This window comes from Streptomyces sp. S6 (assembly GCF_054880855.1).
Window position 1 is genome coordinate 1 of record NZ_JBTYMC010000025.1, and the last position, 41,036, is coordinate 41,036.

General features: G+C 69.1%; 40 protein-coding genes, 1 tRNA gene, 2 pseudogenes and 1 riboswitch. Of the genes and pseudogenes, 26 read left to right on the top strand and 17 right to left on the bottom strand.

Going from position 1 to position 41,036, the window contains the following annotated elements:
* A pseudogene (locus tag ACVNF4_RS05880) lies at positions 1–354 on the bottom strand (hypothetical protein); the annotation flags it as partial.
* Between ACVNF4_RS05880 and ACVNF4_RS05885 the strand changes: the two are divergent.
* The gene (locus tag ACVNF4_RS05885; RefSeq protein WP_461801589.1) at positions 344–907 is read left to right on the top strand and encodes a hypothetical protein; all 564 of its coding nucleotides are present in this window, start codon (positions 344–346) and stop codon (positions 905–907) included. The pseudogene ACVNF4_RS05880 and the gene ACVNF4_RS05885 sit on opposite strands and share 11 nt — an antisense overlap.
* Positions 908–948: 41 nt before the next feature.
* On the opposite strand, the gene ACVNF4_RS05890 is transcribed toward ACVNF4_RS05885, so the two are convergent.
* Positions 949–1,524, bottom strand: a complete 576-nt coding sequence (locus ACVNF4_RS05890; RefSeq protein WP_461801590.1) for a TetR/AcrR family transcriptional regulator — start codon at positions 1,522–1,524, stop codon at positions 949–951.
* Positions 1,525–1,692: 168 nt separating this feature from the next.
* Here ACVNF4_RS05890 and ACVNF4_RS05895 point away from each other — a divergent pair, with 168 nt between their 5' ends.
* Entirely contained in the window at positions 1,693–2,580 is an 888-nt protein-coding gene (locus ACVNF4_RS05895; RefSeq protein ID WP_461801591.1) for an alpha/beta hydrolase family protein, read from the top strand.
* A gap of 98 nt (positions 2,581–2,678) precedes the next feature.
* Here ACVNF4_RS05895 and ACVNF4_RS05900 read toward each other — a convergent pair whose 3' ends face one another.
* Positions 2,679–2,864: an antitoxin gene (locus tag ACVNF4_RS05900; RefSeq protein WP_461801592.1), complete on the bottom strand. Its 186-nt coding sequence runs from the start codon at positions 2,862–2,864 to the stop codon at positions 2,679–2,681.
* 219 nt (positions 2,865–3,083) lie between these two features.
* Here ACVNF4_RS05900 and ACVNF4_RS05905 point away from each other — a divergent pair, with 219 nt between their 5' ends.
* Positions 3,084–3,800 (top strand): HNH endonuclease family protein, encoded by a 717-nt coding sequence (locus tag ACVNF4_RS05905; RefSeq protein WP_461801593.1) that lies wholly within the window; start codon positions 3,084–3,086, stop codon positions 3,798–3,800.
* Between the two features lie 91 nt (positions 3,801–3,891).
* On the opposite strand, the gene ACVNF4_RS05910 is transcribed toward ACVNF4_RS05905, so the two are convergent.
* The 3 genes from ACVNF4_RS05910 to ACVNF4_RS05920 all read right to left on the bottom strand — a co-directional run bounded on the left by ACVNF4_RS05910 (position 3,892) and on the right by ACVNF4_RS05920 (position 5,693).
* Positions 3,892–4,311: a DUF6174 domain-containing protein gene (locus tag ACVNF4_RS05910; RefSeq protein ID WP_461801594.1), complete on the bottom strand. Its 420-nt coding sequence runs from the start codon at positions 4,309–4,311 to the stop codon at positions 3,892–3,894.
* 55 nt (positions 4,312–4,366) lie between these two features.
* Entirely contained in the window at positions 4,367–5,089 is a 723-nt protein-coding gene (locus ACVNF4_RS05915) for a hypothetical protein (protein WP_461801595.1), read from the bottom strand.
* Between the two features lie 178 nt (positions 5,090–5,267).
* Positions 5,268–5,693 (bottom strand): hypothetical protein, encoded by a 426-nt coding sequence (locus ACVNF4_RS05920; protein ID WP_461801596.1) that lies wholly within the window; start codon positions 5,691–5,693, stop codon positions 5,268–5,270.
* A gap of 200 nt (positions 5,694–5,893) precedes the next feature.
* On the opposite strand from ACVNF4_RS05920, the gene ACVNF4_RS05925 reads away from it, so the two are divergent.
* The 14 genes from ACVNF4_RS05925 (at position 5,894) to ACVNF4_RS05990 (ending at position 21,916) form a co-directional block, all read left to right on the top strand.
* Complete coding sequence (locus tag ACVNF4_RS05925; RefSeq protein WP_461801597.1) at positions 5,894–6,724, top strand: glycoside hydrolase domain-containing protein; 831 nt, start codon at positions 5,894–5,896, stop codon at positions 6,722–6,724.
* Positions 6,725–6,906: 182 nt separating this feature from the next.
* Positions 6,907–7,542 (top strand): SurA N-terminal domain-containing protein, encoded by a 636-nt coding sequence (locus ACVNF4_RS05930; protein ID WP_461801598.1) that lies wholly within the window; start codon positions 6,907–6,909, stop codon positions 7,540–7,542.
* A 116-nt stretch (positions 7,543–7,658) separates the two neighbouring features.
* Positions 7,659–8,648 (top strand): nucleoside triphosphate pyrophosphohydrolase, encoded by a 990-nt coding sequence (locus ACVNF4_RS05935; protein ID WP_461801599.1) that lies wholly within the window; start codon positions 7,659–7,661, stop codon positions 8,646–8,648.
* 241 nt (positions 8,649–8,889) lie between these two features.
* Positions 8,890–9,294 (top strand): hypothetical protein, encoded by a 405-nt coding sequence (locus ACVNF4_RS05940; RefSeq protein ID WP_461801600.1) that lies wholly within the window; start codon positions 8,890–8,892, stop codon positions 9,292–9,294.
* A gap of 163 nt (positions 9,295–9,457) precedes the next feature.
* Entirely contained in the window at positions 9,458–11,728 is a 2,271-nt protein-coding gene (locus ACVNF4_RS05945) for a tetratricopeptide repeat protein (RefSeq protein WP_461801601.1), read from the top strand.
* On the top strand, positions 11,725–12,996 hold the full coding sequence (locus ACVNF4_RS05950) for a cytochrome P450 family protein (RefSeq protein ID WP_461801602.1): 1,272 nt from the start codon (positions 11,725–11,727) through the stop codon (positions 12,994–12,996). The genes ACVNF4_RS05945 and ACVNF4_RS05950 overlap by 4 nt, the downstream gene beginning before the upstream one ends.
* A 161-nt stretch (positions 12,997–13,157) precedes the next feature.
* A complete protein-coding gene (locus ACVNF4_RS05955) occupies positions 13,158–14,228 on the top strand; it encodes a LysM peptidoglycan-binding domain-containing protein (protein ID WP_461801603.1) in 1,071 nt (356 codons plus the stop codon).
* A gap of 230 nt (positions 14,229–14,458) precedes the next feature.
* Positions 14,459–14,620, top strand: a riboswitch (cyclic di-AMP (ydaO/yuaA leader).
* Between the two features lie 4 nt (positions 14,621–14,624).
* Complete coding sequence (locus ACVNF4_RS05960) at positions 14,625–15,344, top strand: transglycosylase family protein (protein ID WP_461801604.1); 720 nt, start codon at positions 14,625–14,627, stop codon at positions 15,342–15,344.
* Between the two features lie 242 nt (positions 15,345–15,586).
* Entirely contained in the window at positions 15,587–16,873 is a 1,287-nt protein-coding gene (gene eno / locus ACVNF4_RS05965) for a phosphopyruvate hydratase (protein WP_461801605.1), read from the top strand.
* A 111-nt stretch (positions 16,874–16,984) separates the two neighbouring features.
* Positions 16,985–17,461: an FtsB family cell division protein gene (locus ACVNF4_RS05970; protein ID WP_461801606.1), complete on the top strand. Its 477-nt coding sequence runs from the start codon at positions 16,985–16,987 to the stop codon at positions 17,459–17,461.
* A 229-nt stretch (positions 17,462–17,690) separates the two neighbouring features.
* Complete coding sequence (locus tag ACVNF4_RS05975; RefSeq protein WP_461801607.1) at positions 17,691–18,209, top strand: DUF501 domain-containing protein; 519 nt, start codon at positions 17,691–17,693, stop codon at positions 18,207–18,209.
* Between the two features lie 168 nt (positions 18,210–18,377).
* The gene (locus ACVNF4_RS05980; RefSeq protein ID WP_461801608.1) at positions 18,378–19,325 is read left to right on the top strand and encodes a Ppx/GppA phosphatase family protein; all 948 of its coding nucleotides are present in this window, start codon (positions 18,378–18,380) and stop codon (positions 19,323–19,325) included.
* A gap of 451 nt (positions 19,326–19,776) precedes the next feature.
* Positions 19,777–21,153 (top strand): NAD(P)/FAD-dependent oxidoreductase, encoded by a 1,377-nt coding sequence (locus tag ACVNF4_RS05985; protein ID WP_461801609.1) that lies wholly within the window; start codon positions 19,777–19,779, stop codon positions 21,151–21,153.
* Between the two features lie 277 nt (positions 21,154–21,430).
* The gene (locus ACVNF4_RS05990; protein ID WP_461801610.1) at positions 21,431–21,916 is read left to right on the top strand and encodes a hypothetical protein; all 486 of its coding nucleotides are present in this window, start codon (positions 21,431–21,433) and stop codon (positions 21,914–21,916) included.
* Positions 21,917–21,962: 46 nt separating this feature from the next.
* Here ACVNF4_RS05990 and ACVNF4_RS05995 read toward each other — a convergent pair whose 3' ends face one another.
* Both ACVNF4_RS05995 and ACVNF4_RS06000 read right to left on the bottom strand, forming a co-directional pair.
* Entirely contained in the window at positions 21,963–22,220 is a 258-nt protein-coding gene (locus ACVNF4_RS05995) for a hypothetical protein (RefSeq protein WP_461801611.1), read from the bottom strand.
* A gap of 72 nt (positions 22,221–22,292) precedes the next feature.
* Positions 22,293–22,526: a hypothetical protein gene (locus ACVNF4_RS06000; RefSeq protein WP_461801612.1), complete on the bottom strand. Its 234-nt coding sequence runs from the start codon at positions 22,524–22,526 to the stop codon at positions 22,293–22,295.
* Between the two features lie 979 nt (positions 22,527–23,505).
* On the opposite strand from ACVNF4_RS06000, the gene mycP reads away from it, so the two are divergent.
* The 4 genes from mycP (at position 23,506) to ACVNF4_RS06020 (ending at position 28,077) form a co-directional block, all read left to right on the top strand.
* Entirely contained in the window at positions 23,506–24,807 is a 1,302-nt protein-coding gene (mycP, locus tag ACVNF4_RS06005; RefSeq protein ID WP_461801613.1) for a type VII secretion-associated serine protease mycosin, read from the top strand.
* A gap of 160 nt (positions 24,808–24,967) precedes the next feature.
* Positions 24,968–25,201, top strand: coding sequence for a hypothetical protein (locus tag ACVNF4_RS06010; RefSeq protein WP_461801614.1), 234 nt, complete (start codon positions 24,968–24,970; stop codon positions 25,199–25,201).
* On the top strand, positions 25,198–27,495 hold the full coding sequence (locus tag ACVNF4_RS06015; protein WP_461801615.1) for a hypothetical protein: 2,298 nt from the start codon (positions 25,198–25,200) through the stop codon (positions 27,493–27,495). The genes ACVNF4_RS06010 and ACVNF4_RS06015 overlap by 4 nt, the downstream gene beginning before the upstream one ends.
* A 72-nt stretch (positions 27,496–27,567) precedes the next feature.
* The gene (locus ACVNF4_RS06020) at positions 27,568–28,077 is read left to right on the top strand and encodes a hypothetical protein (protein ID WP_461801616.1); all 510 of its coding nucleotides are present in this window, start codon (positions 27,568–27,570) and stop codon (positions 28,075–28,077) included.
* Between the two features lie 9 nt (positions 28,078–28,086).
* On the opposite strand, the gene ACVNF4_RS06025 is transcribed toward ACVNF4_RS06020, so the two are convergent.
* The gene (locus ACVNF4_RS06025) at positions 28,087–28,320 is read right to left on the bottom strand and encodes a hypothetical protein (protein ID WP_461801617.1); all 234 of its coding nucleotides are present in this window, start codon (positions 28,318–28,320) and stop codon (positions 28,087–28,089) included.
* Between the two features lie 175 nt (positions 28,321–28,495).
* Between ACVNF4_RS06025 and ACVNF4_RS06030 the strand changes: the two genes are divergently transcribed.
* Complete coding sequence (locus tag ACVNF4_RS06030) at positions 28,496–29,785, top strand: class I SAM-dependent methyltransferase (protein ID WP_461801618.1); 1,290 nt, start codon at positions 28,496–28,498, stop codon at positions 29,783–29,785.
* Between the two features lie 77 nt (positions 29,786–29,862).
* Here ACVNF4_RS06030 and ACVNF4_RS06035 read toward each other — a convergent pair whose 3' ends face one another.
* Together ACVNF4_RS06035 and ACVNF4_RS06040 are read right to left on the bottom strand one after the other, a co-directional pair.
* On the bottom strand, positions 29,863–32,391 hold the full coding sequence (locus ACVNF4_RS06035) for an ABC transporter permease (protein ID WP_461801619.1): 2,529 nt from the start codon (positions 32,389–32,391) through the stop codon (positions 29,863–29,865).
* On the bottom strand, positions 32,391–33,164 hold the full coding sequence (locus ACVNF4_RS06040; protein WP_461801620.1) for an ABC transporter ATP-binding protein: 774 nt from the start codon (positions 33,162–33,164) through the stop codon (positions 32,391–32,393). The genes ACVNF4_RS06035 and ACVNF4_RS06040 overlap by 1 nt, the downstream gene beginning before the upstream one ends.
* 432 nt (positions 33,165–33,596) lie before the next feature.
* On the opposite strand from ACVNF4_RS06040, the gene ACVNF4_RS06045 reads away from it, so the two are divergent.
* The 3 genes from ACVNF4_RS06045 to ACVNF4_RS06055 all read left to right on the top strand — a co-directional run bounded on the left by ACVNF4_RS06045 (position 33,597) and on the right by ACVNF4_RS06055 (position 36,126).
* A tRNA-Leu gene (locus ACVNF4_RS06045) sits at positions 33,597–33,680 on the top strand.
* Between the two features lie 175 nt (positions 33,681–33,855).
* Positions 33,856–35,028 (top strand): 4-hydroxybenzoate 3-monooxygenase, encoded by a 1,173-nt coding sequence (locus ACVNF4_RS06050; protein ID WP_461801621.1) that lies wholly within the window; start codon positions 33,856–33,858, stop codon positions 35,026–35,028.
* A 210-nt stretch (positions 35,029–35,238) separates the two neighbouring features.
* Entirely contained in the window at positions 35,239–36,126 is an 888-nt protein-coding gene (locus tag ACVNF4_RS06055; RefSeq protein WP_461801622.1) for a Bax inhibitor-1/YccA family protein, read from the top strand.
* 72 nt (positions 36,127–36,198) lie between these two features.
* Here the strand turns inward: ACVNF4_RS06055 and ACVNF4_RS06060 are convergent, their stop codons facing one another.
* Positions 36,199–36,426, bottom strand: a complete 228-nt coding sequence (locus ACVNF4_RS06060; RefSeq protein WP_461801623.1) for a DUF4287 domain-containing protein — start codon at positions 36,424–36,426, stop codon at positions 36,199–36,201.
* Positions 36,427–36,550: 124 nt separating this feature from the next.
* Between ACVNF4_RS06060 and ACVNF4_RS06065 the strand changes: the two genes are divergently transcribed.
* Entirely contained in the window at positions 36,551–36,862 is a 312-nt protein-coding gene (locus ACVNF4_RS06065) for a hypothetical protein (protein WP_461801624.1), read from the top strand.
* Positions 36,863–37,120: 258 nt separating this feature from the next.
* On the opposite strand, the gene ACVNF4_RS06070 is transcribed toward ACVNF4_RS06065, so the two are convergent.
* From ACVNF4_RS06070 to ACVNF4_RS06090, 5 genes and pseudogenes are all read right to left on the bottom strand, one after another.
* Positions 37,121–37,915 carry a hypothetical protein gene (locus ACVNF4_RS06070; protein WP_461801625.1) on the bottom strand — a complete coding sequence of 265 codons (795 nt, stop codon included), beginning with the start codon at positions 37,913–37,915 and terminating at the stop codon, positions 37,121–37,123.
* 270 nt (positions 37,916–38,185) lie between these two features.
* On the bottom strand, positions 38,186–39,406 hold the full coding sequence (locus ACVNF4_RS06075; protein WP_461801626.1) for an acetyl-CoA C-acetyltransferase: 1,221 nt from the start codon (positions 39,404–39,406) through the stop codon (positions 38,186–38,188).
* Positions 39,407–40,090: 684 nt separating this feature from the next.
* Positions 40,091–40,477: a maleylpyruvate isomerase mycothiol-dependent enzyme family protein gene (locus ACVNF4_RS06080; protein WP_461801627.1), complete on the bottom strand. Its 387-nt coding sequence runs from the start codon at positions 40,475–40,477 to the stop codon at positions 40,091–40,093.
* Positions 40,399–40,839: a maleylpyruvate isomerase N-terminal domain-containing protein gene (locus tag ACVNF4_RS06085; protein ID WP_461801628.1), complete on the bottom strand. Its 441-nt coding sequence runs from the start codon at positions 40,837–40,839 to the stop codon at positions 40,399–40,401. Before ACVNF4_RS06085 ends, ACVNF4_RS06080 begins: the two co-directional genes overlap by 79 nt.
* 56 nt (positions 40,840–40,895) lie before the next feature.
* Positions 40,896–41,036: pseudogene (locus ACVNF4_RS06090) on the bottom strand (SGNH/GDSL hydrolase family protein); the annotation flags it as partial.

Below are 41,036 nucleotides of genomic sequence, written 5' to 3' on the forward strand. Positions count from 1 at the left end.
CCGCCACCCGCCGCGAGGGCCGTCCGGGGGCGGGCGGCGGGTGGCGGTGGTCGCCGCGGCGGTGGTGGGGGTGCTGGTGGTGGGGACGGCGGTGGCGCAGGTGGTGGGTGGGGGTGGTACGGGTAGTACGGGGTCGGCGTCGGCAGGGCCGGTGACGCCGGGGGAGAGCGGGGGTGGGGGGAGCACTACGGGTACTACGGGTACTACGACGTCGGCTTCGGCGTCGGACGGGGGGTCCGGTGGGTCGTCCGTGAGTGCGTCCGAGAGCGCGTCCGTCAGTACGTCCGGTGGGTCCGGGAGCCTTGTCGCGCCTCGACTCTCGCCGTCCGCCCAGGACTTCGGGATGACCCACATCGACCTGACCGTCGACGCGCCGACCCTCGACTTCACCGTCACCAACCCCAACGACCGCTCCATCGACCTCAGTTCCGCGACTGTCCCCGGCGAGAGCGCCTTCTCCTACGCGGACGGCACCTGCGGAGCGCGGCTCGCGGCGAGGTCGTCCTGCAAGGTCACGGTCGAGTTCTCGCCGCACCGGCTGGGGGCCGATTCCGACCGGCTGACGATCACCTCCGGGGGGACGACGGTGACGGCGGGGCTCAGGGGGACGGGGTACGTCGGTTTCACGGTTGTCCTCCTCGCTGCCCGGGGCGACCTCCGGATGTCCGCCACGGACCCCTCCGCCGGGGAGGTCTGTTCGGGGTTCACCTCCTCGGAGTGCCACCTCCGGGTCACGGCGAGTCCGACGTTCAAGGGGGTCATCACCGACCCCACCCTGAACGCCAGCCCCAAGCAGACGTTCGTGACGAAGTGGAGCGGCGCCTGCACCAGCAATCCCTGTGTGCCGGTCATCGCGCCGGACGACACCTCGACCGCGACGGCCAGCTTCGCGCCGGACATCCGCTGAACGGGGACCGGAGTACTACCCCCTTCGAGCTACCCCGCCCCCTACCCCTGCCGGCGTAGTCCCTCCACCAGTACCGCCACCAGGCGCCGCGCGTCGTAGTTCGGGTCCGTCTCCGCGCCGGCGCACAAGTTGCCGATTCCGCGCAGGAGTTGGTACGCGTCGAGGCCGTGGGTGAGCTCGCCGGAGGCGGTCGCGGCGGTGAGGAGGTCGGTGCAGACGGGGAGCAGGCGGTCGAGGAAGTAGGTGTGGAGGGGGCCGAAGCAGGCGCTGTCGGACTGCATGGCGCTCGCGAGGCCGTGCTTCGTGACGAGGAAGTCGACGAAGAGGTCCGTCCAGCGGGCCAGGGCCGCGTGCGGGGTGGGGGAGGAGGCGAGGAGTTCGGGGCCCGCCTCGGCGCAGGTGTCCACCTGGTGGCGGTAGACGGCGATGACGAGGTCCGCGCGGGTGGGGAAGTGCCGGTAGACCGTGCCCGTGCCGACGCCGGCCCGCGCGGCGATCTCGCGGACCGGGGCGTCCACGCCGGAGGTGACGAAGACGGCGGCGGCGGCCTCCAGCAGGGTCTGCTGGTTGCGGCGGGCGTCTTTGCGGCGGGGGGTGTCCTGGTCGGGGGCGGGCACGGGGGCTCCTCGGGGGCTGGACCTTGTTAAGCGGAACGGTGTTCCGTATCGTAAATGGAACGGGGTTCCGCTTCGCCATGATGGCAGAGAGGCGGCGGCCTGTCATGCCGTCTCGCGTCACCTCGTCCCGCACCGCTCACGCATCCCCCGTCAACGGAAGGCGCAGCCATGCCCGGAACGCCCGGACCGTCCCCGATCGTCTCCGTGAAACCCGTCCCCCTGCCCGCCCCCGGCCGAGGCCAGGACCTCCACGTCCGCGTCACCGCCCCCGTCACCGGCGTCGGCCTCCCCGCCCTCGTCCTCTCCCACGGCTTCGGCTCGTCGCTGGACGGATACGGCCCCCTCGTCGACCACTGGGCCGCCCACGGCTTCGTCGTCCTCCAGCCCACCCACCTCGACTCCCGCACGCTCGCCGTCCCCGCCGAGGACCCCCGTACGCCGCTGATCTGGCGCCTGCGGATCGACGACGTCGTCCGCGTCCTCGATTCGCTGGACGTCCTCGAAGCGGCCGTCCCCGGGCTGGCGGGGCGGGTCGACCGGGAGCGGATCGCGGTCGCCGGGCACTCCTGGGGCGGGCAGACGGTGGGCACGCTCCTCGGAGCCCGGGCCCTGGGCGAGGACTTCTCCGACCCCCGCGTCCGGGCCGGCGTCCTCCTCGCGACAGCCGGTCTCGGCGACGACCTCACCCCTCACGCGGCCGAGCAACTCCCCTTCATGCGGCCGACGTTCACGACGATGACGACCCCGGCGCTGGTCGTCGCCGGGGACCGCGACCAGTCGCACCTCTCCACCCGGGGGCCGGACTGGTTCACCGACGCGTATGTCCACGGCGCGGGGCGCAAGAGCCTGCTCACGCTCTTCGGGGCGGAGCACTCTCTCGGCGGCATACCTGGGTACGAGTCCGCCGAGACGACCGACGAGAACCCCGCGCAGGTGGCGCTGATCCGGCGCGTGAGCACGGCATTTCTGCGTGACGCGCTGGGAGTCGAGGGGGAGTGGGCGGACGTGTCGAAGGAAGAGCTGGGCGGACTGGGGGAGTTGGCGAGCAAATGGTGAAGTCACCCGGCGTGGGCTGGAGTTGACCGAAGTGCGGGAGCCGCCCCCTGCCTCTGCCGGCGAGGGGGCGGTCCGTCCCGATCGTCTTGTCGAGGCGGCTAACGCTGGTCCGGCTCTTCTCGGTTGATGCCCAGCGCTTCCTCGGCCTTCTGCTGGACCTGGTCGACTTGGCTCTCGTACTTGTTGCCGGTCTTCTCGTTGATCATTTTCTCGGCGGTGTCGGACAAGTCCTTGGCCTTGTCCTGCATCGCCTGGTTGTTCTTGAACCTGTCCAAGAGGCCCATCGAAGGCTCCTTCCGGAGGTGATCCATCACGACCATATGTCCGTGTTGCTCCGAATGCCCACCCGAAAGGGGGTGAGTGTGGGGAGAGGTTGTACCTACGGAGTGACCCCGCGCACCCGCTCGCTAGCGTGTACACGGCTCTGACCGGGGAAAACGTCCGGTGCGGGGCGTCAGAAACGTGTCGGGAACGGTTACAAGAGGACATCGGGAGGGGCGCGCGTGAAGCGTGTTCGGGGCGGGGTGGCGATCGCCGCTGTGCTGGTCGCGGTACTGGCGGGTTGCAGTGACAAGAAGGACGGGGGCGGGGCGTCGGGTCCGCAGCCCCGGGGCGACGGCGCGGCGCTGGCGGCGGCCGAGGCGCTGCCGGTCAAGGGGCGGGCCCCCAAGACCGGTTACTCCCGGGACGCCTTCGGCTCGGCCTGGGCCGACACCGACTCCAACGGCTGCAACACCCGGGACGACATACTCCAACGAGACCTGAAAGACGTGAAGTTGACCGGCGGCGACTGCAAAGTGTCGTACGGCGTACTGGAGTCGGACCCCTACTCCGGCAAGAACGTCACCTATCGGCGCGGCAAGAGCCTTGTTGACATAGACCATGTCGTCGCCCTCTCCGACGCGTGGCAGAAGGGCGCCAAGTACTGGGACGCCAGCAAGCGCATCGCCCTCGCCAACGACCCCCTCAACCTCCTCGCCGTCGACTCCAGCACCAACCGCTCCAAGGGCGACGGCGACGCGGCGGGCTGGCTGCCGCCGAACCCGTCCTACCGCTGCGCCTACGTCGCCGCGCAGGTCGCCGTCAAGAAGAAGTACGGGCTGTGGGTGAGCGACGCCGAGAAGGCGGCCATGGAGAAGGTCCTCAAGGGGTGCCCGGCGCAGAAGCTGCCGAGCGGGGGGAATCCGACTAGTGCGCCGAAACGGTTCACCGCCAGGTGAGGGCGGGGCCGGGCTCCGGGGCGGCGGGCGGGGCCTGCCGCCGCGGCTGAGCGGCGTCCTCGTGGTCGTCCTGCTGAGGGAGAGACCGGCGTCAGGCGGGTGGTAGCCGGAAGTTCGTGATCAGGTACGTCTCCTCGTCGTCGATCGCGTTCCGGTCGTCGTCCAGGACGATGCGGGTGGGGCGGCCGTCGGGGGCGTACTCGATGTCGGCGGTGTCGGCGTTGTCGTGGCGGGCGGTGCGCAGGCGGGTCAACAGGGCGCCGATGGTGGGGAGTTGAGAGGCGGGGACATGGTCGGGGAGGGGGGTGGCGGAGGTGGCTCGGTGGTTTCGGACGGTGAGGTGGAAGGTACCGTGGAGGACTTGGGTCCGGGAGACGAGGGTGTAGGTGTAGGACGGGGGTTCGCGCCAGGACGTGGTGTCGGCGCCGGTGTGACTGGAGTGGGGGGTGGCGCAGGCCGTCGTCAGGATGAAGGTCAGGGCGGCGGCCGGGAGGAGGCGTGTGGCGGTCATGGGGTCTCCTTGTCGGAAACGGTCATGACCTCGACGCCGGACGGGCGGGGAACGTTCAGGAAGCGGACTTCAGGGAGTTCACGACCTGGGTGGCCAGCTTCTTCGCGCCGGCCGCGCCGTTCGGGGCGCCGTCGGTGGACAGGACGCTGACGATGTTCGTGCCGGTGCGGGCGGCGATGAGGGTGGTGCCGGTCTCCCAGGCGTCGCTGGTGAGGGTGATGGTGAAGGCGTCGTCGCCGAGGGCGGTGGGGCCGGGGGTGCCGGTGATCTTCACCTTGCTGTTCGTGTCCTTGTCCTGGTAGCTCGGGCAGGCCGCCACGACCTTCTTCAGCGCGGCCATGACGTCCGTCGAGGTCGAGCCCCGGTACGCGTCGATCTCCTGGTCCAGTTCGGCCGAGGTGGTCTTGTTCACGTACGACGTCTGCGCGAACGAGACGCCCTCTGTCCCGGTCAGGCCGATCCACGCCGTGCTGCTGAACGCCGAACAGTCCGGCTTCGCCGCGGCGTCCGTCTTCGGAAGGCGGTACGTGTCGCCGGTGTCCCGCGTCACGCTCGGGTCCACGGCGAACCCGGCCGCGAAGTACGACGCCGGCGCGAGGGCCTTCTTGAGCTGGGTGCCGGTGGCGATACCGGCGTTGGGGTCCTTCGCCTTGGCGGCAGGGGTGGCCTTCTCGGCAGCCTTGGTGCCGGCGTCGTCCTTGCCCGAGGAACAGGCCGTCAGGGCGAGAGGGAGGGCCGCGGCGACGGCGAGCGTCTTGAGGGTGGTGCGCGTGCGCATGGATGTCCTTGAGTCGTTCTTGCATGACTCCGGGCCCGAATGATCGTCGGACCCGGAGGGGTGAGCATAAGGAGGCGTATGACACGGAAATGTCTCCGAATGTTCAAAGAGCGACCAAAGGGTGCGTGATTCCTTCACATACGTGTCGGATTATGTCCGGTTCGCGCCATCCTGAGGCTCAACGCCCGTACGGATACCCCTGCTGCTGGTACGGGTTCGGCTGAGGCTGAGGGCGGGTGGGGGTGAACGGGAGTGGGGGGCGGAGGGGTTTGGGGTCGAAGAGGGCGAAGAGGGTGAGGGCTGTGCCCATGACCATGGTGAACAGGAGGGTGAGGCCGAAGACGCCGTCGCCGGTGTCGCCCTCCAGGGCGATGATCCAGGTCCAGACGGAGACCTCGTAGACGAGGTACGAGACGCAGGCCGTCCAGTCGGAGGGCAGGCCGCGGCGGAGGGCGGCGTAGAGGAAGGGGAGGGCGGCGAAGAGGCCGAAGCTGCCCCAGATCGGGACCGTCCAGGCGATGCGCTGGCCCCAGCCCGCTTCCAGGCGCCGCACGGAGGGCGGGGGCGGCGTGGAGTAGTCGTAACCGCCTGGTATGCCCGTCATTCCGCCGTCCCCATCCCGCGCCCGCGTCCCGCCCCGTTGTCCGGCCAGCGTATGGCACGGGGCCGACAGCCACCCACGCACCGCCCGCTTTACTGTGACGTGAGCGAATCTTGTGACGATCGGAAACGGAACGTTTCCGGGGGACGGCGCGGCGTCAGTTAGTTTGCGAGCCGCAGGTTTCGGACGATCAAGGGGTGGGAATGGCAGAGCACCGGCAGTCGAGGAAGCGCAGATACATCGCGTGGGGCGCGGCCAGTGCCGTCGTCGTCGCGGGGGGCGTCGTCGCGGCGCAGCAGTCGATGGCGGCCACCGTGTGGCCGGCGCAGAAGACGTTCACGGGGCGCGCGTTCGACACGTGCACCGCCCCCTCGCTCGCCGCGATGAAGGCGTGGAAGTCGGACGGCTACTACAGCGGCGCCGCCGTCTACATCGGCGGCAAGAACCGCGGCTGCGCCCAGCCGAACCTCACCAACTCCTGGGTGAAGTCGGTCAATTCGCAAGGCTGGAAGCTGATCCCGCTGTACGTCGGCGCACAGCCGCCCTGCCAGACGGGCTCCAGCCCCGAGAAGATCACCCCCGCCACGGCGACCTCGCTGGGCGCGACCGACGCCGCCGACGCCGTCGCCAAGGCGTCCGCGCTCGGCATGAAGACCGGCAGCCCGATCTACCTCGACATGGAGGCGTACGACATCACCGACAAGGCGTGCAACGACGCCGTGTTGGCGTATGTCCGCTCGTTCACGAAGACCCTGCGCACGAAGGTCTACCGCGCCGGGTACTACGGCTTCACCTCCTCCAGCGCGAAGGCGATCGCCACCGCCGTCAACAAGACCGACCTCCCCGGCAACCTCTGGTACGCCCTGTGGGACGGCCAGGACACCACCACCGCCGACTGGCCCTGGGGCAAGGACCAGTTCACCGACCACAGCCGGGGTCACCAGTACAAGGTCAACAGCAAGGAGACGCGCGGCGGTTACACCATCACCGTCGACCGCGACACCTGGGACGCGCCGGTCGCGATCGTCGGCTGAGCAGCCTCGGCTCTCGAAGGAACCTCTCGAACACACCCCCTGAGCGCGTGACGCGGGCGCGGCGGTGCCTCAAGTCCCGGTGAATCGTTGGTCGAATGGGTTGGCCCCAGGCACCCCACTGCCTACCATCGATCACCGCAAGACTTTGTGCACCGCCGCACAAGCTCCCACAGGAGGTCTCCTTGCACCGCCGACGTCGCACCGCGCTCCTGCTGACCGCCACGATCGCCGCGGCAGCCCCCCTCCTCACCGCCTGCGGGAGCGACGCGCACCCCGGCGCCGCGGCCGTCGTCGGCGGCCAGCGGATCACCGTCTCGCAGTTGGAGAACCGGGTCAACGAGGTCCGGGACGCGCAGCGTTCGGCCGTCAAGGACGACGCCGCCCAGTACGCGCAGGCCATCGCCCAGACCGGCACCCTCACCCGCGACACCCTGCACGGCATGGTCCTCGACAAGGTCCTCCAGAAGGCCGCCGAGAACGCTGGCGTCACCGTCAGCCGCCACGAGGTCCAGCAGATGCGGGCGGGTCTCGAACAGCAGGCGGGCGGCGCGCACGGTCTTGAGACCGCGTGGCTCCAGCAGTACGGGGTGCCGCCGCAGCGGCTCGACGAGAACCTCCATCTCCAGTTGGAGGCACAGAAGTTGGCGGCGAAGCTGGGGACGGACACCAGTCAGCCGGCGTTCTGGAGCGCGTTGTCGGCGGCGTCGAAGGAGTTGGGGGTGGATCTCAATCCCCGGTACGGGGGGTGGGACGTGCAGAAGGTGAGCCGGGTGGATGCGGCTACGCCTTGGGTGCGGGAAGTGACGTCTCAGGCCTAGGAGGGAGCGGCCGGGGCCGAGGGGCGAGGGGGGCGTACAAGATGGTTGTAGGACTTGCGCTCCCGGGCTGTGGATAACTTTCTCGACCGGATCGCGGGGTGGGTTACGTTCGGGGTGTGAACGAAACGAGTCCCGCAGATCCCGCAGCTCCCACCGGCCGCATCGTCCTCCTCACCACCAGCCACCGAGTCGCCCCCGGCCTGCTCTCCTGGCCCGCCTGGCAGGCGCTCCACGCGGCGGACCGGGTGCTGTGCGCGGACGGCGCGCACCCCCAGCTGCCGTATCTGCGGGACGCCGGTGTTGTCGTGGACGCCGACTCGCCCACCGCCGAGGAACTGGTGGCCGAGTGCGCCGGCGGGCGGACCGTCCTCGTCGTCGCCACCGGAGAGGGAGAGCCCGCCCTCACCGACGGCCTCGCCCGCCTCGCCGGCTCCGGCAGGATCGCCATGCCCGAACTGGAGCTGCTCCCCGCCTCCTACGACCTCCCCGGCGCCCGGCTCCTCGACCTCGTCCAGGTCATGGACCGCATCCGCCTCGAATGCCCCTGGTCCTCCCAGAAGACCCACAAGGGGCTCGCCAAATACGCGGTCGAGGAGGCGTACGAACTCGTCGAGGCGATCGAGGAGGGCGACCGGGACGAGCTGCGGGAGGAACTGGGTGACGTCCTCCTCCAGGTCGTCTTCCACGCCCGCATCGCCGAGGAGGACCCGGAGACACCGTTCTCTGTCGACGACGTCGCCGCGACGATCATCACGAAGCTGATCCACCGTCACCCCCACGTCTTCGGCGACGCCACCGCCACCACCCCCGAGGAAGTCCTGGAGCACTGGCTCCGCACCAAGGCCGTCGAGAAACGCCGCGCCTCCGTCGCCGACGGCGTCCCCCTCCACCAGCCGGCCCTCGCCCTCGCCGCCAAACTGGCGTCCCGCGTACGGACCGCCGGCCTGGAGGTACCGCTGCCGGGCGGGGAAGGCGTGGGGTACGAACTGCTGGCGCTCGCGGTCCGGGCCGAGGGGGAGGGGGTGGATCCCGAGGCGGCGCTGCGGGCGGCGGCTCGGGTCTACCGGGGGGTTGTGCGGGAGGTTGAGGGGGTGGGGGGCGGCTGAGGGCGGAGGTTCTCGGCGTTCTGCCCTGCGCCCCGCGTCCCGTGCCCCACATCCACGCCCGTCCCCTGTGCAACCCCCTCCTTATATATGGGTGTTGTCACGGATAGAGACCCGTTCCCCGTGGCGTCAGGCTGTGCGGTGGTTGTGATCATGCCGAACGGCTCGGGGGAGTGCCTTGTGGGGCCGTCCTCCCTGTGCGTCGGCGAGTTCGAGAACGGGGAATCTTGTGTTTCGTCATGCGTTGAGGACGTCGCTCGCGTTGGCCGCGGTGACGACGTTCGGGCTGGCCGGGCTGACGGGGTCGGCGCAGGCCGCGGAGGTGGGGATACTCAGCGCGACCGGGTGTGCCGGTAACGCGGGGTCGACCGACGGGTCCGGGTCGGTCTGCCTGGACCTCAAGGGGACGAAGCTGCACGTCGACAGCTTCAAGCTGTCCAAGAAGTCCAACAACCGCGCCTGGACCGACCGCCCGATCTTCGAGATCGGCACCACCTACGGCTACTACGGCACCCTGGAGAGCGCCTCCCGCACCGAGACGGTGACCGTCGGCTCCGCCGTCGACCAGAGCTTCGCCAACAACACGAAGGCGTGCGGGTGGTGGGAGAAGTACCCCGGGACGAAGGCTTGCGTGACGATCCACAACTGAGGGTCGTGAGCGGGTAGTTACGACCAAGGACGCCCTGTCCGCCGAGGAGTTCGGCGGGCGGGGCGTCTGTCGTCCGCGAGGTGTTGGGCGCGGGAGGCGTTTTCGCGTTGGTCAGCGAGTACGGTGGGATTTCTGATCCGGTTCGCGGGGCGCGGGGGCGTGTATGGAGCGGGAGTTGGAGGAGCTGGCGGCGGAGGCGGCTCGGGTGCTGGGGGGTGCGCTGAGATCGAACGTGGGGGCGGAGGTTTCGCTGGCGCTGCACGAGTGGTTCGACGAAGTGGACCCAAGAGGTTCCCGTCCGGCCGCGCTCTTCAACCCCCTTAAGCCTCTCCAAGAGAGGTTCTCCCTCCCCGCTCGCCAGTTCAGCGAGTCCCTCAACCGAGCGAACGACCAGCAGGTCGACCGGCTCCGTGAGCTGATCGGACAGTACGGGGAGCGAGTGGACCCGGCCCCCACCGACTCGGCCCCCACCGACCTGGCACCCCCCGACCGAGTAACCACCCTCACCTCCATGCTCGTAGGCGCCAAACTGGAACAACCGCCCCCCACCGCAGCGGACGAACAACCCCCCACCCACGACGACCACATCGACTTCCGCAACGCCACCTTCCACGGCCCCGTCACCGGCACCAACATCACCTACAGCTACTCCTACACCCCCTCCCTCCTCCACAACCTCACCCCACCCCCCAACCTCAACCCCGACACCTGGCTCACCCTCGGCGACGCCGACCCCCTCGCGCTGGGTATCCGGGGCGCGTCGAGGCTGAAGGAGTGGTCGAGGCTGACGGAGTACGTGAACAGGGATGTGGAGGCGAGCCTGGAGGGATGGTTCGAGGAGGACGGGCTGCTGGTCGTCAGGGGACGACAGTTCGCGGGGAAGACCCGCACCGCGTGGGAGGCGCTGTTCGTCGAACTGCCGCCGGAGGCACGGGTGTGCACGCCGAACCCCGGTACCGACCTGCGGGCCCTGCCCGGCATCCTCGCCGGCCGCCCCGGCCGATACGTCCTGTGGCTGGACGACTTGGACGCCCACCTCACCCAACGCGACCTGGACACCGCCCTGTTGGCGGAGTTGAAGAGGGCCGGCGTCCCCGTCGTCGGCACGATGAACGACACCGTGTACGAGGCGCACATGGCCGCCGCCGACACCCTCGCGCACCGCGTCCTCGCCCTGGCCAGGGTGGAACGGCTCAGCACGGCGTGGAGCAAACCGGAGCTACGGCGCGCGGGGGACAGCGCGGATCCCCGGCTGGTGGAGGCGCTGGAGTGGAGGGGGGACACCGGCGTCACGCAGTACCTCGCGCTGGCCCCCCTGTTCGCGGAGACGGTTCGCGGGGCGTCCGGCGCGGGCAGCGGCTGCCGCCCTCACCAGGGCCTCCTGCTCGCGGCGCTCGACCTCGTCCGGTGCGGCCTGCGGGACGGCATCCCACGCGACCTGGTGGCGGAGATGTCCCTCTTTTACTCCCACGCGCTCGTCCACGAAGACGCGTGGGACAAGGTGTTCGCCCCGGTGCACGACATCACCGGCCTCCTCCTCGAAGGCCCCGACGACACCTGCCGCCCCTACGGCTCCCTCATCGCCGACGCCCTACGGGATCCCCCGGACTCCGTGCCGATGTCCATCTGGCGCCACGCCCTGAAATCCACCACCGCCGACGCCCAGCACGCCGTCCGCAGCACCGCCCGAGCCCACTTCACCCGCCTCGCGGAGGCCGGCAAGCGGGACGCCATGCACATGCTGGGCCTCATCAAGGAGGCGGACGGCGACCAGGAGACCGCGCTGCACTGGTACCGCAAGGCGGCGGACGCCGGACTGCACCAGGTCGCGGAACAGGTCGGCCGGCTCCTCCTCACCCGAGGCGCCCCCGACGAGGCCCTCCCCTACCTCCGCACCGCCACCGACCGCACCCCCACCCCCACGGCCCCCCGCCTCCTCGCCGAAGCCCACCTCGCCCTCGCCGAACAGGCCCTCCGCAAAGCCGCCGACCTCGGCGACAACAACGCCCCCCACCTCCTCGGCGAACTCGACCTCCGCCTCGCCGACGCCTCCCGCGCCGCCCAGTACCACCTCCGCCTCCACGAAGACGACGACGTCCCCACCGCCCGCAGCCTCGCCGTCTACCACCTCCTGCGCGGCGAGACCGAGACCGCCCAGCCCTACCTGGAGCGGGCGATTCACGACGGCGACGACAGGGCCGTCCGCATCCTGGACGACATCAGGGCCGAGCCGCAGAGCCTCGACGACGCCGAAGAGCACTTCCGCCACAGCAGGGACCCCCAGGACATCGCACACCTCGGCGTCGTCCTGGAGAAGACGGGGCGGACGGCGGAGGCGCTCACCCAGTACGACAGAGCCGCCGCGCACGGCGATCCCTTCGCCCGAACCCGCGCCGAGGCGCTCCGGCGGAAACGGGATACCGTCGAGGAGTGACCACCAGCAACACCAGCCACCCGGCGCACACCCCTCCCGCCCCCACCCTCTTCACCTGGGAGTTCGCCTCCAACCCCTACCCGGCATACGCCTGGCTCCGCGAGCACGCCCCCGTGCACCGGACGACGCTCCCCAGCGGCGTCGAGGCATGGCTGGTCACCCGGTACGCGGACGCCAAGCAGGCCCTCGCGGACGCCCGCCTCTCGAAGAACCCGGCGCACCACGACGAACCGGCACACGCGAAGGGCAAGACCGGCATCCCCGGTGAGCGCAAGGCCGAGTTGATGACGCACCTGCTGAACATCGACCCGCCGGACCACACGAGGCTGCGCCGACTGGTCAGCAAGGCGTTCACCCCCCGCAGGGTGGCCGAATTCGCGCCCCGGGTACAGGAGTTGACGGACGACCTGATCGACCGTTTCGCCGCGAAGGGCGAGGCCGACCTCATCCACGACTTCGCCTTCCCCCTCCCCATCTACGCCATCTGCGATCTGCTGGGCGTCCCGAGGGAGGACCAGGACGACTTCCGCGACTGGGCCGGCATGATGATCCGCCACGGCGGCGGGCCGAGGGGCGGTGTCGCGAGGTCGGTCAAGAAGATGCGCGCCTATCTCCTCGACCTCATCCACCGCAAACGCGGCGACCTCGGCGACGACCTCATCTCCGGCCTGATCCGCGCCTCGGACCACGGCGAGCACCTCACGGAGAACGAGGCGGCGGCGATGGCGTTCATCCTGCTGTTCGCGGGCTTCGAGACGACCGTGAACCTGATCGGCAACGGCACCCTCGCCCTCCTCACCCACCCCGATCAGCGCGAACTCCTCCAGAAGTCCCTGGCAGCGGGAGAGGCTGAGCTCCTGGAGACCGGCGTCGAGGAACTCCTCCGCTACGACGGCCCCGTCGAACTGGCGACCTGGCGGTTCGCGACCGCCCCCCTCGCCCTCGGCGGACAGCACATCGCCCCCGGCGACCCGGTACTCGTCGTCCTCGCCGCCGCCGACCGGGATCCGGCCAGATTCGAGGACCCGGACAGGCTGGACCTCTCCCGGAGAGACAACCAGCACCTGGGTTACGGCCACGGCATCCACTACTGCCTCGGCGCCCCACTGGCCCGCCTGGAGGGCCAGACGGCACTCGCGACCCTGCTCACCCGGTTGCCGGACCTTCAACTCGCGGTCCAGCCGGACGAGTTGAGATGGCGCGGCGGGCTGATCATGCGCGGTCTGCGCACGCTGCCGGTCAACTTCACATCTCAGCCACCGAAGTAAAGCTGACACGCCCTCAACTCTGTGATCTTCACGTGATCTGCGCGGCATGAACTTGTGACAGGTGATCGTATGCCGATACGTTCACAAGCCGGAGCGGCCCCCACACCGCGCCGCGGCGGCCCTGTGTCGTCGGCCCCTGTCGTCGTGAGAAAGGCGTCCGCATGCTCTCCGGGAACGGCCGTCACCGTCGCCCCCGCCAGGCACCGGCACTCCTCGTCGCCGCCGGTGTGACCGGCTCCGCGATCGCCATCCCGCTGCTCGGTGCGAGCGGCGCGAGCGCGGCGGACGGGCCGGCCGTCGGGCCGACCGTCTGGGACAAGGTGGCCGGCTGCGAGACGGACAACGCCTGGGACGAGAACACGGGCTCCGGTCAGTTCGGCGGACTGCACATCAAGTTGGAGGACTGGAAGAAGTACGGCGGTCTCACCTACGCCGAGCGCCCCGACCTCGCCTCGCGCAGCGACCAGATCGCGATCGGCCAGAAGATCCTCGCCGACCAAGGGCCGGGTGTCTGGCCGGTCTGCGCGCTCACTTCGGGGCTGACGAAGGAGAGCGGGTCGGGCCCTGTCGCCGACGACACGGGATCGACCGGTACGTCCGGATCGACCGGTAAGCCCGGCTCGTCCGGAGTCACCGACCCGGCCAACGGGGCGGGCTCGACGGGCGGTTCGGGCACCGGCTCCTCGACGACGCCCTCGCCCAAGCCGTCGCCGTCCGCCCCGTCCGCCCCGTCCGCCGTCACGCCCCCCGCGGCCGGTGCCGCCCCCGTGAAGCCGTCGCCCTCGGCTCCTGCCGCCCCCGGTGCGGTCAAGCCCGGTGGTGAGGCCGGTGGGCGGATCACGCCGAGCGCCCCACAGGAATCCGACAGCACGCCCACAGCTCCGTCGAAGGTGGACGAGCCGGACAAACCCGTGCAGAGCGCCGGGTCTTGGAGCCTCGTCGACACGGGTGCGGGTGCGGTCGGCGGGGTCGCCGCTGCTGCCGCGACGATCCCGGTCGCGACCGAGGGGGCCTCGACGCTCTCCGCGGGCGTTGGCACCGGACGGCATCGCGGCCTGAGTGCGGACGAGCCGACGTCGTACACCGTGCGCAGCGGGGACACGCTCACCTCGATCGCCGACTCCCTTGAGCTTGACGGCGGATGGCGCGGCCTCTACGCCGCGAACGAGAAGCTCATCGGGTCCGACCCGAGCGCCATCGTCCCCGGTCAGACGCTGTCTCTCGGGGAGTGAGTGACGGCTGGGGCGGCGTGCGCAAAGGCGTAAAAGCGGGCGGAATCACGGCAGTTCAGCGCCCTGGTTCGCGATGAATGTCCGTTTTGGTGAAAGTGTGGGATGAGTCTCAGAAGCCCTGATCGTCTTTGAAAATCCGCTCGGCGCATGTCTACGGTCGTGACCGCTCGGCAACCCGAGCCCCGATCGCCGCACACGCCGAATCCTGCCGGCGGCTTCCGGGAACAGTCGTCGCGCAAGCGCCGTGGGCAGGAGCGGGGGACCCAAGGTAAGTGCTGGAGACGGTGGTTGACGCCGCCGGAACCGGCTTGGGGTGAAGTCACGGAAGTGACAGGGCAACTCAACCGGCCCTAACCCGACAGCTCACCTCGCAGGCGTCGGTGAGGGGATCGATCCATGCTGTTTTCCGGCAAGGGCAAGCACCGTCGTCCGTCCAAGGCCACCCGTGTCGTCGCGCTCGCCAGTGTCACCGGCGTGGCCGTCGCCGCCCCGCTGATGGCGGCGGGCAGCGCCTCCGCCGCGACCGCCTCCGAGTGGGACGCCGTCGCGCAGTGCGAGTCCGGCGGCAACTGGTCCATCAACACCGGCAACGGGTACTACGGCGGCCTCCAGTTCTCCGCCTCGACCTGGGCCGCGTACGGCGGCACCGCCTACGCCGCGACCGCCAACCAGGCCAGCAAGTCGCAGCAGATCCAGATAGCCGAGAAGGTCCTCGCCTCGCAGGGCAAGGGTGCCTGGCCGAGCTGTGGTGTGGGTCTGTCCGGCGCGTCCTACGGCGGCGGCTCGTCCTCCTCCGGCTCCAACTCCGGTTCCTCGTCCAGCGGTTCGAGCGGCAACCGCTCGGAGGCGCCCGCCTCGTCGCGCTCCACCGAGCGCCAGGCCGCGCCCAAGCAGAGCGCCCCGAAGCCGACGTCCTCCAAGACCGTCACCACGCCGGCCGGCAAGACGGTCAAGAAGGGCGACGGCGAGTACAAGGTCGTCAAGGGCGACACCCTCAGCTCCATCGCGGCCAAGCACAAGGTCGCCGGCGGCTGGCAGAAGCTGTTCCAGCTGAACAAGGACATCATCGAGGACGCGGACCTCATCTACCCGGGTCAGCAGCTGCACCTCAAGTAGGCAGCCCGGTCCCCACAAGCCCCCGCTCCGGTGCGCGTTCCCCCGTGCGCGCCGGGGCGGGTTTGTTTCTGTTCTTTGTTCGCCCCCTGGCCACCCCCTCTTTGTTCCCGGTATGAACAATGAGTACGGTCGGTTCTGTCCCATGGGGTGGTAGGTCGGCTGGCCGAACCCCCGGAGCCGGTTAGGCTCGTCCACGCAGCACCCTCGCGCGCTGCGTACCCGCGTCACATCCCAAGAAGGAGATGCTCGTGCCGTCCATCGACGTCGTCGTAGCCCGGGAAATCCTGGACTCCCGAGGCAACCCCACGGTCGAGGTCGAGGTCGGCCTCGACGACGGCAGCACGGGTCGTGCCGCCGTCCCGTCCGGCGCCTCCACCGGTGCCTTCGAGGCCATCGAGCTGCGCGACGGTGACCCGAACCGCTACCTGGGCAAGGGTGTCGAGAAGGCCGTCCTCGCCGTCATCGAGCAGATCGGCCCGGAGCTCGTCGGCTACGACGCGACCGAGCAGCGCCTGATCGACCAGGCGATGTTCGACCTGGACGCCACCGACAACAAGGGCTCCCTCGGCGCGAACGCCATCCTCGGCGTCTCCCTCGCCGTCGCGCACGCCGCCTCCGAGGCGTCCGACCTGCCGCTCTTCCGCTACCTCGGCGGCCCGAACGCGCACCTCCTGCCGGTGCCGATGATGAACATCCTCAACGGCGGGTCCCACGCGGACTCCAACGTCGACATCCAGGAGTTCATGATCGCGCCGATCGGCGCCGAGTCCTTCTCCGAGGCCCTGCGCTGGGGCACCGAGGTCTACCACACCCTCAAGAAGGTGCTGAAGACCAAGGGCCTGTCCACCGGTCTCGGCGACGAGGGCGGTTTCGCGCCGAACCTCGACTCCAACCGCGCCGCGCTCGACCTCATCCTCGAAGCGATCAAGCAGGCCGGGTACGTCCCCGGCGAGCAGATCGCCCTCGCGCTCGACGTCGCCGCCTCCGAGTTCTACAAGGACGGCAAGTACCTCTTCGAGGGCAAGGAGCGCTCCGCCGCCGAGATGACGGAGTACTACGAGGAGCTCGTCGCGGCCTACCCGCTCGTCTCCATCGAGGACCCGCTGTTCGAGGACGACTGGGCCGGCTGGAAGGTCCTCACCGACCGCATCGGCGACAAGGTCCAGATCGTCGGTGACGACCTCTTCGTCACCAACCCCGAGCGCCTCGCCCGTGGCATCGAGGAGGGCACGGCCAACGCGCTCCTCGTCAAGGTGAACCAGATCGGCTCGCTCACCGAGACGCTGGACGCGGTCGAGCTGGCGCAGCGCAACGGCTTCAAGTGCATGATGTCCCACCGCTCCGGTGAGACTGAGGACGTCACGATCGCCGACCTCGCCGTCGCCACCAACTGCGGCCAGATCAAGACCGGCGCCCCGGCCCGCTCCGAGCGCGTCGCCAAGTACAACCAGCTCCTGCGCATCGAGGAGATCCTGGACGACGCGGCGGTGTACGCCGGTCGCTCGGCGTTCCCCCGCTTCAAGGGCTGAACCCCTTAAGGGGCTTCCCGTAAGCCTTGAGAGGCGTCATCCGTACGTCCCCGTACCCGGTCCCGTACCGTGTGCGGGGACGTACGCACGTATGAACGGGAGGCGCGGCGCATGGCCGTCAAGGACAAGGACCGGTTCTCGACCGCGACCAGACTCCGCGCCCTGGGGGAACAGACCGCGGCCCGTGTCTACCGTTCGCAGAACAAGCGCCAGCAGCGCCGCTCCCGGCTCACCGGCCGCGCCGCCCTCCTCGCGCTCGTCCTGTGCACCCTCGTCGTCGCCCTCGCCTATCCCATGCGGCAGTACGTCTCCCAGCGCGCCGAGATCGCCGATCTCCAGCGTGAGCAGGAGCGGGCCCGGGACAAGGTGGAGCAGCTGCGTGACCTGAAGGCCCGCTGGCAGGACGACGCGTACGCCGAGCAGCAGATCCGGCTGCGGCTGCACTACGTCATGCCGGGGGAGACCGGGTTCGTCGTCGTCGACCCGGACGCGGCGAAGCAGGCTCGCGCGGACGCGGGGGCGGCGGATCGGCCGTGGTACGCGAACGTGTGGGACGGGGTGGACAAGGCGGACGCGGTCGGGCGGTGAGCGTGGGGTGGCTCTGAGGGGTGACCCTGACGTGGTCCACGGGTTGTACGGGGCTACGGCGTACGAGTCGTCCGCGCGCCCCTGACGCCGGCTGAGGGTCGTACGGGTACTACGGGACGCGGCGGCCGGGTCGTACGGGTACGGGGTGCGGCCGTAGTCCCCTGATACTGGAGAGGTACCGGCCCTCCGGCGCCCCCTCCACCGACAGCAGAGAGACGATCGTACGAACATGCAAACGCCTCCCCCGACCACCGACCGCACCGAGCCGACCGACGCGGACGTCGAGGCGTTCCGGCAGCAGCTCGGGCGCCCCCCTCGGGGTCTGCGCGCGATCGCCCACCGCTGCCCCTGCGGACAGCCGGACGTCGTCGAGACGGCCCCCCGCCTCCCCGACGGCACCCCCTTCCCGACGCTGTACTACCTGACGTGCCCCAAGGCGAACTCCGCCATCGGCACGCTGGAGGCGAACGGCGTGATGAAGGAGATGACCGAGCGGCTCGGGCAGGACCCGGAGCTGGCGGCGGCCTACCGCGCGGCGCACGAGGACTACGTCCGGCGGCGTGACGAGATCGAGGTGCTGGCCGGGTTCCCGAGCGCGGGCGGCATGCCGGACCGGGTGAAGTGCCTGCACGTCCTGGTCGCGCACTCCCTCGCCGCGGGCCCGGGTGTGAACCCCCTCGGCGACGAGGCGCTCGCGATGCTGCCGGAGTGGTGGCGCAAGGGTGCGTGTGTGGTTCCCGCCGAGTGATGTCGCCCCCGCCGCCCCTACCCTTCCCGTCCTTTGAAGGGGCTCCGCCCCTTCGACCCCGTTCGGCCCTGAAGGGGCCTCGTCCTCAAGCGCCGGACGGGCCGGAAGTGCCTGGACCGGCGTTCACATAGTTCCCGGTCCGCATCCTCTCCAAAGGAGTGCCCCCTTATGACCCGCGTCGCCGCGATCGACTGCGGTACCAACTCCATCCGCCTCCTCGTCGCCGACGTCACCCCCGAGACCGGTGAACTCGTCGATCTGGACCGGCGGATGACGATCGTCCGGCTCGGTCAGGGGGTCGACCGGACCGGGCGACTCGCGCCGGAGGCGTTGGAGCGGACGTTCGCCGCGTGCCGGGAGTACGCGGCCGTCATCAAGGAGCACGGCGCCGAGAAGGTCCGCTTCGTCGCCACCTCCGCCTCCCGCGACGCGGAGAACCGGGACGATTTCGTCCGGGGCGTCCTGGAGATCCTCGGCGTCGAGCCGGAGGTCGTCAGCGGGGACGAGGAGGCCGTGTTCTCCTTCACCGGCGCGACCAAGGAGCTGACGGGACGCGCGGACCTCGCGACGCCCTACCTCGTCGTCGACATCGGCGGCGGCTCCACGGAGTTCGTCGTCGGCGACACCGGCGTACGCGGGGCGCGCTCCGTCGACGTCGGCTGCGTGCGGATGACCGAGCGGCACCTCGTGCACGACGGCGTCGTCACCGATCCGCCCACCGAGGGGCAGATCGCCGCGATGCGCGCCGACATCGAGGCCGCGCTCGACCTCGCCGAGGCGTCGGTCCCGCTGCGCGAGGCGCGCACGCTGGTGGGGCTGGCCGGTTCCGTGACGACGCTGTCGGCGATCGCCCAGGACCTGCCCGGGTACGACTCCGCCGCCATCCACCACTCCCGTATCTCCGACGACAAGGTCCGCGAACTGACGGAGTGGCTCCTGCGCTCCACCCACGCGGAGCGTGCGGCCATCCCTTCCATGCACCCCGGCCGTGTCGACGTCATCGGCGCCGGGGCCCTCGTCCTGCTGGCGATCATGGAGCGGGTGGGGGCGCGGGAGGTCGTCGTCAGCGAGCACGACATCCTGGACGGGATCGCGTTCAAGGTGGCGGAGAGCTAGGTCGGGTTTGGCTCAGAGCCCCCGGCGCGCGCTCGGCGCCGGGGGCTCCGCTGAGCTGGGGGAACGGCGTTTGAGCGGGGGGTGCGGGGGGTGTGGCGGGTCGGCGCGAGAAAGTTCGTGAAGTTCTTCACAAGGAAAAGGGTCCCGTTGGGCGAGGAATGTGCCCCGGTTGGCCCTTCCGGGCCCCAACACCCGTGTGAACACGTTCAAAACGGCGCTACGGGGACGTATCGCGGCGGGGTCGCGGAGGTGTCGTACGAGCCCCTCGTGGAGCCTCCGAGGTGCCGGACAAGCAGGTCGGGGGCCATTGACAACGGAGTGACGGGGGAGTGGGTTCCCACTCGCGGACATGACATGGATCACGCGAGTCGCGGAGGATAACACACCCCCTGGAGAAGCTTGTGAAGGGGCGCACGAGCGACCCCCCTGACCCGGGTGGATACTCGATGGCATGAGCACCACGGAGCGTCCCAGGATCCTCGTAGTAGGCGGTGGGTACGTAGGCCTGTACGCAGCTCGGCGCATCCTCAAGAAGATGCGCTACGGCGAGGCGACCGTCACGGTCGTCGACCCCCGGTCGTACATGACCTACCAGCCCTTCCTCCCCGAAACCGCCGCCGGCAACATCTCCCCGCGCCACGTCGTCGTCCCGCTGCGACGCGTGCTGCCGAAGGCGGAGGTGCTCACCGGCCGGGTCACCACCATCGACCAGGACCGCAAGGTCGCGACGATCGCCCCGCTCGTCGGCGAGGCGTACGAGCTGCCCTTCGACTACCTGGTGATCGCGCTCGGCGCCGTCTCCCGCACCTTCCCGATCCCCGGCCTCGCCGAACAGGGCATCGGCATGAAGGGCGTCGAGGAGGCCATCGGCCTGCGCAACCACGTCCTCGAACAACTCGACAAGGCCGACTCCACGACCGACGAGGAGATCCGCCGCAAGGCCCTCACCTTCGTCTTCATCGGCGGTGGCTTCGCGGGTGCGGAGACCATCGGCGAGGTCGAGGACCTGGCCCGGGACGCCGCCAAGTACTACAAGACGGTCTCCCGCGAGGACATGCGCTTCGTCCTCGTCGACGCCGCCGACAAGATCCTCCCCGAGGTCGGCCCCAAGCTCGGCCTCTACGGCAAGGAGCACCTGGAGAGCCGCGGCGTCGAGATCTACCTCTCGACCTCGATGGACTCCTGCGTCGACGGCCACGTCGTCCTGAAGAACGGCCTTGAGGTCGACTCCAACACGATCGTGTGGACGGCCGGCGTCAAGCCGAACCCCGTCCTCGCGCGCTACGGCCTGCCCCTCGGTCCCCGCGGTCACGTCGACACGTCCGAGAAGCTCCAGGTCCAGGGCACCGACTACATCTGGGCCGCCGGCGACAACGCCCAGGTCCCGGACGTCGCCGCCCGCAAGGCCGGCGTCGAGAACGCCTGGTGCCCGCCGAACGCGCAGCACGCTCTGCGTCAGGCCAAGGTCCTCGGCGACAACGTGGTCTCCGGCATGCGGGGCTTCCCGCAGAAGACCTACTCCCACGCGAACAAGGGCGCCGTCGCGGGTCTCGGCCTGCACAAGGGCGTCGCGATGATCGTCATGGGCAAGATGAAGATCAAGGTGCGCGGGCGGCTCGCCTGGTACATGCACCGCGGGTACCACGGCATGGCCATGCCGACCTGGAACCGCAAGATCCGCGTCTTCGCCGACTGGACGCTGGGGATGTTCCTCAAGCGAGAGGTCGTCGCCCTCGGTGCGCTGGAGACTCCTCGCGAGGAGTTCTACGAGGCCGCCAAGCCGGCGCCCGCCGTCGCCGCTCCGAAGACCGAGGCCAAGGCTTCTTGAGAGGTGGGGAGTTGAGGGCGGGAGCCTTCGATTTCCCTGCCTCCCGGAGGAGTTGCCGTATCTGATCCACCCGAAGGGGTCGTCCGCCATCCGTGGTGCGGGCGGCCCCTTCGGCGTGGGTGTGCGTGGGTGTGCCGGGCCCGGCTGAGTACAAACGCTCATGCGGGGACGGTGGATGTGGGGGTTGGATGGGGGTGCGGGCCCTCGGGGGCCGGTTGTCGGTGCCGGTGGTTAGAGTTGAATGAGTGATCCGTACGGGGAGGGTGACGGAATGTTGATGGAGGGCGGGTTGAACTCGGCGGCCGCCGCGCAGCACGCGGTTCAGGCCCAGGCCGGCTTGGCCGCGGAGTACGCGTCGTTCACAGGTTTCCGGACGCGCATAGACGAACTGATCAAGACCCTCAAGGGGTCCTCCGCGGGCCCCACCGAACTCGGCCAGGACCAACTCGTCCGCCACCAGTTCGGCGGGGGGAACGAGGGGTGGGGCGAGGCTGCCGGGCTCTTCACCGCGTACGAGACGGTCATCAGCGAACTGGAGAAGCTCTCCAAGGTCCTCTCCGACTGCATGGAGGGCATGGGCATCGCCGTCCTCGCCTCCCACAAGGGGTACGAGAACATCGACCTCGACGTCCGCCGGCGGATGGCCGCGATCAGCGCCGAGGCGACGAAGGAGTACGGCGGGGTCTACACCCCGAGCGTGCCGGGACAGCAGCCCAAACCGAAGCCCGCGCCGGCGGAGGGCACGGGTGGCGGGGGGATCTGATGCGTGACGCGGAGAGTTCCGGGGGGACGTTCTTCGACGGCATGAGTCACGAGCAGATGCTGGCGTGGCTGGACCAGGCGGACGCGGGGGTGGTGTCGGGTGCCGCCGAGCGGTTGAAGTCGGCGGCCGGCGAGATCGAGAAGATCGCCAAGGAGCTGGGGGTCCGGCCGCAGCGGGTGTCCTGGAAGGGGGACGGCGCCGACGCGTTCCGTACCTGGGCCGCCGATCTCGCGGGGGCGACGCTGCGGTTGAGTGACTTCAGCCGTGAGTCCGGGGTCTGGCTGGGGCATGCGTCCGACTCCATCGCCCTGGCGCAGGCGTCCATCCCTCGTGATGTGCCTGGGGCGACGGCCAACCTTGCTGCCGCGCGGGCGGCTCACAATGATCCTGATGCTGCGGGGATCGCGTCGAAGTCGTCCGGTGAGTTGGCGGCTTTGAAGGCGGATCGGGAGAAGGTGCGGTTGGAGGCGGCTGCGCAGATGACGAAGTTGGCGCAGTCGTATGCGTGGTCGGCTGCGCGGATGAATGCGTTGGAGAGGCCGAAGCTGCCTCCGCCGCCAGAGGCGTTCATACCCGATGATGTGACAAAACGTGATGGTTCGAAGAGCATGGCTAGGTCGGATGCTTCCAGCGGCGTGAACTCGTCCGCTGGAGGGAGCACTGCGGTCGGCAACTCGGCCGTTTCGAGCAGCAGTTCTCTTCCGCGTCATGCTTCAGGTGTCTCCCCGGCCCAGGTGCACATCCCTGAGGAGACGCCGACTCCCGTGCGGACAGCCGTCGACTCGGTCGGTACCTTGCCGGTACCGACCCCGGCGGAGACCCCAAGAGTTCCTGTCGACCCCAGTTCGACAAGGGGTACGACGCAACCAGGCTCCGTCCCTCCCCTGCTCGGCGGCGGGCAGACCTCGCCCGTCAACCCGGTGGCACAAGGGCGGGCACTTGGTACGGGCAGGGTGCCGATGATCCTGCCCGGTCAGGGAACTGGGACGGCAACGCCTGTGGGCCGTGTTCCGGACGTCACTGGTGGCAACGGCGTCATCGGGGGTCGCCCGGTTCTCCCTTCCGAGGGCAGGCAGGCCGGAGCCATTCCGCGTGGCACGGTCGTCGGCGGGGAGGGTTCACCGACCCGCGGTCCTATGGGACCGATGGGACAGACCACCGGTCCGGCGACCCCTGTCGGCCGAGCGACGTCCACCCCCGGTGCGACTTCCGGCGCTCGCCCCGTGTCTCCGTCCGGTGTCGTCGGGGGACGCTCGACACCCAACCCCGGTGTAGTGGGCGGTAATGCGCCGCAGCGGCCAGGACGTGTCCCCGGCTCCGGAGCAATCGGCGCCCGCCCTTCGGCCGGAACAGGATCACGGAACGCGATCACGGGTGCTACGACCGTCCCGTCCCGCTCCGACGAAGGACATGGTGCGGCGGGGGTCGCGTCGCGCTCGTCCCAGGCGGCACCTTCGACGGCTGCGAGAAACGGAAGCAACCGACCGTACGGTGTGACCGAGGACGAGGAAACATGGCGGCGGAATCGTCGTCCGACGGTGCCGCCGGTCGTCGACTGACATGTCGCGGGATTAGGGAGAGCGAAGCTCATGCGCTTCAGTGCTGGTCGACGCCGGGCTCGTCGCGCTGCCGCAGCGGCGGCTCTGGGTCTGCTGCTGGTGGGCGCTGCGGGAACTCCAGCGGTGAGTGCCGGGTCGACTCGTGGACAGCAGTGGTTCCTGGACCGGATGCAGGCCGACACGATGTGGAAGACGAGCACCGGTAAGGGCATCACCGTCGCGGTCATCGACACCGGTGTGGATTCCGCCAATCCTGACCTCGCAGGGCGCGTCCTGTCGGGCAAGAACTTCGCCACGGATCAACCCGGTGACGAGCGTACGGACTATGACGGCCATGGCACAGGCATGGCGGGTCTGATTGCGGGAACCGGCGCATACGACGGTGGAAACGGTGCGTTCGGCCTGGCTCCCGGAGTGAAGATCCTCCCTGTCCGTATGCCCAAGAGCGGTCAAGCGGCCAATCTGGCTGAGGGAAACCGACGGTTCAACGAGGTCCTCCCCGGAGCGATTCGCTACGCGGTAGACGCAGGGGCGAAGGTCATCAATATCTCCCTGGGACAGACCGGCGACTCTTCAGGCGTGAGGGAGGCCGTGAAGTACGCCCTGGGAAAAGGGGCGTTGATCTTCGCGGCTGTCGGAAACAGCGGGAACGGCGGCAACCAGCCTGAATATCCAGCAGCCACCCCGGGAGTGGTCGGGGTTGCGGCGGTGGGCAAGGACCTTCGGCGGACAGCGGAGTCCCAGTACGGCCCTCAGGTCGACATGGCAGCCCCCGGCGAAGACATGGTCCACGCCTGTGGTGGAGAAACCGGTCTCTGCAGGAGCCACGGCACAAGCGACGCCACCGCCCTCGCCTCCGCCAGCGCCGCCCTCATCTGGTCCGCCCACCCCACCTGGACCAACAACCAGATCCTCCGCGTCATGCTGAACACGATCGGCGGCCCCACCGACGGAGCGAAGCGCAACGACGCCATCGGCTACGGCATCGTCCGCCCCCGCATCGCGCTCAAAACCCCCGGCGACCCAGGCCCCGCCGATGTCTACCCCCTCCCCGACCTCGCAGCAGCCGAGAAGGTAGCGTCACCCACACCTTCGGTGAAAGAGAGCGAACCCGCGAAAACGGCCACCGCCGCCAAGGACGACGACGGCACCCCCTGGCTCGGCCTCGGCGCCGGCGCCTTGGTGTTGGCCGGCGTGGCCGCAGCAGCCGTCGTCCGAAAGCGCCGCACCCCCGTCCAGCAACCCCCCGCACCTCACCAGGGCTTCGGCCCACCCCCCACCATGCCGGGCAGCATCCCCCCACCCCCGCACCAGCCCCCCGGCGCCCCCTGACCCGGCCCCTCCCCAAACCCTCCACACCTCACCCCTCATCTCATCCGAAACACATACCCCTGTTTCTCTTACCAAGTTGCTACCTTGGCCCGGAGATCGGTGACGCACGGCCGCGTGACTGCTGCCGGCCGCGCGCCGCACACGGGGAAGGTGACTGTCGATGGCCTGGGACGAGCGGGGGCAGCGCAAGGCGGCTGCGTCAGAGCGCCAAGACGGTTCGGGGGGCCTGGACCTCGGCATGGACCCGGACGGCCGGCAGGTCACGATGCCGGGTGCGTACGGCGTCCCGAGGGTCCCGCAGAAAGACCTCACGGCGATCGGCGCCTGCGTGCACACCTTGTCCAACGACCTGTACGCGTTGCCGCTCCGCCGACCGAGGGGTGACGCCTCGTGAAATTCGACGCCCTGTACCACGCCAACTTTGCCCTGCTCTCCGAGGCGGTCACCGACTGGGGGACGCTCGTCACGAACCTGGAGCAGCTCCAGAAGGAGGCTGAGACGGGCCTGCACCAGGCCGCCAACAGGGCCAACTGGGCTGGTGTGAACCACCAGGTCAGCAAGGAGTTCATCGGCAAGACGGCCGGCGAGTTTGCTGACGCGCACACCCAGGCGAACAGCATCTACCGGATCCTCGACGACACGCTCGGCGAACTGAAGGGATTCCACCGGCAGTTGGCGACAGCTGTCGAAGGAGCCCGCGCGAAGGGGTTCAGCGTCCTTCCCCAAGGCGACGGTTTCATGGTGACGTTGACGGCCCGCCCCCGGGACCCCGCCGGCAACGAGCCCGACCGCACGGCCGAGCTGACCGCCGTCCGCGACGACATCCAGAAGATCCTCAACCAGGCGTCCACGAGCGACAGTTCGGCGGCGACCGTCCTCAAGGCCCTCTCCGACCAGAGTGAACTGGGCTTCTCCGGTGCCGATTACAAGGACCGGGACTCCGCAGCCGCGGCCGTCAAGGAGGCCGACGACCTCGCGCGGCTGGCGCGGAAGGACCCCCACGACCTCACGGTCAAGGAGTTTGATCAACTCAACGCGGGTTTCAAGAAGTTCGGCGCCGACCCGCTGTTCGCCGAACGGTTCGCCACGGGGCTCGGGCCGCAGAAGACCCTGGAGTTCTGGTCCGGCCTCACCGACGGCCGCAACTACGACCTCGTCGGCGAACGACGCGAGCAGCTCGACGACCTTCAGCGCGGCCTGAGCCTCACCCTCGCCGGTGCCTCACAGAGCGACTCCGCCGCGATGAGCGCCTGGAAGGACGACATGACCGGGCTCGGCGCGAAGCGGATCGGGGGTGACAGCGGACCCATGGGTTTCCAGGTCATGAGCAACCTCATGCGGGCCGGGGACTACGACGACAAGTTCCTCACGGATTACGGCACCCGCATGATGGCCACGGAGAGAGAACTCACCGCCAACGGCCAACACCCCAACCGCTTCTGGCAGTTCGGCGGCGGCATCGGCACCTACCAACGCCTCAACTTCCTCGGCGACGACTCCGGCGCCGACCCCCTCACCGGCTACATGCGCGCCCTCTCCAACAGCCCCGACGCCGCCACCACCTTCTTCAACGACCCCTACATCACCAAAGACGACCCCAACAACCCCTTCCTCCGCGACACCGACGGCAACGGCGCCAAAGGCAAAGTCCCCCTCTCCAACTTCCAGTACCTCTTCGAAGAACGAGACTGGCCCCAGGAAACCAGCCTCGAAGGCGACGACCTCGATACCGGGAAGAACTATTTGGCGATGGCGTTGGAAGCGGCGACCACGGGGCATCCGGCGGGGGAGATGCCTACCGTCGACACGCCCGCCCACAACCCTCAGCAAGCCAAACTGTTCGAGTCCATCGTCTCGTCGATCGCGGACAGCCCTGAAAGGCTCACGGACAACGGATATATGTCGGACAGTATCGGACAGATCACCTCTGAATATCTTCCCGATGTCAATCGGGCGATGACGGACGACGGTGACGGGGACACGGACAGGCTTTTCCCCGTCTCCGGGGCGTCCGCCACGCTTAATCACCGGGATGTGACAGCTTTGCTGATCTCTGTCGGTCAGAATCCGGAAGGGTACGCGGCGATCGAAGTGGCGAACAAGTCTTATATGGCAAGCCTGATGGACTATCACATGAATCCGGATCTCTCTTCTGAGAATCGATATTCTCAGGACACGCAGTTCACCATCGAACAGATTGCTCACGGATCGGGTGAGATCTCGGGGACGCTCGCCATTGGGCGGCAAGAGGCCATCGCCGGTCCGGCCGATGAAGACGACAAAGCTTATGAGCATTCCATCGCCCAATGGAAGAACACCGCTTCGGGTGCGATCGGCACGGGCATCGGCGTCGGTGCCACGTTCATCGCGAGTCCAGTGGGTGGTGCGGTCGCCGGCGGTATCGCGGGATCTGTCAGCAGCTTGGTTCTCGAGGAACTGTTCCAGGATGCGGAAGGTCATGCGAAGGATGATGCGGGGGCTGCTATGGGAGAGAAGTGGGAGCTGGGTATGGACCAGAACGTGACTTACACGGAACGGGCGGCCGAACTCGCGGCCAAGGCACACAACCGAACCGATCTGCAAGATGGCAGCATCGACGAGAAGGTGCGTGTTGCTGCTCAAGAAGGTTTCAGGGCGGCGGGAGTGAACTCCCAGTTCATGGCACCACACCTGAAGACCGAAATCTGAAGCCGAGAGGAAAAGCTCGTGCCCCGCCTCCGAATTACTCGATCTTCGCGCTCTTTCAGATTTTCATCTTTCGTGGCCGCGGTTTTGGCTGGGACATTGATGATGTCGGCATGCTCGAATGGAAAAGGGGAACGCGAGAAGAGCTATACGATTCCCGGTGTCTTGTGTGAGATCAAGGTGGACCCTAAACTGATCGATCCGTTTTTGCCGGGAGGAGGCTCCCTTACGGTTAAGTCATCGAATCCCAACGGTGGGACAAAGCGGTGCGATGTGGCTGTTGACGGAAAGACCGTCGTCCGGGAGACCATGGCGTGGTGGGGTGACAGGGAGAGCGCCACCACAGTTGCTGTGGCATACGCGAATACAGAAGGCGGGGAGGTGACGGACGATGGGCGTTATCTGTATTCGGGCGTCGGTGCTGTCGGGAAGACTTCAGCGGCTTGTAAGTCCGAAGAGCATCCGGATCAGGACCTGTATGGAGTCGTCCAGGTATTTGCTGACGGTCGATCGGATTCGGAGGCTATGAAAAAGCTGATCGAGTCTTATGTTCAGGGACTTGAGACGTCCGCTGAATGCGGTTGATCAGCTTGTTCATGGCTGCCTGCTGGACACGGCGAACCCGTCGATCGCCATGTAGATCATCAAGCCGGCGAGGAGGACGAACAGGATGCGGGCCGCGACGAAGGCGGAGCCGGGGAGTTCCTCGCCCCGGGGGTTGAACCGGGCCCGCCAGGCGCGTACGCGGTCTGTCTTGACGCAGGCCATCAGCAGGAGCACTGCGGCCAGCACAAGCCCGAGGACGCTCAGTTGGTCGAGTGCGTTCATGCCGTTCTCTCCTGATGCCTGACGTCCTCGGGGGAACTCCGCCGTGGAGGGATCGTACTGGCCGGAACTGACAATTTGCTGGCGCTTGGTGGTTGTGGGGGACTGGAAGTGACGGCGTTGTGTGTTTACGTGGGTGACAGGGCGTTCCGGGATTGTTGTCACGGAGGTGGGTGCCATGCGTGGTGCCGCAGGGCGGCTGGTGGAGGCGTTGGGGCTGGTGGGGGGTGGGGCGGTGCCGGTGAGGGTCAGGGCCTGGGATGGAAGTGAGGCTGGGCCGGAGGGAGCGCCGGTGTTGGTGGTGCGGAATCGGCGGGCCGTGCGGAGGCTGGTGTTCAGGCCGGGGGAGCTGGGGTTGGCCAGGGCTTGGGTGGCGGGGGATCTGGAGGTGGAGGGGGATCTCTATGCCGCGCTGGAGGCGGTGTCGGGGATGGTCTGGGAGAAGAGGGACGGGACTCCGTCGCTCGCGCAGGCTCTGCGGCAGGCCTCGTTCCGCCGCGGAGTGCTCGCGCTCGTGAAGCTCGCCGGGCTGCCCCTGCCGCCCGCCCCGCCCGCGGAGGAGACGCGAAGGGTTCGGCACCGGCACACGCGGAGCACCGACCGTCAGGCGATCAGCCACCACTACGACGTCGGCAATGACTTCTACTCGCTCGTGCTCGGCCCCTCCATGGTCTACTCCTGCGCCTACTGGGACGAGGGCGCCTCCCTGGAGGACGCCCAGCGGGACAAGCTCGACCTCGTCTGCCGGAAGCTGGGGCTCCGAAAGGGGCAGCGCGTTCTCGACGTCGGCTGCGGCTGGGGCTCGTTCGCCATCCACGCCGCGCGCGAGTACGGCGCACAGGTCGTCGGCGTGACCCTCTCGCAGGAACAGGCCCTCCTCGCGCGCAAGCGGGTCGCCGAGGCCGGGCTGACCGAGTTCGTCGACATCCGCGTGCAGGACTACCGGGACGTGGACGACGGCCCCTACGACGCGATCTCCTCCATCGGCATGGCCGAACACGTGGGCGCCGAGAAGTACTTGGAGTACGCCCGGCAACTGCACCGGCTCCTCGCCCCCGGCGGACGGCTGCTCAACCACCAGATCGCGCGGCGGCCTCAGGGCGACGAAGACGCCTACCGTCTCGACTCGTTCATCGACGCCTACGTCTTCCCCGGCGGGGAACTCGCGCCGATCGGCACCACGGTCACACAGTTGGAGCGCGCCGGCTTCGAGGTGCGGGACGTCGAGTCGATCCGGGAGCACTACGCGCTGACGCTGCGCAGGTGGGTGGCGAACCTGGAGGACGAGTGGCAGCGGGCGGTCGGACTGGTCAGCCCCGGACGGGCGAGAGTCTGGCAGCTGTACATGGCCGCCTCAGCACTCGCCTTCGAGCGCAACCGCATCGGGGTCAACCAGGTGCTCGCGGTACGCACCCCGGATTCCGGCACTTCGGGACTGCCCCTGCGCTCACGCACCTGGTCCGGGTGACCACGGTCCTGCACAGAACATGAAGAACCGGGGCGGTCTCCACCCCCGTGGCAGAGACCGCCCCGACTCCCCTCCCCCTACTCCGCCTTGATCGCCCCCAGCATGTTCAACCGGGATGCCCGACGGGCCGGCCACAGGGCCGCGAGGATCCCCACCGTCCCCGCCAGCGCGAGGAAGACGGCGATACGCGCCCAGGGCAGGACGAGTTCGTACGTCGGCAGGCTGGGGCCGATCAGCTCACCCGCCGCCCAGCCGAAGAAGAGGCCGAGGCCGATCCCCAGGATCCCCCCGAACAACGAGATGACGAGGGACTCCAGCCGGACCATCCGCTTGATGCCCCGCCGGTCGAGACCGATCGCGCGGAGCATCCCGATCTCCTGGGACCGCTCGAAGACGGACATCGCGAGGGTGTTGACGACCCCGAGGACGGCGACAATGACGGCCATCGCCAGCAGCCCGTACAGCATGTTCAACAGCAGTGTGAAGAACTGCGCGATCCGGTTCGAGATGTCCTGCTTGCTCTGGACCTGGATCCCCGGGTTGTCCCCGAGCGCCTTGACCAGCCGGTCCTTCACCGCGGACGACGCCCCCTCGGCGGTCTTGACCATGACGCTCATGTCGGTCAGCTCGCTCTGGTGCGGCGCGAGCGTCGCGGCGTCGAGCAGGATGCCGTTCAGGAAGTCGGTGCCTTCGTAGACCCCGCCGACCGTGAGCCGCTGGCTCTTGCCGTCCTCGTAGTGGACGGTGAACTCCGACCCCGCCTGCCAGCCGTGCTCCTTCGCCGCCGCCTTGTCGACGACGACGCTCGTCCCGCCGACCGCGAAGCGGCCCTCCTCGATCTTCACGTTGATCAGCTTGCCGACCGTGGAGCCGTCCACCCCGGTCAGCGACTCGTGGTCACCGTCGATCCGGGAGGGGGAGTTGCGCATCGGGCTGGTCGCCTCGACGCCCGGCGTCTCCTTGAGCTTCTTCTCCACGTCCGGCGCGAGGTCGTTGCCGTTGACCATGGAGACGACGTAGTCCGCGCGGATCGAGTCGGACGCCATCTTCTCGATGGACCGCTGGAGGCTGCCGGCGATCACCGTCATGCCCGTGATCAGCGTGAGGCCGATCATCAGCGCGGACGCCGTCGCGGCGGTCCGGCGCGGATTGCGCACCGAGTTCTGGCGGGCCAGCTTCCCGGAGATCCCGAACCCGCGCAGCAGCGGCCCCGCCGCCGCGATCAGCGGCCGGGACAGCAGCGGCGTGAGGATGAAGACCCCGATGATCAGCAGGACCGCGCCGATGCCCATGGCGGTCTGCGCCTCGGTCCCCTTCATCGTCGTGGCCGTCAGGACCGTCCCCGCGCCCGCCGCCGAGATCAGCGCGCCGAGGGTGTTGCGGACGACGAGGGAGCGCGTCGTCGCCTTGGCGTGCAGGCTGCTCATGGCGGCGACCGGCGGGATCTTCGCGGCTCGGCGGCCCGGCAGCCACGCGGCGAGCATCGTGATGACGACGCCGACGGCCAGGGCCGACAGGATCGTCCCCGACGAGATGATCAGCGGGCCGTCCGGGATGATCGCGCCCGTCTGCTCCAGCAGCGTGCGCAGACCCGCGCCGATGCCGATGCCGACGGCCAGGCCGGTCACCCCGGCGACCACGCCGACGACGAACGCCTCGATCAGCACCGACCGCGTCACCTGGCGGCGGGAGGCGCCGACCGCGCGCAGCAGGGCCAGTTCCTTCGTGCGCTGTGCGACCAGCATGGTGAAGGTGTTGGCGATGATGAAGGTGCCGACGAAGAGGGCGATGCCGGCGAAGACCAGCAGGCCCTGCTTGAGGCCGCTCATCGACGCGGAGATCGTTTCCGCCTGGTCCGCGGCGAGCTGGTCGCTCGTCGTCGTCTCGGTCCTGTCCGCCGGGAGCGCCTTGTCGAGGGCCGCCTTCAGGGCCGCCTGCGAGACGCCGGCGGCGGCCTTGACGTCGATCTCGTCATACGTGCCGGTCTTGCCGAAGAGCTTCTGGGCCGTCGCCGTGTCGAAGAGGGTGAGGCTGCCGCCCGCCGCGACGTTGCCGTCCTTCGTCGTGAAGATGCCGGAGATCTTCGGGGTCAGGACGGGGCCGTCGACGGAGATCCGGACGGTGTCGCCGACCTGGTAGCCGGCGCGTTTCGCGGTCTCGGCGTCCATCGCGATCTCGTCCGGCCCCACCGGAGGCTTGCCGCCGACCAGCGGGTAGCGGGCGTCCTCGGTGCCCCAGTAGTTGCCGCCCTGGGAGGCGAAGCCGTTGCCGATCAGCTTGCCGTCCTTGTCGGCGATGGCGGCGAAGCCGGTCACCACGCCGGTCGCGGAGGCGGCGCCGTCCACCGAGGCGGCTCGCTTCAGCAGGGCGTCGGTCAGCTCGGGGGTCTTGGTGACCTCGTCCGCCTTGAACTTCTGGGCTCGGGCCTGGACGGCGACGTCGACCTGGTCGAAGCCCTTCGCGGAGCTGTTCTCCAGGGCGTTGGACAGGGTGTTGGTGAAGACGAGGGTCCCGGAGACGAAGGCGACGCCCAGCATGACCGCGAGGACGGTCATCAGGAGGCGGGCCTTGTGCGCGAGGACGTTGCGCAGGGCTGTGCGGAACATCAGCTGGTACGGCCCTTCGCGTCGAACTGCTTCATGAGGTCCAGGACCGCGTCGGCCGTCGGCTCGTACATCTCGTCGACCACCCTGCCGTCGGCCAGGAAGATCACGCGGTCCGCGTAGGACGCGGCGACCGGGTCGTGCGTCACCATCACGACCGTCTGGCCGAGCTCCCGGACGGAGTTGCGCAGGAAGCCCAGGACCTCGGCGCCGGAGCGGGAGTCGAGGTTCCCGGTCGGCTCGTCGCCGAAGACGATGTCGGGACGGGAGGCGAGCGCGCGGGCCACGGCGACGCGCTGCTGCTGGCCGCCGGAGAGCTGGGACGGGCGGTGGCTGAGACGCCCCGACAGACCGACCATCGAGATGACCGTTTCCAGCCACTGCTTGTCGGGCTTTCGGCCTGCGATGTCCATCGGCAGCGTGATGTTCTCCAGTGCCGTCAGCGTCGGGAGCAGGTTGAACGCCTGGAAGATGAAGCCGATCTTGTCCCGCCGGAGCTTCGTGAGCTGCTTGTCCTTCAGTGAGCCCAGTTCGGTGTCGCCGATGCGGACCGAACCGGAGGAGAACGTGTCGAGGCCGGCGACGCAGTGCATGAGCGTCGACTTGCCGGAGCCCGAGGGGCCCATGATCGCGGTGAACTGGGCCTGCTGGAAGTCCACGGAGACGCGGTCCAGGGCGACCACCCGGGTTTCGCCCTGTCCGTAGATCTTCGAGAGATCCGTGGCTCGGGCGGCCACGGCGGCGGTCGGCCGAGCTGCGAGGGGGGTGGTGGTCACGGAAGGCGCTCCTGAGGACGGGGACTGGACTCGTCCATCGTCGGCGGCGCACCCCGTCGTTGTAGTCACTCTCCGGTGCGGGATCCAGCACCAGACTTCGGTGTGACTGAAGGCGGTGTTGTCATACCTGGGGATGACCCCCGACCCTGACCCCGGACCCTGACACCGGAGGTGACCACGGGAACACGGTGTGCGGTGGAGCGCTCCTGTCGAGAACCGGTGGGGCGCCCTCGTTCAGGCGGTGAAATTCCGTCATTCCCCGGACACGCGCGGTGATCGCCGGTCAGGCTACTGGCAAGTGCGGATGGCCTGTTCCGTGGTCTGATGCTCCCTCAGACATCAATAAAATAAGACAACATCGGTTCCCCCGGCCGCTGTTGGGAAAGGGCGTCCCGATAGGCTCGGGTCGCGACGACGCGGAGCCCTTGGCCAGCCCAGATGGTGGAATGCAGACACGGCGAGCTTAAACCTCGCTGCCCCGAAGCGGGCGTGCCGGTTCAAGTCCGGCTCTGGGCACCTCCGCCCCTTTTGTTGACCGTATGTCCCCTTTTGTTGACTGTGCCGCCCATCAAGGCGTCGGCGGCATCCTTCGCGGCCGTTGACACTGCTTGAAGGCGAGCGCAGACTCGTGTCCAGTCATCGGTGAAAAAAACTTCACCACGCGAACACTTCTCGCTCGAAGGGACGCTCGATGCGCACCACCGTCGGCATCATCGGCGCCGGCCCCGCCGGCCTCCTCCTCGCCCGGCTCCTGCACAACGCCGGCATCGACTCCGTCGTCCTGGAGAGCCACGACCGCGAGTACGTCGAGCACCGCCAGCGCGCCGGGATCCTGGAGCAGGGGACCGTGGACGTGCTGCGCGCGGCCGGGGCGGCGCAGCGGCTCGACAAGGAGGGCCTGCGGCACGACGGCATAGAGCTGCGCTACGCGCGCACGCGCCACCGCGTCGACTTCCCCGCCCTCACCGGCGGCAAGTCCGTCACCGTCTACGCCCAGACCGAGGTCTGCAAGGACCTCATAGCCCTCCAACTCGCCGACGGCGGACCGCTGTTGTTCGAGACGGAGGCCCTGGCCGTCGAGGACGCGGAAAGCGCGCGCCCGCGCGTGCGCTTCCGGCGCGGCGGCGTCGAGGAGACCCTGGAGTGCGACTACGTCGTCGGCTGCGACGGCTACTGGGGCGTCGCCCGGCGCGCGATCCCCGAGAAGCTCTCCCGCACCTTCGAGCGGACCTACCCCTACGGCTGGCTCGGCATCCTCGCGGACGTCCCGCCGTCCCACGACGAACTCGTCTACGCCCGCCACGACCGCGGCTTCGCCCTCCTGTCCATGCGCTCCCCCTCCGTCTCCCGCCTCTACCTCCAGGTCCCGGCCGGCACGGACGCGCAGAGCTGGACGGACGACGAGATCTGGGACGAACTCGACCGCCGCTTCGAGACGGACGACGACTGGACCCTCCAGCGCGGCCCCATCACCCAGAAGTCCGTCACCCCCATGCGCTCCTACGTCCACGAACCCATGCGCCACGGCCGCCTCTTCCTCGCCGGCGACGCCGCGCACATCGTCCCCCCGACCGGCGCGAAGGGACTCAACCTCGCGGTCGGCGACGTCGTCACGCTGGCGAAGGCCCTCACGCACGAGCAGGAGACCGGCTCCACCGACCTCCTCGACAACTACTCGGCGGACTGCCTGCGCCGCGTCTGGCAGGCGGAGCGTTTCTCCTACGACATGACGACGATGCTGCACCGCGCGCCGGACGCGGACCCCTTCGACGACCGCCTCGCCCTCGCGCGCCTGGAGCGGATCGCCGGGTCCCGCGCGGCGGGTGCGGAGCTGGCGGAGGGGTACACGGGGTTCCCGTACTAAGGACTCGATAAGCGGACGGTCTCCTCCCGGTTCCGGACGTGTCGCGACTTGGTCATGAATGGGTCCCGGCCGGTCAGGGAATCAAGAGGCCGCGTAGCGTGTTGGCGCAACCACGGCGGAGAAAGATCCTCCTTAAGAGCTAGGGCCAATCTTTTGCCGTTCCATTACTCTTGATGCCAAGGCCGCGCGAGGTGGCCATGGAGGAGTGAAATGAGGAGCAGAAACCCGGTCTTCTCGCGACGGGGCTTCAGCCGCGACAACGGCTACGCGGGCTTCAACGCCGCGCCGCAGGCCGGGGGACCCGCTGTCGCCACGCAGGCCAACCCGTATGCCCAGCAGGCGGGTAACCCCTACGCGACGAACCCGTACGCCCAGCAGACCCAGCAAGGCGCACCGCCGCAGACCGCATCCGGCGCGATGACGATGGACGACGTCGTCTCCCGCACCGCGATGACGCTCGGCACGGTCATCGTCACGGCCGTCCTCGCCTGGCTCCTGCTGCCGGTCGACACGGCCAACCTCAACAAGTCGTACGGCATCGCCATCGGTGCCGGTCTGATCGCGATGGTGCTGGCGCTCATCCAGTCCTTCAAGCAGCGTCCGGCGCCCGCGCTGATCCTGGCGTACGCGGCGTTCGAGGGCGTCTTCCTCGGCGTCATCTCGGCGACGGTGTCGACGTACATCTCGTCCGGCGTCGTCACGCAGGCGGTGCTCGGCACGATGGCCGTCTCGGCCGGTGTCCTCGTCGCCTACAAGGCCGGCTGGATCCGCGTCAACCGCCGGTTCTACGGCTTCGTGATGGCCGCCGCGCTCGGCTTCGTGCTGCTGATGGCGATCAACATGCTGTTCGCCGTCTTCGGCGGCGGTGACGGCCTCGGCTTCCGCAGCGGCGGTCTCGGCATCGTCTTCGGGATCATCGGCATCCTGCTCGGCGCGTGCTTCCTCGCGCTGGACTTCAAGCAGGTCGAGGACGGGATCGCGTACGGGGCGCCCCGCGAGGAGGCGTGGCTCGCGGCCTTCGGGCTCACCATGACCCTCGTCTGGATCTACATGGAGTTCCTGCGGCTCCTGGCGATCCTCCAGGGCGGGGACGACTAGTAGTCGCCGGTACCTGAGCGAGAGGGCCCCGCGGTTCACGCCGCGGGGCCCTCTCGCTGCTTCTCCGTGGGGTCAGCGGAGATTGCGCGCGGCCCTCCTCAGGTCGTACTCGTGGATGAGGGCTTTCGCGTGGCCGTACGCGAGGTTGTGTTCGTGGCGCAGCCAGCTGACCTTCTCCTCGAAGCGGAGAGCGGGGCCTTCGGCGACGGTGCGCAGCCAGTCGGAGACTTCACGGCCGGTGCAGTGGGGGATGCGGGCGAGCAGGTTGCGATGGGTCTCCTCGGAGAAGACTTGGGACATCGGCGCCTCCGGGGGCGATCGGGTGTAAGCCGGTCCTTCAAGTCACCGTGCCTGAGGGTTCGCCTGTTGGCAACAGTCCCGTCCCCGGGGAGTCGGTGGGGGGTGGTGGCGTAGTCTCGCGGGCGTGGTGGATACGACGCCGTTGTTGCGCGCGGTTGATTTGTTTGCGGATCGGTTGAGGGCGGCGCCGCAGTCTCGCCTCCAGAGAGGCGCTGCCGCTGAGGCTTTGCGGTTGGCCCAAGAGCTGTCCAGGTGGGCGCAGGAGGTGGAGGCGCCGGGGGCTGAGGCTCGGGTGATGCCTGACGCCGGGATGTTCGCCGTCGCCGATCAGATCACTGTCGCCGCGCATGATCTGGCTGTGGTGCTGCGGAGCGAGGGGGAGGTGGAGGAGGCGGTGCGGGTGGTGGAGGAGGCGCGGAAGAGGGCGGGGGTCTGAGCTTCGTTCGCGGCTGACCCGCCGTCGTGGCTGGTCGCGCAGTTCCCCGCGCCCCTGAAAGACTTGGGCTGGTCGCCGGTTGTAAGTGACCGTCGTCCCCGCGTCCCTGAAAGAGCGGGGGTGAGCGTCGGCTGCAAGCGTGCTCCCGGCCCCGGCCCAAAGAGCAAAAGCCTTGCCCTCGCCCCCAGTTGCAAGCCCTCTCCCCCCCTGCGGACCTCGGGAATCCCCCCCCGCCCGGCCCAGCCGTACCCCCGCCCCCTACAAGCTCGCTATCACCCTGTCCGCCAGGATGTACACCGTCTCCTCGCCGCACTCGAACGTCAGCGTGTAGGCGCCGGAGATGCCCGAGCCGCCCAGCAGGATCGGGGCGTGGCCGGCGGTCAGGGCCGAGGCCAGGCGTTCTGCCGTCTCCCGGTGGCCCGGGGTCATGCAGAGGGTCGTGCCGTCGGCGAAGACGTAGACGTCGAGGGTGCCGAGAGGGCCCGGGCGGACGTCCGTCAGCTCTACGCGGCCGGCGGCCAGGTCCTCCAGGGTGGTGACGGTTCGCTCGTGGTCGCCCATGACGGGGGACTGGACGGGGACGAAGTCGGGGTGGGAGGGGTGGCGGCGGCGGGCGGCGGCGAGTTCGGGGGAGTCACCCGAGGCGGACGTGGCGGTGAACTCGTCGGCGTCCAAGGGGATCTCACCCACCGGCTCCAGACCCGCGAAATCGCTCTGGCGGGGGAGGAACAGCTCGCTGTCGGGCAGCCCGAGGAGGGAGGGCGCGTCGGTGACGTCACGCGCCTCCTGGGCGGCCCAGAACGCGCGCGCCTCCGCCAGCTCCCGCTCCCGCTCCTCCGCGAGCGCCTCCGCGACGGCGGCGCGTATCCCGTCGGTGTCGGAGCTGCGCGCGGCGGGTACGAGACCGTGGGCGAGGGCGGTGTGGTTCTCCGCGAGCTGGGCGCTCAGCGCCTTCACCTGGCGGCGCAGCGCCAGCAAGGTGCGCAGGACGGCGACACCCACGGCGCCGGTGGCAGCCGTGGTGACCAGCAGGGCGATCGGCAAGGCGCTCACTGACGTACTCCCGGTTCAAAGTCGACCCCCGACTTCCTACCTCAGCTTGGCGGGCGGACTCTCCCCCTGTCAGTGCGTAACGTCACGAAACGGACAGGACTTTGGGCCCGGGGGGAGGGGGTGGAACGGCCCTGAGCTGGGGAATTGCGGTGGCCAGGGAGATAGGTCACATCCTGGGGGAGATTGGATCACAAATCGGCCCGGAGTTCGGGCGGTTCCCGCACTCCGGGCCGATCGGTGACTTCAGGTGCCGTGACGGCTACTCAGGGCTCAGCTGAGGCGCTCGATGACCATCGCCATGCCCTGCCCGCCGCCCACACACATCGTCTCCAGCCCGAACTGCTTGTCGTGGAACTGGAGGGAGTTGATCAGCGTGCCGGTGATCCGCGCACCGGTCATCCCGAAGGGGTGTCCGACGGCGATGGCGCCACCGTTCACGTTCAGCCGGTCCAGGTCGATGCCGAGGTCGCGGTAGGAGGGGATCACCTGCGCCGCGAACGCCTCGTTGATCTCGACGAGGTCGATGTCCCCGATCCCGAGCCCCGCCCGCTTCAGCGCCTGCTTGCTGGCCTCGACCGGCCCGAGCCCCATGATCTCGGGGGACAGCCCGGAAACCCCGGTGGAGACGATCCGTGCGAGCGGGGTGAGCCCCAGCTCGCGGGCCTTCGTGTCCGACATGATGACGACGGCGGCGGCACCGTCGTTCAGCGGGCAGCAGTTCCCGGCGGTGACGAGACCGTCCGGCCGGAACACCGGCTTCAGCCCCTCCACGCCCTCCATCGTCACGCCGGCGCGCGGACCGTCGTCCGTGGAGACGACCGTCCCGTCCGGCAGCGTCACCGGAGTGATCTCCCGCTCCCAGAAGCCCTTCTTGATCGCTTCCTCGGCGAGGTTCTGCGAGCGGACCCCGAACTCGTCCATGTCCCGCCGGGTCACGCCCTTCACCCGGGCCAGGTTCTCCGCCGTCTGCCCCATCGCGATGTACGGGTCCGGGACGAGGCCGTCCTCACGGGGGTCGTGCCAGCTGGACCCGGTCGACTGGGCGACCTCCGCCGTGCGCGCCATCGCCTCGTCGAAGAGGGGGTTGGTGGTGTCCGGCAGGCCGTCCGAGCTGCCCTTGCGGTACCGCGAGACCATCTCGACGCCGGCCGAGATGAAGACGTCCCCCTCGCCCGCCTTGATCGCGTGCAGGGCCATCCGGCTCGTCTGGAGGGACGACGAACAGTAACGAGTGATCGTGCACCCCGGCAGGTGGTCCATCCCCATCTGTACGGCCACGATCCGCCCCAGGTTGTACCCCTGCTCCCCGCCGGGCAGGCCGCATCCCAGCATCAGGTCGTCGATGTCCCGGGGGTCCAGTTCGGGCACCTTCGCCAGTGCGGCCTGGATGATCGTCGCGGTCAGGTCGTCCGGCCGCAGATCCTTCAGGGATCCCTTGTTGGCGCGGCCGATGGGAGAACGGGCGGTCGAGACGATCACGGCTTCAGGCATCACGGCTCCATTGGCGTACGGGATCAGCTGATGCTTGGAAGTTACCCGGCCGTATGGCCTCGGTCACGCGAGCGGAGGTGTGACCCTGGCCGCAATTGTCTAAGCGCTTGCTTTTCGCTTGTGGGTGCGGGGTGAGCGCCCGCCGGGTCGGGTGGTTTTGGTGTGTGGGTGGCTGCGGGTTTGTTGTGGCTGGTCGCGCAGTTCCCCGCGCCCCTAAGGAGGCGGCTGCGCCGCCATGGCCGCGTACTCGTGCTCAGGCTTCCTCGGTGCTGGGTATGCGCCCGCCGGGTCGGGTGGTTTTGGTGTGTGGGTGGCTGCGGGTTTGTTGTGGCTGGTCGCGCAGTTCCCCGCGCCCCTAAGAGGGCGGCTGCGCCGCCATCCCGCGCACCTGCACCCTCAAACGCCGGGCCCTCTTCCAATACGGCGCACCCGAACTCCACGAACGCCGGTTGAGTGCCCACCCACTCAGGCACCGTCTCCGGCCACCGGCCGCGAAGGAGCCGAAGGGGCGCGTCGGTGTCGAGGGCGCGGGCGCGCGGAGGCCCGAAGGGCTGAGCACGGTCGTGTCCTCGACACCGACTTAGGCGCCCCGTAGGCGAGAGAGCCAATGTCACAGCCCCGCGCGCCAGCCCGACAACCAACGCCCACAAAAACCAAACCCCTCAACGCGGCCCCCAAAAACCCCTACGCCTCCGGATCCCAATCCCGAAGCCGCTCAAAGACCTCCAACTCCCCGGCGATCTCCAACCCCTCCAACCCCACCCGGTTGTACATCCACAACACCACCGTCCCCGCAGCCTCCTCCACACCAGCAGTGGCCGGTGTCTCGTCGGGAACCCCCGCCCGAGCTCCCTCGTCGGACAGGGTGAGCCTCCACGTCTCCCCCTCCAGGGTTCGGAAGTCGAGGGTGGCCGGGGTGTGCGGCCAGGGGGAGGATGTGGCGCAGCAGGTCGTGAGGAACTCGTGCACGCCGTCCACGGCGATCCGGGAGTTCAGGGGCTCCGCCTTGCCCAGGGCGAGCTGAGCGTCGTACGTGTGGACCGCCAGTTCCTGGAGCTGGTGACGGGCCACGGCTCCCGCGGTCTGGGGGGACTGGGAATCGCCCCACCACGTCCAGCAGGGCCGGGGCCGGCGGTGCGCAGGGAGTCGAGGAGCAGTCGGGTCCCCTCTGCCAGCCACGTGGAGACGGCCTCGCGTTCCTCGGGCAGTACGTCGCTGACCTGCACAGGCCCGTCCGCGGGCCCGGCGGCGACGATCCGGGCCCACTTCCGGCGCCCCTGCCCGATGTGCTGGGCGAGATCGGCGAGGGTCCAGCCGGGGCAGGACGGCACAGGTGCGTCGAGGGAGGGGGCGGATTCGACGACGGAACGGAACGTGGCGGACTGCTCGTCGATCAGTCGCAGCAGCTCGGGGAAGCTCAAAGGCGTGTACACGCCATCTGTGTATCACCGGCACGCGGAAACCGGACAGCCGATTTCGGGGAGCCCCCTCAAGCCGCCCCCGCCGCCTGCGGCAACCTCCTCCGCCGCCGCTTCAGCAACGCCCAAGGCCCCCGAGGCCCCGTCGGCATCGCCGCCGTCACCTCCGTCCCCGCCTCCGCCGCCGCCTCCGCGGCCGCGCGGGCGACCGG

What these genes read in the sequence shown, in the direction of transcription:
- ACVNF4_RS05885 (WP_461801589.1), top strand. Translation starts at nt 344, where the DNA reads ATGACCCACATCGACCTGACCGTCGACGCGCCGACCCTCGACTTCACC.
- ACVNF4_RS05895 (WP_461801591.1), top strand. Translation starts at nt 1,693, where the DNA reads ATGCCCGGAACGCCCGGACCGTCCCCGATCGTCTCCGTGAAACCCGTC.
- ACVNF4_RS05900 (WP_461801592.1), bottom strand. Translation starts at nt 2,864, where the DNA reads ATGGGCCTCTTGGACAGGTTCAAGAACAACCAGGCGATGCAGGACAAG.
- ACVNF4_RS05910 (WP_461801594.1), bottom strand. Translation starts at nt 4,311, where the DNA reads ATGACCGCCACACGCCTCCTCCCGGCCGCCGCCCTGACCTTCATCCTG.
- ACVNF4_RS05915 (WP_461801595.1), bottom strand. Translation starts at nt 5,089, where the DNA reads ATGCGCACGCGCACCACCCTCAAGACGCTCGCCGTCGCCGCGGCCCTC.
- ACVNF4_RS05920 (WP_461801596.1), bottom strand. Translation starts at nt 5,693, where the DNA reads ATGACGGGCATACCAGGCGGTTACGACTACTCCACGCCGCCCCCGCCC.
- ACVNF4_RS05925 (WP_461801597.1), top strand. Translation starts at nt 5,894, where the DNA reads ATGGCAGAGCACCGGCAGTCGAGGAAGCGCAGATACATCGCGTGGGGC.
- ACVNF4_RS05945 (WP_461801601.1), top strand. Translation starts at nt 9,458, where the DNA reads ATGGAGCGGGAGTTGGAGGAGCTGGCGGCGGAGGCGGCTCGGGTGCTG.
- ACVNF4_RS05955 (WP_461801603.1), top strand. Translation starts at nt 13,158, where the DNA reads ATGCTCTCCGGGAACGGCCGTCACCGTCGCCCCCGCCAGGCACCGGCA.
- ACVNF4_RS05960 (WP_461801604.1), top strand. Translation starts at nt 14,625, where the DNA reads ATGCTGTTTTCCGGCAAGGGCAAGCACCGTCGTCCGTCCAAGGCCACC.
- eno (WP_461801605.1), top strand. Translation starts at nt 15,587, where the DNA reads ATGCTCGTGCCGTCCATCGACGTCGTCGTAGCCCGGGAAATCCTGGAC.
- ACVNF4_RS05970 (WP_461801606.1), top strand. Translation starts at nt 16,985, where the DNA reads ATGGCCGTCAAGGACAAGGACCGGTTCTCGACCGCGACCAGACTCCGC.
- ACVNF4_RS05975 (WP_461801607.1), top strand. Translation starts at nt 17,691, where the DNA reads ATGCAAACGCCTCCCCCGACCACCGACCGCACCGAGCCGACCGACGCG.
- ACVNF4_RS05980 (WP_461801608.1), top strand. Translation starts at nt 18,378, where the DNA reads ATGACCCGCGTCGCCGCGATCGACTGCGGTACCAACTCCATCCGCCTC.
- ACVNF4_RS05985 (WP_461801609.1), top strand. Translation starts at nt 19,777, where the DNA reads ATGAGCACCACGGAGCGTCCCAGGATCCTCGTAGTAGGCGGTGGGTAC.
- ACVNF4_RS05990 (WP_461801610.1), top strand. Translation starts at nt 21,431, where the DNA reads ATGGAGGGCGGGTTGAACTCGGCGGCCGCCGCGCAGCACGCGGTTCAG.
- ACVNF4_RS05995 (WP_461801611.1), bottom strand. Translation starts at nt 22,220, where the DNA reads ATGGAGTCGGACGCATGCCCCAGCCAGACCCCGGACTCACGGCTGAAG.
- ACVNF4_RS06000 (WP_461801612.1), bottom strand. Translation starts at nt 22,526, where the DNA reads ATGCTCTTCGAACCATCACGTTTTGTCACATCATCGGGTATGAACGCC.
- mycP (WP_461801613.1), top strand. Translation starts at nt 23,506, where the DNA reads ATGCGCTTCAGTGCTGGTCGACGCCGGGCTCGTCGCGCTGCCGCAGCG.
- ACVNF4_RS06010 (WP_461801614.1), top strand. Translation starts at nt 24,968, where the DNA reads ATGGCCTGGGACGAGCGGGGGCAGCGCAAGGCGGCTGCGTCAGAGCGC.
- ACVNF4_RS06025 (WP_461801617.1), bottom strand. Translation starts at nt 28,320, where the DNA reads ATGAACGCACTCGACCAACTGAGCGTCCTCGGGCTTGTGCTGGCCGCA.
- ACVNF4_RS06030 (WP_461801618.1), top strand. Translation starts at nt 28,496, where the DNA reads ATGCGTGGTGCCGCAGGGCGGCTGGTGGAGGCGTTGGGGCTGGTGGGG.
- ACVNF4_RS06035 (WP_461801619.1), bottom strand. Translation starts at nt 32,391, where the DNA reads ATGTTCCGCACAGCCCTGCGCAACGTCCTCGCGCACAAGGCCCGCCTC.
- ACVNF4_RS06050 (WP_461801621.1), top strand. Translation starts at nt 33,856, where the DNA reads ATGCGCACCACCGTCGGCATCATCGGCGCCGGCCCCGCCGGCCTCCTC.
- ACVNF4_RS06055 (WP_461801622.1), top strand. Translation starts at nt 35,239, where the DNA reads ATGAGGAGCAGAAACCCGGTCTTCTCGCGACGGGGCTTCAGCCGCGAC.
- ACVNF4_RS06060 (WP_461801623.1), bottom strand. Translation starts at nt 36,426, where the DNA reads ATGTCCCAAGTCTTCTCCGAGGAGACCCATCGCAACCTGCTCGCCCGC.
- ACVNF4_RS06075 (WP_461801626.1), bottom strand. Translation starts at nt 39,406, where the DNA reads ATGCCTGAAGCCGTGATCGTCTCGACCGCCCGTTCTCCCATCGGCCGC.